General features: G+C 66.0%; 46 protein-coding genes and 1 pseudogene (2 of these 47 cut by a window edge). 27 read left to right on the top strand and 20 right to left on the bottom strand.

What is annotated here, in order from left to right; genetic code table 11:
* Positions 1–849 carry the 5' portion of a DMT family transporter gene (locus tag L0976_RS01320; protein WP_234185686.1) on the bottom strand. Its footprint begins 57 nt before the window's first position, so only the first 849 of its 906 coding nucleotides appear in the window; the start codon lies at positions 847–849; the stop codon falls past the left edge of the window.
* A gap of 376 nt (positions 850–1,225) precedes the next feature.
* On the opposite strand from L0976_RS01320, the gene L0976_RS01315 reads away from it, so the two are divergent.
* Positions 1,226–3,769 (top strand): methyl-accepting chemotaxis protein, encoded by a 2,544-nt coding sequence (locus L0976_RS01315; RefSeq protein WP_234185685.1) that lies wholly within the window; start codon positions 1,226–1,228, stop codon positions 3,767–3,769.
* Positions 3,770–3,828: 59 nt separating this feature from the next.
* On the opposite strand, the gene L0976_RS01310 is transcribed toward L0976_RS01315, so the two are convergent.
* Both L0976_RS01310 and moaA read right to left on the bottom strand, forming a co-directional pair.
* The gene (locus L0976_RS01310; RefSeq protein ID WP_234185684.1) at positions 3,829–4,467 is read right to left on the bottom strand and encodes a DUF1176 domain-containing protein; all 639 of its coding nucleotides are present in this window, start codon (positions 4,465–4,467) and stop codon (positions 3,829–3,831) included.
* A 19-nt stretch (positions 4,468–4,486) separates the two neighbouring features.
* Complete coding sequence (gene moaA, locus L0976_RS01305; RefSeq protein WP_234185683.1) at positions 4,487–5,473, bottom strand: GTP 3',8-cyclase MoaA; 987 nt, start codon at positions 5,471–5,473, stop codon at positions 4,487–4,489.
* 200 nt (positions 5,474–5,673) lie between these two features.
* Between moaA and L0976_RS01300 the strand changes: the two genes are divergently transcribed.
* A complete protein-coding gene (locus tag L0976_RS01300) occupies positions 5,674–6,048 on the top strand; it encodes a gamma-butyrobetaine hydroxylase-like domain-containing protein (RefSeq protein WP_234185682.1) in 375 nt (124 codons plus the stop codon).
* Positions 6,049–6,106: 58 nt separating this feature from the next.
* Entirely contained in the window at positions 6,107–7,939 is a 1,833-nt protein-coding gene (locus L0976_RS01295; protein WP_234185681.1) for a monovalent cation:proton antiporter-2 (CPA2) family protein, read from the top strand.
* Positions 7,940–7,963: 24 nt separating this feature from the next.
* Here the strand turns inward: L0976_RS01295 and L0976_RS01290 are convergent, their stop codons facing one another.
* On the bottom strand, positions 7,964–8,380 hold the full coding sequence (locus L0976_RS01290; RefSeq protein WP_234185680.1) for a DUF2267 domain-containing protein: 417 nt from the start codon (positions 8,378–8,380) through the stop codon (positions 7,964–7,966).
* Positions 8,381–8,484: 104 nt separating this feature from the next.
* Here L0976_RS01290 and L0976_RS01285 point away from each other — a divergent pair.
* A pseudogene (locus L0976_RS01285) lies at positions 8,485–9,242 on the top strand (IS5 family transposase).
* A 13-nt stretch (positions 9,243–9,255) separates the two neighbouring features.
* On the opposite strand, the gene L0976_RS01280 reads toward L0976_RS01285, so the two are convergent.
* Positions 9,256–9,735, bottom strand: a complete 480-nt coding sequence (locus L0976_RS01280; RefSeq protein ID WP_203319098.1) for a MarR family winged helix-turn-helix transcriptional regulator — start codon at positions 9,733–9,735, stop codon at positions 9,256–9,258.
* Positions 9,736–9,781: 46 nt separating this feature from the next.
* Here L0976_RS01280 and L0976_RS01275 point away from each other — a divergent pair, with 46 nt between their 5' ends.
* Positions 9,782–10,690: an alpha/beta hydrolase gene (locus L0976_RS01275; RefSeq protein WP_234185679.1), complete on the top strand. Its 909-nt coding sequence runs from the start codon at positions 9,782–9,784 to the stop codon at positions 10,688–10,690.
* A gap of 223 nt (positions 10,691–10,913) precedes the next feature.
* On the opposite strand, the gene L0976_RS01270 is transcribed toward L0976_RS01275, so the two are convergent.
* Both L0976_RS01270 and fumC read right to left on the bottom strand, forming a co-directional pair.
* A complete protein-coding gene (locus tag L0976_RS01270; RefSeq protein ID WP_203319096.1) occupies positions 10,914–11,984 on the bottom strand; it encodes a GGDEF domain-containing protein in 1,071 nt (356 codons plus the stop codon).
* A 167-nt stretch (positions 11,985–12,151) separates the two neighbouring features.
* Positions 12,152–13,567, bottom strand: coding sequence for a class II fumarate hydratase (fumC, locus tag L0976_RS01265; RefSeq protein ID WP_233290756.1), 1,416 nt, complete (start codon positions 13,565–13,567; stop codon positions 12,152–12,154).
* 511 nt (positions 13,568–14,078) lie between these two features.
* Between fumC and L0976_RS01260 the strand changes: the two genes are divergently transcribed.
* The gene (locus tag L0976_RS01260) at positions 14,079–15,959 is read left to right on the top strand and encodes a murein L,D-transpeptidase (protein ID WP_234185678.1); all 1,881 of its coding nucleotides are present in this window, start codon (positions 14,079–14,081) and stop codon (positions 15,957–15,959) included.
* Between the two features lie 4 nt (positions 15,960–15,963).
* On the opposite strand, the gene L0976_RS01255 is transcribed toward L0976_RS01260, so the two are convergent.
* Positions 15,964–16,767 carry an APH(3'') family aminoglycoside O-phosphotransferase gene (locus tag L0976_RS01255; protein ID WP_370643564.1) on the bottom strand — a complete coding sequence of 268 codons (804 nt, stop codon included), beginning with the start codon at positions 16,765–16,767 and terminating at the stop codon, positions 15,964–15,966.
* Between the two features lie 16 nt (positions 16,768–16,783).
* On the bottom strand, positions 16,784–17,458 hold the full coding sequence (locus L0976_RS01250) for an HAD family hydrolase (RefSeq protein WP_234185676.1): 675 nt from the start codon (positions 17,456–17,458) through the stop codon (positions 16,784–16,786).
* A 190-nt stretch (positions 17,459–17,648) separates the two neighbouring features.
* Here L0976_RS01250 and rpiA point away from each other — a divergent pair, with 190 nt between their 5' ends.
* The 3 genes from rpiA to L0976_RS01235 all read left to right on the top strand — a co-directional run bounded on the left by rpiA (position 17,649) and on the right by L0976_RS01235 (position 19,865).
* A complete protein-coding gene (gene rpiA, locus L0976_RS01245; RefSeq protein ID WP_234185675.1) occupies positions 17,649–18,347 on the top strand; it encodes a ribose-5-phosphate isomerase RpiA in 699 nt (232 codons plus the stop codon).
* Between the two features lie 18 nt (positions 18,348–18,365).
* Positions 18,366–18,905: a DUF2059 domain-containing protein gene (locus tag L0976_RS01240; protein WP_203319091.1), complete on the top strand. Its 540-nt coding sequence runs from the start codon at positions 18,366–18,368 to the stop codon at positions 18,903–18,905.
* A gap of 99 nt (positions 18,906–19,004) precedes the next feature.
* Positions 19,005–19,865 carry a hypothetical protein gene (locus L0976_RS01235; RefSeq protein ID WP_234185674.1) on the top strand — a complete coding sequence of 287 codons (861 nt, stop codon included), beginning with the start codon at positions 19,005–19,007 and terminating at the stop codon, positions 19,863–19,865.
* 36 nt (positions 19,866–19,901) lie between these two features.
* Here L0976_RS01235 and L0976_RS01230 read toward each other — a convergent pair whose 3' ends face one another.
* A complete protein-coding gene (locus L0976_RS01230) occupies positions 19,902–20,237 on the bottom strand; it encodes a hypothetical protein (protein ID WP_234185673.1) in 336 nt (111 codons plus the stop codon).
* Between the two features lie 253 nt (positions 20,238–20,490).
* On the opposite strand from L0976_RS01230, the gene gor reads away from it, so the two are divergent.
* The 3 genes from gor (at position 20,491) to L0976_RS01215 (ending at position 23,916) form a co-directional block, all read left to right on the top strand.
* On the top strand, positions 20,491–21,879 hold the full coding sequence (gene gor, locus L0976_RS01225) for a glutathione-disulfide reductase (protein ID WP_234185672.1): 1,389 nt from the start codon (positions 20,491–20,493) through the stop codon (positions 21,877–21,879).
* A gap of 144 nt (positions 21,880–22,023) precedes the next feature.
* Positions 22,024–23,397 carry a class II 3-deoxy-7-phosphoheptulonate synthase gene (locus tag L0976_RS01220; protein WP_203319088.1) on the top strand — a complete coding sequence of 458 codons (1,374 nt, stop codon included), beginning with the start codon at positions 22,024–22,026 and terminating at the stop codon, positions 23,395–23,397.
* A gap of 123 nt (positions 23,398–23,520) precedes the next feature.
* On the top strand, positions 23,521–23,916 hold the full coding sequence (locus L0976_RS01215; protein ID WP_234185671.1) for a GFA family protein: 396 nt from the start codon (positions 23,521–23,523) through the stop codon (positions 23,914–23,916).
* A 15-nt stretch (positions 23,917–23,931) separates the two neighbouring features.
* On the opposite strand, the gene L0976_RS01210 is transcribed toward L0976_RS01215, so the two are convergent.
* The 4 genes from L0976_RS01210 to L0976_RS01195 all read right to left on the bottom strand — a co-directional run bounded on the left by L0976_RS01210 (position 23,932) and on the right by L0976_RS01195 (position 28,724).
* Complete coding sequence (locus tag L0976_RS01210; RefSeq protein WP_234185670.1) at positions 23,932–25,641, bottom strand: pilus assembly protein TadG-related protein; 1,710 nt, start codon at positions 25,639–25,641, stop codon at positions 23,932–23,934.
* Between the two features lies 1 nt (position 25,642).
* Positions 25,643–26,065, bottom strand: a complete 423-nt coding sequence (locus L0976_RS01205; protein WP_234185669.1) for a TadE/TadG family type IV pilus assembly protein — start codon at positions 26,063–26,065, stop codon at positions 25,643–25,645.
* 143 nt (positions 26,066–26,208) lie between these two features.
* Complete coding sequence (locus tag L0976_RS01200; protein WP_203319084.1) at positions 26,209–26,739, bottom strand: DUF1003 domain-containing protein; 531 nt, start codon at positions 26,737–26,739, stop codon at positions 26,209–26,211.
* A gap of 56 nt (positions 26,740–26,795) precedes the next feature.
* The gene (locus tag L0976_RS01195; protein ID WP_370643544.1) at positions 26,796–28,724 is read right to left on the bottom strand and encodes an LTA synthase family protein; all 1,929 of its coding nucleotides are present in this window, start codon (positions 28,722–28,724) and stop codon (positions 26,796–26,798) included.
* 293 nt (positions 28,725–29,017) lie between these two features.
* Between L0976_RS01195 and L0976_RS01190 the strand changes: the two genes are divergently transcribed.
* Both L0976_RS01190 and L0976_RS01185 read left to right on the top strand, forming a co-directional pair.
* Positions 29,018–30,697: an NAD+ synthase gene (locus L0976_RS01190; protein WP_234185668.1), complete on the top strand. Its 1,680-nt coding sequence runs from the start codon at positions 29,018–29,020 to the stop codon at positions 30,695–30,697.
* Positions 30,698–30,786: 89 nt separating this feature from the next.
* Positions 30,787–31,557 (top strand): NYN domain-containing protein, encoded by a 771-nt coding sequence (locus L0976_RS01185; protein ID WP_234185667.1) that lies wholly within the window; start codon positions 30,787–30,789, stop codon positions 31,555–31,557.
* An 84-nt stretch (positions 31,558–31,641) separates the two neighbouring features.
* Here L0976_RS01185 and L0976_RS01180 read toward each other — a convergent pair whose 3' ends face one another.
* Positions 31,642–32,754 carry a DUF2865 domain-containing protein gene (locus L0976_RS01180; protein ID WP_234185666.1) on the bottom strand — a complete coding sequence of 371 codons (1,113 nt, stop codon included), beginning with the start codon at positions 32,752–32,754 and terminating at the stop codon, positions 31,642–31,644.
* Between the two features lie 239 nt (positions 32,755–32,993).
* Between L0976_RS01180 and L0976_RS01175 the strand changes: the two genes are divergently transcribed.
* The gene (locus L0976_RS01175) at positions 32,994–34,580 is read left to right on the top strand and encodes an ABC-F family ATP-binding cassette domain-containing protein (protein WP_234185665.1); all 1,587 of its coding nucleotides are present in this window, start codon (positions 32,994–32,996) and stop codon (positions 34,578–34,580) included.
* A 162-nt stretch (positions 34,581–34,742) separates the two neighbouring features.
* On the opposite strand, the gene L0976_RS01170 is transcribed toward L0976_RS01175, so the two are convergent.
* Positions 34,743–37,055 (bottom strand): NADP-dependent malic enzyme, encoded by a 2,313-nt coding sequence (locus L0976_RS01170; RefSeq protein WP_234185664.1) that lies wholly within the window; start codon positions 37,053–37,055, stop codon positions 34,743–34,745.
* Positions 37,056–37,289: 234 nt separating this feature from the next.
* On the opposite strand from L0976_RS01170, the gene L0976_RS01165 reads away from it, so the two are divergent.
* Positions 37,290–38,135 (top strand): UDP-2,3-diacylglucosamine diphosphatase, encoded by an 846-nt coding sequence (locus tag L0976_RS01165; RefSeq protein WP_203319078.1) that lies wholly within the window; start codon positions 37,290–37,292, stop codon positions 38,133–38,135.
* 303 nt (positions 38,136–38,438) lie between these two features.
* Positions 38,439–39,662 carry an MFS transporter gene (locus L0976_RS01160; protein WP_234185663.1) on the top strand — a complete coding sequence of 408 codons (1,224 nt, stop codon included), beginning with the start codon at positions 38,439–38,441 and terminating at the stop codon, positions 39,660–39,662.
* Here the strand turns inward: L0976_RS01160 and dgcA are convergent.
* Positions 39,632–40,615 carry an N-acetyl-D-Glu racemase DgcA gene (dgcA, locus tag L0976_RS01155; RefSeq protein ID WP_234185662.1) on the bottom strand — a complete coding sequence of 328 codons (984 nt, stop codon included), beginning with the start codon at positions 40,613–40,615 and terminating at the stop codon, positions 39,632–39,634. The two genes, L0976_RS01160 and dgcA, sit on opposite strands and share 31 nt — an antisense overlap.
* A gap of 129 nt (positions 40,616–40,744) precedes the next feature.
* On the opposite strand from dgcA, the gene L0976_RS01150 reads away from it, so the two are divergent.
* The 5 genes from L0976_RS01150 to L0976_RS01130 all read left to right on the top strand — a co-directional run bounded on the left by L0976_RS01150 (position 40,745) and on the right by L0976_RS01130 (position 46,263).
* Positions 40,745–41,899: an ABC transporter permease gene (locus L0976_RS01150; RefSeq protein WP_234185661.1), complete on the top strand. Its 1,155-nt coding sequence runs from the start codon at positions 40,745–40,747 to the stop codon at positions 41,897–41,899.
* A gap of 2 nt (positions 41,900–41,901) precedes the next feature.
* On the top strand, positions 41,902–42,687 hold the full coding sequence (locus tag L0976_RS01145) for an ABC transporter ATP-binding protein (protein ID WP_203319074.1): 786 nt from the start codon (positions 41,902–41,904) through the stop codon (positions 42,685–42,687).
* A gap of 58 nt (positions 42,688–42,745) precedes the next feature.
* On the top strand, positions 42,746–44,116 hold the full coding sequence (locus L0976_RS01140) for an MlaD family protein (protein WP_234185660.1): 1,371 nt from the start codon (positions 42,746–42,748) through the stop codon (positions 44,114–44,116).
* Between the two features lie 134 nt (positions 44,117–44,250).
* Entirely contained in the window at positions 44,251–44,868 is a 618-nt protein-coding gene (locus L0976_RS01135; RefSeq protein ID WP_370643543.1) for an ABC-type transport auxiliary lipoprotein family protein, read from the top strand.
* Between the two features lie 228 nt (positions 44,869–45,096).
* Positions 45,097–46,263 (top strand): transposase, encoded by a 1,167-nt coding sequence (locus L0976_RS01130; protein WP_234185659.1) that lies wholly within the window; start codon positions 45,097–45,099, stop codon positions 46,261–46,263.
* 181 nt (positions 46,264–46,444) lie between these two features.
* Here L0976_RS01130 and L0976_RS01125 read toward each other — a convergent pair whose 3' ends face one another.
* Both L0976_RS01125 and L0976_RS01120 read right to left on the bottom strand, forming a co-directional pair.
* Positions 46,445–47,410, bottom strand: coding sequence for a Tim44 domain-containing protein (locus L0976_RS01125; RefSeq protein WP_234186191.1), 966 nt, complete (start codon positions 47,408–47,410; stop codon positions 46,445–46,447).
* 161 nt (positions 47,411–47,571) lie between these two features.
* On the bottom strand, positions 47,572–53,307 hold the full coding sequence (locus L0976_RS01120) for a kinesin (RefSeq protein ID WP_234185658.1): 5,736 nt from the start codon (positions 53,305–53,307) through the stop codon (positions 47,572–47,574).
* Positions 53,308–53,832: 525 nt separating this feature from the next.
* Here L0976_RS01120 and L0976_RS01115 point away from each other — a divergent pair.
* Positions 53,833–54,201, top strand: coding sequence for an Hpt domain-containing protein (locus tag L0976_RS01115; RefSeq protein ID WP_203319071.1), 369 nt, complete (start codon positions 53,833–53,835; stop codon positions 54,199–54,201).
* A 188-nt stretch (positions 54,202–54,389) separates the two neighbouring features.
* Positions 54,390–54,710 carry a 2Fe-2S iron-sulfur cluster-binding protein gene (locus L0976_RS01110; protein WP_203319070.1) on the top strand — a complete coding sequence of 107 codons (321 nt, stop codon included), beginning with the start codon at positions 54,390–54,392 and terminating at the stop codon, positions 54,708–54,710.
* A 450-nt stretch (positions 54,711–55,160) separates the two neighbouring features.
* On the opposite strand, the gene L0976_RS01105 is transcribed toward L0976_RS01110, so the two are convergent.
* Entirely contained in the window at positions 55,161–55,778 is a 618-nt protein-coding gene (locus L0976_RS01105) for a DUF922 domain-containing Zn-dependent protease (protein WP_370577051.1), read from the bottom strand.
* A 141-nt stretch (positions 55,779–55,919) separates the two neighbouring features.
* Here L0976_RS01105 and folP point away from each other — a divergent pair, with 141 nt between their 5' ends.
* The 3 genes in view from folP to folK are tightly spaced (each overlapping or abutting the next) and all read left to right on the top strand, a layout consistent with a single transcriptional unit that may run on beyond the window.
* Positions 55,920–56,819 carry a dihydropteroate synthase gene (folP, locus tag L0976_RS01100; RefSeq protein ID WP_234185657.1) on the top strand — a complete coding sequence of 300 codons (900 nt, stop codon included), beginning with the start codon at positions 55,920–55,922 and terminating at the stop codon, positions 56,817–56,819.
* Positions 56,816–57,184 (top strand): dihydroneopterin aldolase, encoded by a 369-nt coding sequence (gene folB / locus L0976_RS01095; RefSeq protein WP_203319067.1) that lies wholly within the window; start codon positions 56,816–56,818, stop codon positions 57,182–57,184. The genes folP and folB overlap by 4 nt, the downstream gene beginning before the upstream one ends.
* Positions 57,174–57,372 carry the 5' end (the start) of a 2-amino-4-hydroxy-6-hydroxymethyldihydropteridine diphosphokinase gene (gene folK, locus L0976_RS01090; RefSeq protein WP_234185656.1) on the top strand. Its footprint extends 317 nt past the window's final position, so the window shows 199 of its 516 coding nt (coding positions 1–199); it begins with the start codon at positions 57,174–57,176; its stop codon lies off the right edge, out of view. The genes folB and folK overlap by 11 nt, the downstream gene beginning before the upstream one ends.

Genomic DNA, 57,372 nt, shown 5'->3' with positions numbered 1-57,372 from the left:
GCGGTAGAAGGTGTAGAGGCCCGACGCGACGATGATGACGATGCCGACCGTCATCCAGAAATCCGGGAGGTCGCCGAAGAACAGGAAGCCGATGGCGATGGCCCAGATGAGGCTCGTATAGCGGAACGGCGCGATGAAGGAGATTTCGCCGAAACGCATGGCGCCGACGATCGTCTGGTAGCCGACGAGCAGCAGCCCGCTTGCCGCCGCGAGCCGGGCGAGCACGTCGAGCGACATCGGCTTCCAGCCGCCCATCGGCACGACGAGCGCGGCGCCGGTGAGGGTGATAGCGATCGCGGTCACGGCGCTGATGAAGATGGAGGGCACGTCGCTCCTGATCCTGCGCGTGGAAAGGTCGCGGGCGGCGGCGCCGACGACGGAGGCGACGACATAGATCGCCGCCATGGAAAAGCCTTCCGGGCCCGGGCGGATGATGATGAGCACCCCGGCGAAGCCCGCGGCGATGGCGAGCCAGCGCCGCCAGCCGACCTCCTCGCCGAGGAACAGCGCCGCGCCCAGCGTGACGGCGAGCGGCAGCGACTGGAGGATCGCCGACGTGTTGGCGAGCGGCATGGCCCCGAGTGCCGAGACATAGGCGAGCGAGGCGACGATCTCGGCCGAAAGGCGCAGCGCCATGGCCGGCTGCAGCACGATCCGCCAGGAACCGAGCGCGCCCAGGCTGCGGGCGATCACGAGGACGAGCACGCTCGTCATCAGCCCGCGCACGAACAGGATCTGGCCGGTGTTCATGGCATGGGTGACGGATTTGACGAGGGCGTCGTTGCAGGTGAAGGCGGCCATGGCGATGACCATGTAGAGTGCGCCCCTGGCGTTTCCGGAAGAGTTCATGCAGGTGATTCCGAGCGTGTACCTTCCCGTCATAGGCGCAACGCCCCGCGAGATCGACCGAAACAAACGGCATCGATGGCGAAAGAGCGGGCAAATGGGCGAAAAACGGGCGAAAAAGCCTCGCCCCCGGTGGCGGCAGCTCGAATTGCTGCCGCCGTTACGAAGGATTTCATTAAGCTTCGCCACCTATCGTTGCCTCATCCCAACGAGCGGTCGCATGATGCGGCGGGTGAGGGCGCGCCGCCTGATGGAAGAGCGGCAGGCGCCCCGACAGCGAAACGCCGGCCGCGCTCGCATGGCGAGCCTGAGCGGCCGCTTCGGCTTTGACAAGCACCCTGGGAAATCTTGGCCGTCATAAGAAACGTCGGGGAACCCCATGTCATTCATCGACCGCCTGCTCCAGCAGCGCCGCATCGTCACGAAGGTGCTGCTCTTCGTCATTCCTCTGGTCGCCCTCATCGCGGGCATCGGCCTTGTCGGCTACTTCACCGCGAGCACGCTGAACGGCCACATGACGGTGACGCGCGAGACGATCAGCAGCCTGTCGCACTTCCAGAACCTGCGCACCGGGCTTCAGGACTTCGTCGACCGGCCGGGGGAGGAAACGCGGGACGCGCTCACCGCGCGGATCGACGAGCAGGAGGACGGTATCCGCGACCTCGACGCGCTGCTGCCGGATGCGACGGAGAAGGCGAAGATCGCCTCCGTCGTCGCGCTCGCCGCGACCATGCGCAACCAGACCGAAACGCTCTGGGCCATCGACCAGCAGCGCAACGCCGTGACCGCCGAGCTCGAGGGCGCGCTTGCCGCCATGGCCAGGGACGGCGCCTTCGCCGAAAAGCAGATCGGGGTCATCCGCGGCGAATCGGGTGAAAAGGAAGCTTTCGCCAAGGCGCTTCTCTTCGACGCCGCCGCCTACCAGGGCCTTTCCGAGCGCATCGGCAAGTTCCGCAAGCCCGTCGCCCTCGCGATGAAGGCGGAGGACAAGGTGAAGGCCGCGGAGAACTACCTGCCGCAGCTCCTCAAGCAGCTCGGCGAATCCAGGGCGATCGCCTCCGCGAAGGCGCTGGAGCAGATCACGCCGCTCGAGGCCGAGATTACCACCATCAAGGAGATCCTCGCCGGCAGCGACGATGCGGAGGCGAAGAAGGCGAAGTTCGTGCCGGTGCTGACCAGGCTCGCCAAGTTCGACGCCGACTTCCTGAAGGAGGCCGGCAAGAATTCCGACACGGCGGCCAAGCGCTTCGTCGGCATGGACGCGGAGATCGCCCTCCTCAAGACGCTGATCACGCTGATGGGCGATACCTTCAAGGGCATCGACGAAACGCGCCTGCATATCAGCGAGCTGCACCGCAAGCTCGACCAGGCGAGCCGGGATGCCGTTCTGGCGGACGTGAAGGCCGTTTCGGCCAGTGCCGGCGAGCTTGCCGGCCTCGGTGCGAAGAACGCGGCGTTGCGCGACCTCTCGGAAAAGCTCGCCCCCTCGCTCGCCAGGATCGAGCGGGGCACGCAGGACCTCATCTCCGTCGGCGAGAAGTGGCAGGCCGCGCGCATCGCCGCCTATGCCTCGGTCGCCGATGCCAGCCAGACGCTGGAGCAGTTCGTCTCCAGCGCGCAGGAAGCCGGCAAGAAGGACAGCCAGCGCTCGGCCAACGTCTCCATCATCGCGATGGTCGCCGGCACGCTGCTCGCCATCGTCGGCGGCCTGATGCTGGTGGAAACCCTGCGCGGACCGCTCAAGCGCGTCACCGAGGCCATGTCGCGGCTTGCCAGCGGCGACCTCGACATCAGCATCGACGGCCGCAACCGCGGCGACGAGATCGGCGACATGGTGCGCTCGGTCGCCGTCTTCCGCGATGCGGCGCTGGAGAACATCCGCCTGGAGCGGGAGGCGGAGGCCCAGCGCCAGCTCACCGCCGAGGAGCAGGCCCGCCGCGCCAGCGATCGCGCCCGCATCGAGGCGGAGCAGACGGAGGCGCTGACGGCGCTGTCCGACGTCCTCGGCCAGCTTGCCGCCGGCAATCTGGAGGAAAGCATGACGGAGGCGCTGGCCGCCGAATATGTCGCGATGGCCCGCACCTACAACAATGCGGTCGAGGCGCTGCGCGTCACTCTTTCGGACGTTCGCGCGACGACGATGGAGATCAACAGCGGCACCGGCAACCTTGCCGTCTCCGCCGACGATCTCGCCCGCCGCACCGAGCAGCAGGCGGCGGCGCTGGAGGAAAGCTCGCGGGCGCTCCGCCAGCTCACCGAGATCGTCCGCTCGACGGCCGAAAGCGCGCAGCAGACCGCCGTCTCCGTCAACGAGACGCACAGCTATGCCCTGCGCTCCGGCAATGTCGTGGCCAAGGCGGTCGACGCGATGGGCGAGATCAACCGCTCCTCGGAGAAGATCGGCACGATCATCGGCGTCATCGACGAGATCGCCTTCCAGACGAACCTCCTTGCTCTCAATGCCGGCGTCGAGGCGGCGCGGGCGGGCGAGGCGGGCCGGGGTTTCGCCGTCGTCGCGCAGGAAGTGCGCGAGCTGGCCCAACGCTGCGCGGGTGCCGCCCGCGAGATCAAGGGGCTCATCTCCGACAGTTCGGCGCAGGTCCGCAACGGGGTCGCCCTCGTCACCGAGACTGGCGAGGCGCTGACGGTGATCAACCGGCACATCTCCTCGATCCACACGCTCGTCGGCAAGATCGAGGCCGCCGCTGCCGCCCAATACGAGGGCATCAACGAGGTGAACCAGGCGGTGCACCAGGTCGAGCTCATCACGCAGCAGAATGCGGCGATGGTGGAGGAGAACACCGCCGAGATCCACGGCCTGCGCCGGCGCGTGCAGAACCTCAACGAGAAGATCGACCACTTCAAGACCCGGGACCTCGACCTGCGGCAGGACGACGGCTACGGCCGGCATCATGCGGCCTGAGGATCGGACATCGCGGTTGGAGCGGCCGGGCGAAAGCCCGGCCGTTTTCGTATCGGACCTTACCTGCCCGCCTCGTAGACGACATAGCTTTCCGGAACGTCCGGCAGGGGGTCGCCGTAGGTTGGGTCGAATTCGAAGCGGGTGAGCACGAAATCGCCGTTGCGGAACACCCATTCACCGCTGTCCCAGGCATCGCCGATGCCGCGCCATGCGGTGTGGCTGTTTATCGTCCGGCTCTTCTCGTCGAAACCGGCGTTCACCAGCAGGGGCGTTGCGCGGAAGCCGCGCACGCTCGGCTCGGCTTTCAGCCTGTCCTGATTGTCGTCCGCATAGCTGTAGTCGATCTCAGGCATGGCGAAGGCGATGAGCTTCGGCGTGTCGTCATCGCTCGTCTTCAGCACGACGGCATTGCGGATATTGTAGGCGCCGGAACCGCAGAAGAGCAGGTAGAGCTCTGCCTGAACCTCTTCGCCGTCGGGATTGTAGGTGGGCTTGTAGGAGAAGCGGTAGATGGAATGGGCGAGGCCTTCCGCCCCGGGCCCGGCGATCGGAACCTCCTCCATGCCGTTCATGTCGCAGTTCTCGCCGAGAGCCGCTTTGGCGATGGCCTCGGCGGCGGCGATGCCGGCCGGGCGGTCGGCCGCGAGGCCGGGCACGGCAAGGGCGATGCAGAGGAGGGCTGCAAGAAGACGGTTCACCTGGCCTCCGTTCCGGCGATCAGCCGCCGGTGACGCTCATATGGCGGGCGACGGCCGGGCGGTTGCGGCGGTCGATGATGAAATCGTGGCCCTTCGGCTTGCGGCCGATCGCCTCGTCGATCGCCTGAGAGAGGAGGGCGTCGTCCTCGGAGGCACGCAGCGGCAGGCGAAGGTCGGCCGCGTCGTTCTGGCCGAGGCACATGTAGAGCGTGCCGGTGCAGGTGAGGCGGACGCGGTTGCAGCTTTCGCAGAAATTGTGCGTCATCGGCGTGATGAAGCCGAGGCGCCCGCCGGTTTCCCCGACCGTGACGTAGCGCGCCGGGCCGCCGGTGCGGTAGGCGTTTTCGGTGAGGGTGAAGTCCTCGGCGAGCCGGGCGCGCATTTGCGAGAGCGGCAGGTAGCGGTCCGTGCGGTCCTCCTCGATTTCGCCCATCGGCATGGTCTCGATGAGGGTGAGGTCCATGCCGCGGCCGTGTGCCCAGCGCATCAGCTCGGGGATTTCGCGGTCGTTGAAGTCCTTCAGCGCCACGGCGTTGATCTTGATTTTGAGGCCTGCCGCCTGCGCCGCGTCGATGCCCTCCAGGACCTTGGAAAGCTCGCCCCAGCGGGTGATGGTCCTGAACTTTTCCGCATCGAGCGTGTCGAGCGAGACGTTGATGCGGCGCACGCCGCAGTCGACAAGCTCGGCCGCGTGTCTTGCAAGCTGGGAGCCGTTCGTCGTCAGCGTCAGCTCGTCGAGGCGGCCGGCATGGACATGGGCGCCGAGCGCGCGCACGAGATGCATGATGTTCTTGCGCACCAGCGGTTCGCCGCCCGTCAGGCGCAGCTTGCGCACGCCCTTGGCGATGAAGGCGGAACAGAGCCGGTTCAGTTCTTCCAGCGTGAGAAGATCCTTCTTCGGCAGGAAGGTCATGTTTTCCGCCATGCAGTAGGTGCAGCGGAAATCGCAGCGGTCGGTGACCGAGACGCGCAGGTAGGTGATCGCCCGTCCGAAGGGGTCGATCATCGGCGCTTCGGATCGCGCGAGCGCGTTCGCGCCATTCCAGGGTCCTGCATGCGAATTCAAACTACGTCTCCTTTATCGACATGTCGTGCGCGGGGCGCGCTCCGTCAAGCCGATGCGGCGATTATGACAGCATTTTCGGCCTTGCGCATCCCCGGCTTGCGGCATAGTCCTTCGCGAAATCGAATGGAAAGGGATCAGGCATGAGCGACCTCTGGCCGACCGAGCTGCGTGTGTCCAAGGACCGACAGCGCCTTCTCGTCACCTTCAACGACGGTGTGAGCTTCGATCTTTCCGCCGAACTGCTGCGCGTGCTTTCGCCATCCGCCGAAGTGCAGGGCCACGGGCCGGGGCAGAAGGTGACGGTGCCGGGCAAGCGCAACGTCGCCATCATCTCCATGATCCCGACCGGCAACTACGCCGTCCGCATCGGCTTCGACGACTTTCACGATACCGGCATCTATACGTGGTCCTATCTCAGGGAACTCGGGGAAAAGGGCGCGGACCTCTTTGCCGATTACGAGCGCGAGCTTGCGGAGAAGGGCATGAGCCGCGATATTTCCGAAAAGCCGCGATGATCCACCGGACTGCCTGCCCGAGGTAGCGTCCACCCCAAACACGAACGGGAGATGCCCTTTGGCAGCAGAAGCGAACGCAAACGATCTCACCCAGGTTGTCGTGCTGCTGGCGGCGGGCGTCGCCGCCGTGCCGGTCTTCAAGAAGATCGGCCTCGGCTCTGTGCTCGGCTACCTTGCTGCGGGCCTGGCGATCGGCCCGTTCGGCTTCGGCTTCTTCTCCGATCCCCAGGCGATCATCCATGTCGCCGAGCTCGGCGTCGTGATGTTCCTCTTCATCATCGGCCTTGAAATGCAGCCCTCCCGGCTCTGGGGCATGCGCAAGGACATCTTCGGGCTCGGGACGTTCCAGGTGCTCGGCGCCATGGCGGCGCTCACCGGGATCGGGCTTGCCTTCGGCTTCCCGCTCATTCCCTCCTTCGTCGCCGGCACCGGCTTCGTGCTGACCTCGACCGCCATCGTCATGCAGATGCTGCAGGAGAGGGGGACACTCTCCACGCTCAAGGGGCAGCGCATCATCGCGATCCTGCTCTTCGAGGATCTTGCCATCGTGCCGCTGCTCGCCATCGTCGCGCTGCTCGGTACCGGGGCGGTGGCGACGGATGCGTCCGACCGCTGGCTGTCGATCGCCATCGCCATCGGCGCCATCGCCGCGCTGGTGCTGGCCGGGCGGTACCTGCTGAACCCGCTCTTCCGGGTGCTGGCGGCATCCGGGGCGCGCGAGGTGATGACGGCGGCGGCGCTGCTCGTGGTGCTCGGCTCGGCGCTTGCCATGCAGCTCTCGGGCCTCTCCATGGCCATGGGGGCCTTCCTGGCCGGCGTGCTCCTGTCCGAATCGTCCTTCCGCCACCAGCTCGAAGCCGACATCGAGCCGTTCCGCGGCATCCTGCTCGGCCTGTTCTTCCTCGGCGTCGGCATGGCGATCGACCTCTCCGTCATCGCCGCCAACTGGCAGCTCGTGGTGGCGAGCGTCGTCGGCTACATGGTCGCCAAGACGCTGCTGATCTATGCCGTTGCGCGCCTTCTCGGCACCTGCCACAGCGAGAGCCTGGAGCGCGCCGTGCTGATGGCGCAGGGCGGCGAGTTCGCCTTCGTGCTCTATGCCGCCGCCGTTGCCGCCGGCATCCTCAATGGCGAGCAGAACGCCATCCTGACGGCGACCATCATCATCTCGATGGTGCTGACGCCGCTCTTCGTCATCCTGCACGACCGGCTTGTGCCCAAGAGCCAGCCCTCCACCGAGGGGCTGACGCTGCCGGAGAATGTCGAGGGCACGGTGCTGATGATCGGCTTCGGCCGCTTCGGGCAGATCGTCAGCCAGCCGCTGCTGGCCCGCGGCTACACGCTGTCGCTGATCGACAAGGACGCGGAGTTCGTGCGCGACGCCTCGGACTTCGGCTTCAAGGTCTATTACGGCGACGGTTCGCGCATCGACATCCTGCATGCCGCGGGCGCGGCGACGGCGAAAGCGATCCTCATCTGCGTCGACGACAAGGAAGCCGCGGTGAAGATCGCGGAGGTCGTGCACGAGGAATTCCCGCTCGTGCCGCTGCTTGCCCGTGCCTATGACCGCGGCCACGCCATCGACCTCGTCCATGCCGGCGTCGACTTCCAGATCCGCGAGACCTTCGAATCGGCCCTGCTCTTCAGCCGCGAGACGCTCAAGGCGCTCGGCGAGGACGACGACCTTGCCGCCGAGGTGGTGGAGGACTTCCGCGACGTCGACCGGGAGCGCCTGGCGCTCGAAACCGTCGGCGGCATCTATGCCGGCCGCCAGCTCATCCGCGGCAATGTCCAGCCGGCCGACATCGTCGCCGCACGCACCGCGCGCGAACGGGCGGCCGCGGAAGAGGGCCGCCAGCGCCACGCGCAGGAAGAAGAGGCAAGCGACTAGGGTCCGTGGACAATAAAATCTGTTCTAAAGCCAAAAAGCACGAGCATGAGGCGGCAGTTTTTTCAGACAACGTTCGAATGCGACTTCATCTACATACTTGCGCAGAACGCAGGCAACATCATTAATTGCAGTATCAGGGGAGAAGTTGTGATTCTTGCGAAGCTGCTTCACCTCGTCTGCCATCAAGTCCCGATCCCATGATTTTTCCTGCAGCTCATTGGTGTTCCAATCGCTAACGAATAAAGCTCGGAGCATTGCAGGCAAGACTTGCACAAATGAAATCGCATCATGAATACTCAGCCTGCGCCTGAAACAAAAAAACACTCCTTGCGTAGTTGTATATGCCTGGTGTCTGGAACCCAAATTCGTTTTCATAGCGACATCTGCCAGAAAATTATCGAATTCCTTGGCCGCAAGCCTGTATTCCATTGGTATAGGCATTGGAAATCCTTAACTTTTGCCAATCGACGGCGCTGGTGTCTGTCGACACTAATGGTTTACTCGCGATCTCGTTTCTGATTCAAGCTTCCCAACTGGAGATTTGAATGGACGAAACACGGTTTGTGGTATCGGATGCGGCGTGGTCCCGCATTGAGCCCTTGCTTGTCGGCAAGCAAGGAGATCGAGGAGTAACTGGCAAAGATAACCGCGTGTTTCTTGTAGCCGTTCTGTGGAGAGTGCGTACGGGATTGCCATGGCGTGATCTCCCAACGGCGTTCGGAAACTGGAACAGCGCGTTCCGGCGTTTTCGCCGTTGGGCCAAAGCCGGGGTGTTCGAGTGACTTTTCAAAGGTATCCGGGGCATCCCGGACTTCGAATACGCGCTCATGGACGGCACAGCAGTCCAGGCTCACCAGAAGGCCAGTGGCGCAAAAGGGGGACTCAACCTCAGGCCATCGGGCGTTCGCGCGGCGGATTGACCATCAAAATCGTCGCCCTGGTCGATGCGCTTGGAAACCTGTTCGATTTTCACCTGTTGCCCGGTCAAGCCCATGACATGAAAGGGGTTGCCCCGCTCATCGACAATGTGTCGTTCGGAGCGCTGCTCGCGGACAAGGCCTTCGATGCGGACTGGCTGCTTTCAGAACTCGATCAGCGTGGCACAGCGGCGGTCATTCCACCAAAAGCCAACAGAAAGACGCAGCGCGACTTTGATCGCCATGCATACAGGTGGCGACACCTGATCGAAAATTTCTTTGCGAAGATCAAGGAATTTCGAGCAATCGCAACGCGGTATGAGAAAACTGCATGTAGTTACGCTGCAAACTGGCACCTCGTCGCAACCATCATCGCGTTAAAGTAAATGTCCACGGACCCTAATCCTCGTCCGCGACCTCATCGCCTTCCATCGCCTGGAGGATGCGGATGATGTCCTCCATGGCTTCTGCGACCTGAAGGCAGCGGTCGGCGGGTGTCTGCGAGAGGATGCGCTCGATCATGCCGGTTTGGATGGCCATTGCCTGCCGGGTCAGGTCGCGGCCGGCCTCGGTCAAGGAAAGGCGCAGCACGCGCTTGTCCTTCGCGTCGGGCCTGCGAACGATCAGGCCGCGCCGTTCGAGCTGCGGCAGGAGCATGCTCATGTTCGAGCGGCCGACGAGCAGCTTGCGGGCCAGCTCCTGCTGGGAGATGCCGTCGAAGCGGTAGAGGTTGATCAGGATGTCGAGATGCGGCGTCTTGATGCCGAGATCGGCGATCGCCCGCGTCATCGCCTGCTGCATGAGCTGGCATGCGCGCGCCACGCCGATCCAGCTGCGAAAACGCGGATGATCCCAGGGGAAGGGTTGATTTTCGTTCATCGTTGTACTTTATTGTTCAGCATTGAACATTTTTGAGATTCCCACTATGGCATCCTTTGGCTTGAAGGTCATCCGGCGCGCGCTGTCCGGCATCGCCGCCGTTTCTCCCTATGCGGCCGGCCGCGTCGCCTTCCGCCTCTTCGCGACGACGCCCGCGCGCCGGCCGCGGACGGCGAAGGAGAAGGCGCTGTTCGCGCGCTCGCAGGGCTGGATGCGGCAGGCGCAGCGCGTCGAACTCTCCTTCGCCGGCGGGACGGCCGTTGCGCATCGCTTCGCCGCGCGCGACCACGCGGCGTCGGCCGGGCGCGTTCTCGTCGTGCATGGCTGGGGATCGCGGGCGGCCTATCTTGCCGCCCTGACGGAGCGGCTGGTCGCCGCCGGGCATGAGGTGGTGGCGCTCGACCTGCCGGGGCACGGCGCCTCGCGCGGGCGCACGCTGACGCTGCCGATGGCCGTGCGCGCCATCGATGCGGCCTGGCAACGCTTCGGCGGGTTCGATTATTTCTGCGGCCATTCCTTCGGCGGCGCCTCGCTCGCCTGCGCGGCGAGCGGCCTCGTGCCGTCGGTTCCCGCACACCGGCCGCGCCGGCTCGTCACCATCGGCTCGCCGAGCGAGATGAGCTGGCTGTTCAAGGACCTGGGACGCCTGCTGAGGCTTGGGCCGCCGGCGCAGGCAGCGCTGGAAGGGCATGTCGAGCATATCGCCGGCGCGCCGCTTTCGGCGTTCGATGCGGCGCGCGGGGCGGGGCGGCTCGATGCGCCGATCCTCGTCATCCATGCCGAGGACGACAAGGAGGTGCCGGCGTTGCATGCCCGGCGCTACGCCGCCTCAGGGGCGAACGTCACGCTCGAATGGGCGAACGGCCTCGGCCACCGCCGCATCGTCTCGGCCGAGCCCGTCATCGAGCGCATCGTCGATTTCCTGGCCGAGGACAGGCGGCGCATCGCCGCCTGACAGCATGGTCAGAAGGGCTGGATCCAGATGAGGCTGCTGACCATCAGGGCGGCGATCATCGTCATTTCGAGAAATCCGGTTTGCATGGCACGTACCTCCTTTTGCCGTGGAAACGCTCGGATGCCGCCACGGTTCCGCCGAATTCCGCGATGGGAGAAGTTTCGTTGCCAAAATGCAAAACGGCGCCGCAGGGGCGCCGTTTCGGGACAGGTTCGGGAAGGCCTTACTTGCGGTAGATGAGCCAGCTCTTGACGAAATCCTTCTTCATGCCGTCCTCGAAAGGCATCGTCCTGTTCCGGCCGCCGTTCTTGGCGCAATAAAGGGCGATGTCGGCCTTGGAATAGAGTTCGCCCGGGCCTTCCGCCCAGGAGGCCATGCACAGGCCGAGCGAGATGGTGATGGGGCCGTAGTTGACGCCGGTCTTGGAATTCTTGAAGGGCGTGTGCTCCAGCGCGATGCGGATGCGCTCGGCGATCGCCATCGCCTCTTCTTCTGTGTTGCCTTCCACGATCATGGCGAACTCCTCGCCGCCGGTGCGGGCGACGAGGATGTCCTTGCGCACATTGGCGCGGATCAGGCTGCCGACGGAGGCGAGGATCTTGTCGCCGACCGGGTGGCCGTAGGTGTCGTTGATCTTCTTGAAATGGTCGATGTCGGCGAGGATCAGCGCGGTGACGTTGCGCGACATCGAAGAATTGTAGATGGCCGAGAGCTTGTCGTCGAAGGCGCGGCGGTTGGAGAGCTGCGTCAGCGAATCGGTGTTGGCGATGCGCTTGTACTCGTCCAGCTCCTTGCGGACGTTCTCCATCTCGAGCGATTTCTGCGTGACATTCTCGACCATCTCCTTGCCCTGGGTGATGGTGTCGCCGGTGGCCTGCGTGAGGACGCCGATGACGCTCTTGATGATGTCGACGCTTGTGGCGTTCTTGCCGTTGATGCGCACGAAGGTCTCGTCGAGCAGCCTGTTATAGCTTTCGAGCGACGTCTGCTCCTGCCGCAGAAGGCGCAGCAGGCCCTCCAGTTCGCCGACGATCTTGGTGTGCACGCCGTCGATGGCGGTTGCGCCGTGGTGATGGCCGAAATATTGCGCGCCGATCTCGTCCAGTTCCTCCTGCGAGGCCTTGCTGCCAAGGGCAGCCAGTTCCCGCGTCAGCTTGGGATTGGAGCCGATATAGGCTTCGTAGAACAGCTCGTAATTCCGCGGGATGGGAGAAACGCCCATTATGCGCATGGCGTAAGTCACCTGTGCCGCGATGTCCGGCACCTGGACCTTCTGCGCAACTGCCGTGTTCATATCGGCTGCTCCTGATTCCGTTCGTTGACACCCATCCCGTAAAATACCGCGAAAATGCTTTGGGAAAGATTAACGGTTGTGTGTGCCGTAGCGGAAAGCCTTATGAAAAAAGGCCGCAAATCCAACGATCTGCGGCCTTCCGGTCGTTTATATTCAAGGAAACTTCTTCAACCCGGCATGATCATCTTTTCCGGGCGCACAACCTCGTCGAACTCCTCGTTCGTGACGTAGCCGCCGCCGACGGCCTCCTCGCGCAGCGTCGTGCCGTTCTTGTGCGCGGTCTTGGCGATCTTGGCGGCGTTGTCGTAGCCGATCTTCGGGGCGAGCGCGGTGACGAGCATCAGCGAGCGGTCGAGCGCGGCCTTGATGTTGTCCTCGCGCGCCTCGATGCCGGTCACGCAATTGTCGGTGAAGGAGATCGCGGCGTCCGACAGGAGCTGGACGGATTGCAGGAAGTTGTAGGCCATCAGCGGGTTGAAGACGTTGAGCTCGAAATGGCCCTGGCTGCCGGCGAAGGTGAGGGAGGCGTGGTTGCCGAAGACCTGGGCGCAGACCTGGGTGAGGGCCTCGCACTGGGTCGGGTTCACCTTGCCGGGCATGATGGACGAGCCGGGCTCGTTTTCCGGCAGGGCGAGCTCGCCGAGGCCGGAGCGCGGGCCGGAGCCGAGGAAGCGGATGTCGTTGGCGATCTTGAAGAGCGCAGCGGCGGCCGCGTTGATGGCGCCGTGCGAGAAGACCATCGAATCATGGGCGGCGAGCGCTTCGAACTTGTTCGGCGCGGTCTTGAAGGCGATGCCGGTGATCTTCGCGATGTGGTCGGCGACCTTTTCCGCAAAGCCGACCGGGGCGTTGAGGCCCGTGCCGACGGCGGTGCCGCCCTGGGCGAGCTCGCAAAGGCCCGGCAGCGTCAGCTCGATGCGCCTGATGGAGGAGGCGACCTGCGCGGCATAGCCGGAGAATTCCTGGCCGAGGGTCAGCGGGGTGGCGTCCTGCGTGTGCGTGCGGCCGATCTTGATGATGTGGTCGAAGGCCTTGACCTTGGCTTCGAGCGCGGCGTGCAGGTGCTTGAGCGCCGGCAGGAGGTCATGGACGATGCGTTCGGCGCAGGCGATGTGCATGGCCGTCGGATAGGTGTCGTTCGACGACTGGCTCATGTTGACGTGGTCGTTCGGGTGCACCGGCTTCTTGGAGCCCATGACGCCGCCGAGCATCTCGATCGCCCGGTTGGAGATCACCTCGTTGGCGTTCATGTTGGACTGGGTGCCCGAGCCTGTCTGCCAGACGACGAGCGGGAAATGATCGTTGAGCTTGCCGTCGATGACTTCCTGCGCGGCTTCCGTGATGGCCTTGCCGATGGCCGGGTCGAGGCGGCCGAGCTCCATGTTGGCGCGGGCGGCGGCCTGCTTGACGATGCCGAGGGCACGCACGACCGAAAGCGGCTGCTTTTCCCAGCCGATCTTGAAGTTGCCGAGCGAGCGCTGGGCCTGCGCGCCCCAATAGCGGCTGTTGTCCACTTCGATGGGGCCGAATGTATCCGTTTCCGTGCGCGTCGATGTCATTGTGCTTCCCGCTTTAAAGCCCATGCGCTCCGTCCTGCCGCCGGCGATGCCGCCGCATGGGACGCGGCAGGCCGGGCGAGCGCGGGCCGTTCGGGAAGGGCCGCGCCGGCGCGATAAAATCGCGCAAATCTCTGGCCCATCTCAGACCCGGTTGCAAGGGCGGAATGGCGGCGGAAGGCGAGACTTTCGGTTAAAATCGATTAGGCGCCGGATGCGCTCCGGCGAAGGTGCGGCGGGCCGATCCGCGGCTGTGCTTTTTCCATCACAACTGCGCGCACAAATTTTTTATGCTTTCCGATGGCCGTTCTTCCGAAACCGGCCATACGCAAGAAAATCCGCGTCAATTCAAATTTTTACGGGGAGCCGCGCGTCCTTTCCGCAAGGGTCCGGCATGACGGTTTCGTGAGGCGCGGAAGGGCCGGCGGGCCGGGGCGTTTCCTTTTCATTCACCATCCTTTCCTATAACTTACCGGCCTGCTGGTTCGGGCGCCACCAGAGGCCGCGACATGCGGTTTATTCGGGGAATGGAATATATATGAAGCTGACAAAGACTGCCGTGCTGGCCGCTGCGCTGGCTCTGTCCTGCGCCACCATCACGCTTAACGCCGCGCCCGCAAATGCCATTACGCTGATGGATATCCTTCGCGGCGGCAAGAAGAAGGAGCCGAAGCGCGAGGAACTTCCGGGCGTGCAAACCGGCGTGATGATGCCGAACGCCGAGGCGAGGCAGGCGGCAAAGCCGCTGCCGCGCGTGACCGGCCCGCAATACTATACCTACAAGGCCGACGCCCTGAAGCGCGTCGCCGTCGACAAGCTGGCCGACCCGGTCGTGACCAGCTCGATTTCCGCCGACGTCGTACCGGCCGGCGATTCCGGCGTTCGCGCCGCCTTCGCCACGGTCAACGTGCGCACCACGCCGGATGCCGCCAAGGCGGTCGAGGCGTTCTACGGCGATCACAAGAAACTCGTCTGGGTTGAAGGTGATGGTATCAACGAGAAGGCCAAGGCCGCCATCGCCGTGCTGGCCGATGCCGCTTCCGTCGGCCTCGACCCCTGGGATTATGCGGTGCAGATTCCGTCTGACGGCTTCGACCGCGCCGACATGAACAGGCGCTACAACGAGCTCGCCACCTTCGAGATCGCCCTGTCCTCGGCCGTCGCGACCTATGTGCAGGACGCCGCGCGCGGTCGCATCGATCCGAACCGTATTTCCGGCTATCACGATTTCAAGCGCAAGGACGTCAACCTCGTCGCGGCGCTGAAGAACGTGGCGCTGAGCGGCAACGTCAAGGCCTATCTGGAAAGCCGCTCGCCGGCCAGTGCCGAGTTCCAGGCGCTGAAGGCCGAGCTCGCGCGGCTGCGCGCCGAGACGGAAGGCGGCGACCGCGTGGTGATCGCCGAAAACACGCTTTTGAAGCCGGGCCAGAGCAATCCCGAGCTTGCCAATATCGTCAAGGGCATCGTCAAGCACGGTTCCGATGCGCTGAAGACCGACCATTCCGTGACGATTGCGAGCTATACGGGCACGCCGGACTATACGCCGGAGTTGGTTTCGCTCGTCGAGGCCTTCCAGAAGGAAAACGGGCTGAAGCCGGACGGCGTCGTCGGCAAGGCCTCGATCCGCAAGCTGACGGGCGGCGATTCGGTCACCGACAAGATCGCCAAGCTCGAAGTGGCGCTTGAGCAGGCGCGCTGGTTGCCGGTCGATCTCGGCCCGCGCCATGTCTTCATCAACCAGCCGGCCTTCATGGTCTATTACCATGAGGATGGTGCGGAAAAGTTCTCCATGCGCACGGTCGTCGGCTCGAAGTCGAACCAGACCTATTTCTTCGAGGACCGCATCCAGACCGTGGAGGTCAATCCGTACTGGGGCGTGCCGCAGTCGATCATCATCAACGAGATGCTGCCGAAGCTGCGCAACGACCCGTCCTATCTCGACCGGATGGGCTATGAGGTTGCCGTCGGAGGCCGCGCGGTGCCCTCGTCCTCGGTCAACTGGAACGGTTCGACGGCGGGCGTTTCCGTGCGCCAGCCGCCGAGCGGCGACAATGCGCTCGGCGAATTGAAGATCCTCTTCCCGAACAGCCACGCCATCTACATGCACGACACGCCGTCGAAGAGCTTCTTCAAGAAGGACATGCGGGCGCTCAGCCACGGCTGCGTGCGCCTTGCCGAGCCGCGCAAGATGGCGGCGGCCGTGCTCGGTGTCAGCGAGGCGGATGTCGGCAAGGAGATCGCGGCGGGCCGCAACAAGGCGCTGAGCGTGAAGGCGGACATTCCGATCTACATCGCCTATTTCACCGCCTGGCCGAACAAGGACGGCGCGGTCGAATATTTCGACGACGTCTACGGCCGGGATGACTACATGCGCAAGGCCTTCGCCGCCACGCGATCGGCACGGCAGGTCCAGGGCTGATTCGTCAGCCCCAGGTCAGCGGGTCCAGCCTGAGATAGAAATCGAGGCGCTCCCTGTCGGGCGCCTCGATCTGCATCGTGGCGAAGAGGATGTCGAAGGCGCTGCTGGCCTCGTCCTCCGTTCCCCAGGTCTCCCGCGCATTGGTAAGCATCAGCGTCAGGTCGGCATAGCGATCCGCCGTGCCGAGACGGCCGAGATCGATCAGGCCCGTGCAGCGGAGCGTCGCCGGGTCCACCATGAAATTCGGCATGCAGGGATCGCCGTGGCAGACGGCGCGCTCCTCCGCTTCCTGCGCCAGCCGCAGGGGCAGTTCGGCCTCGACACGCGCCAGCAGATCGCGTGCCGGCACGTCCCTGTCCTCCGCGGCCAGGAAATCCGGATTGACGGCGCCGCGCGCCACCACGTCGGCCGCTCGTGCGACCATGCCGGAAAGGTCTTTCGTGAAGGGGCACCCGGCAACGGGCAGGGCGTGAAAGGCGGCAAGGCTTTCGGCCATGGACGGCCAGGCTTTCAGGAGGTCCGGGCCGGACAGCGTTGCTGCCGGAACGCCCGGAAGCGCGCTCATTGTCAGGCAGGCGCCATCGTCGTTCGCGTGCCAGCCGAGGGGGGCGGGGCAGGCGATGCCCTTGCCGGCAAGCCATTGCAGCCGGTCCCGTTCGCCGGCAAGCTCGGCTGCGCGCGGGCCCTGCGCCAGCTTGGCGTAGCGCTGCCCATCGATGCTGCGAAAGACGCGATCGCCGGATTCGCCCTGATGTGCGGGTGTCCAGCCGGACCGGGTGTCGAGCAGGGTTTCGGTCCAGTCCAACAGGCACTCCCCGGCAAGGTCAGCGAGCGATGAGCCGCTCGACGAGATCGGGCGTCAGCTCGTCGAAATGGGCGATGACGTGGTTCGGTTCTAGCTCGGCGACCGGCACGTCGGAATAGCCGAAGGGCACGCCGATCGACGGGACGCCGGCATTGCGGGCGACGAGCATGTCGTTGAGGCTGTCGCCGATCATCACGGTTCGCATCGGATCGGCCTCGGCGCGGCTGATCGTGCCGAGCAGGTGCTCGGCATCCGGCTTGCGGACGGCGAAGGTATCGCCGCCGGTGATCGCCGAAAAGCGGGCGGTGAGGCCGAGGCCGTCGACGAGGCGGCGGGCAAGGCCCTCCATCTTGTTCGTGCAGACGGCAAGCCGGTAGCCCGACGCGGCGAGGCGGTCCATGGCATCGGTGAGCCCCGGATAGGGCACCGAGACGCCCGGCATGGCATCCGCATAGTGCTCGACGAAGACGGCGAGCATGCGCTGCAGCTCGGCATCGGTGATCTCGCGGCCGCGCAGCGCGAAGGCGCGCCTGATCATCACCTGGCCGCCATGGCCGACGAGATGGGTGAGGTCCCCATAGCCGACGGGCTCCAGCCCTTCGAGGCCGATCGTGTGATTGAGGCTCGCCACGAGGTCGTGCGCCGTATCGATGAGGGTGCCGTCGAGGTCGAAGACGACGAGAGGAGCGGACATGGCATACCTTGGGAATTGAAGGGACAGGCTTCTCGGTATGCGATGGCGGCGGCTTTTGCAATCGGCTTGTCGGCCGCAGCGCGGGCGGCGATTTTGGCTTTCGTTTGCCATTCAGGGCGTGTAAGTGTCTCACCGGAAATCCGGCCGCTTCGCGCGTGCCGGCGGGTACTCGTTGAGGGAGTTTTGGGGCATGGACGCCCGTGAAATGAAGATCAGGGCCGCCGAGGCCGCGCTCTCCTACGTGGAGGACGGCATGCGCCTCGGCATCGGCACCGGCTCGACCGCCGAGGAATTCGTGCGGCTTCTCGCCGAACAGGTGGCGGGCGGCCTTCGCGTCGAGGGTGTTCCCACCTCCGAGCGCACGGCGCGGCTCTGCGTCGAACTCGGCGTGCCGCTGAAGTCGCTGGACGAACTGCCCGAACTCGACCTCACCATCGACGGCGCGGACGAGGTGGACGGCAGGCTGCGCCTCATGAAGGGCGGCGGCGGCGCGCTGCTGCGCGAGAAGATCGTCGCCAGCGCCTCGCAGCGCATGATCGTCATTGCCGACGAAAGCAAGGTCGTCGAGACGCTCGGCGCCTTCAAGCTGCCCATCGAGGTCAATCCGTTCGGGCTTGCGGCGACCCGCATCGCCATTGAGAAGACGGCCGCGCGCCTCGGCCTTTCCGGCGCGATCACGCTGCGCGCCTCCGGCGACGGCACCTTCACGACGGACGGCGGACACTACATTCTCGACGCATCTTTTGGCCGCATTCCTGATGCAGATGCGCTCGCAAGCAACCTCAATGACATACCGGGCGTCGTCGAACACGGCCTCTTCATCAACATGGCGTCGCTGGCCATCATCGCGGGACCCGCTGGTGCGCGCACGCTGACGGCAAAAGAATAGACAGGAGCACAGACCGACATGATCAAATTTTCTGGTTTCGGCCGGACCCTCGCGGTGACCCTCATCGTTTCGGCAGGCCTTGCCGGCGCCGCCAAGGCGCAGGAGGTCACGGAAGAGCAGATCAAGACCGCGCGCGCCGCCATCGACGCCATCGGCGCGACGAGCCGCTTCGACGACATCCTTCCGGGCCTTGCCTCCCGCGTGAAGTCGACCTTCGTGCAGGCCTCGCCGAACCATGAGCAGGAAATCAATGCCGTGGTGGACGAGCAGGCTCTTGCGCTCGCTCCACGCCGCGCCGATCTGGAGAAGGAAGCCGCGACCATCTACGCCAAGACCTTCACACAGGAAGAGCTCAAGGCCATCGCCGACTTCTATGCCTCGGCGGCCGGCAAGAAGCTTCTGGCCGACGGCCCGATCGCCACGCGCGAAGTCATGAAGGCCGCCGAGATCTGGGCTGCCGGCGTCGACCGCGACCTGCGCACCGAAAGCGGCAACAAGCTCGACAAGATGCTCGGCGCCAAGCCCGCCGAGGGCGGCGACGCGCAGCCGCAGCAGTAATCGACAAGCTGAAAAGGCGGCCACCGGCCGCCTTTTTCATCCGCAGGCCGTTTTGGCCAATGATGCGATTTAATCCGTTGCGCCCGGTGTCTTTTCGCCATGATCTTGTCCTATGGGGCCGACCGTCTTCTTGCGGAAAGCCGGTTTCATGACTGCTTGGTCTTCGCCGCCGAGGAACTGCTCGCCACCCATCAGGAAATCCCGAAGGAGGTGCGCTATCTTTCGGACCTGCAGAAATGGCTGCTCAGCCAGGCGACTCTCGCGCTGCACTTCGAACACCGGCTCGATCCCGCGCGCCCGCCGATTTCACCGACGAACCTCCTGCGCTTCCTTGCCGGCACGCCGATTGCCAGCCGCAACACGGTTCTCGCCTTCCTGAACGAGATGCGTCATTACGGGCTTGTCGAGCAGATCGCCTGCGCGGACCGCCGGCAGCGGATGTTCCGCGCAAGGCCGTACACGGAGGACCTGATCCGCCGCTGGTACGGCACCCATCTCGAAGCGCTCGATCGCATCGACACGGCAGGACGTGCCGCGCGCCTGCGGGACGATCCGGACCTGATCGTCTATGCCCAGACGCGGATGGCGCGTCTCATGCTCTCGTCACGAGGCTGGTGCCATCCGCCAGCGTCCGTGGGGCTCTTCACGCGCGCCGAGTCGGGCAGCAACGTGCTGCACGAACTTGCCGCCCGGGCGCCATGGCATCTTCCGGCCGGGCGGGTGTGGATAGGACCGGTGTCGGCGAGCGGCGTCGCCGCCCGCTATCGCATCTCGCAGAGCCACACCGCGAGGATCCTGGCGGCGGCGCGCGGCGCCGGCCTGATCGGCTGGGAATTTCCGGGAAACAGGGGGAACTGCTGGGTCTCGTCGGACTTCGTGATCGATTACCGGTCCTGGCAGGCGTTGAAGTTCTCGGCGGTCTCCGAGGCGTTCTCGCAGGCTGTCGCGCGCGCCGGATAGGCCGGGCCGCCCTCGGTGAAGCCGGCCCGGTCCGTCTTATTCGTGGATCGTATAGGTGCCGAGTTCGCAGAGGTTCTGCGTGTCGGTGGTGGTGTCGAGATCGGACTCCTCGGAGAACTCGAAGCGCATGTCGTACTCACAGACGCTGCGGCCGTCTGCGATGGTGATCTCGATCGCTTCGCCCGGTTCGAGGACCTGGTTGCCGAAGACATCTTCTTCCCACTTTTCGACACCGACCGGGGACGTGTAGAAACGGGTGAGAACGGAGCCGGTGCCGTTCTTGAGATTGAAGACGAGGTCTTCCGCCGCGGCCGGGCCGGCAAGCATGGCGCATGCTGCGGAAAAGGCTACGAAATATGCTGATTTATTCATTTTTATCATCCACTTAGACCACGATTGGTCGGGAACTTTACTTAAATCCGGTTTGCGGCGGCGTAAATCGGATTCCGCACGGCCGGCCTACCCATTTTTGGCAAGATCGCGGGGAGCCCGCTGTGGCGGTGATCGCGGCATCGTTGCCTTTTCCTTTTGGATGCGCTGTTCCTATATGTGTCGGGCTGCGGCGGATTCGCTGCCGTTCCGCCCCAAGGCCATACGGCCAGGCTTGCCCGCAGGAGATCGCGACATGACGACATTCGACTACGACCTTTTCGTCATCGGTGGAGGCTCCGGCGGCGTGCGCAGCGCGCGCCTTGCCGCCGCCATGGGCAAGAAGGTGGCGATCGCCGAGGAGTTCCGCTTCGGCGGCACCTGCGTCATCCGCGGCTGCGTGCCGAAGAAGCTCTATGTCTATGCCTCGCAGTTCCACGAGCATTTCGAGGACGCGGCCGGCTTCGGCTGGCAGGTCGGCGAGACGAAGTTCGACTGGCAGGCGCTGGTCGCGGCCAAGGAGAAGGAGATCACGCGCCTCGAAGGCCTCTACCGCAAGGGGCTGGAGAATGCCGGGGCGGCCATCCTTGCAACGCGCGCCGTGCTCGTCGGACCGAACACGATCCGCCTGACCGCCACCGACGAGCTGGTGACGGCCGAGCGCATCCTGATCGCGGTCGGCGGCCATCCGACGCCGCATTTCGACTTGCCCGGCCACGACCTCTGCATCACCTCGAACGAGGCGTTCGACCTGCCGGAGCTGCCGAAGTCCATCCTGATCTCGGGCGGCGGCTATATCGCGGTCGAATTCGCCAACATCTTCCACGGGCTCGGCGTCGAGACGACGCTGATCTATCGCGGCAGGCAGATCCTCTCGCGCTTCGACCAGGACATGCGCCACGGCTTGCAGTCCGCCATGATAGCCAAGGGTATCCGCGTCATCTGCGAGGACATCATCACGCGCGTCGAAGAGGGCGAGGGCGGGCGCCGCATCGTGTCGACCAAGTCCGGCGAGACGCTGACCGTCGACCAGGTGATGCTGGCGCTCGGCCGCATGCCGAACACCGGCAGCCTCGGGCTGGAGACGGCGGGCGTCGCCATGAACGAGCGCGGCGCCATCATCGTCGACGCGCATTCGCGCACCAACGTGGCCGGCATCTTCGCCCTCGGCGACGTGACCGACCGCGTGCAGCTCACGCCCGTCGCGATCCATGAGGCCATGTGCTTCATCGAGACGGAATTCCGCGGCAATCCGGTCTCGCCCGACCACGACCTCATCGCCACCGCCGTCTTCTCGCAGCCCGAGATCGGCACCGTCGGCCTCAGCGAGGAGGAGGCGGCGAAGACGTTCGACGATCTTGAGATCTACCGCGCCGAGTTCCGCCCGATGAAGGCGACGCTGTCCGGCCGGCAGGAAAAGACCATCATGAAGCTCGTGGTCAATGCCGCCGACCGCAAGGTGGTGGGCGCGCATATCCTCGGCCACGAGGCCGGCGAGATGGCGCAGCTCCTCGGCAGCTCGCTGAAGGCGGGCGTGACGAAGGACGACTTCGACCGCACGATGGCGGTGCATCCGACGGCCTCCGAGGAGCTCGTGACGATGTACCAGCCGAGCTACCGCGTGCGGAACGGCCAGCGGGTCTGACGAGGTCCCGCGTGTCGCCGCTTTTGGGACAGCCGCCACTGGAACTGCGGCTATGCAAGAGCCATCTGACGGTTTATAAGCCCGCATCTTCAAAACGGAGGGGCGTTCGTCCGCTTCGCGAACGCTTCAGGACAGGTGAGTATCATGGCACAGAATTGGACGCCGAATAGCTGGCGGGACAAGCCCATCAGCCAAGTTCCGGATTATCCCGATCTCGCCGCATTGGCGGCGACCGAAGAGCGCCTCGCGAAGTTTCCGCCGCTCGTCTTCGCCGGTGAGGCACGCCGCCTCAAGACCGCGCTTGCGAACGTGGCCGAGGGCAAGGGCTTCCTGCTTCAGGGCGGCGATTGCGCCGAGAGCTTCGCCGAGCACGGCGCCGATACGATCCGCGACTTCTTCCGCGCCTTCCTGCAGATGGCCGTGGTGCTGACCTTCGGCGCCCAGCAGCCGGTCGTGAAGGTCGGCCGCATCGCCGGCCAGTTCGCCAAGCCGCGTTCCTCCGGCATCGAGAAGCAGGGCGACGTGTCGCTGCCGTCCTACCGCGGCGACATCATCAACGGCATCGAGTTCACCGAAGAGGCGCGCATTCCGAACCCGGAACGGCAGATCATGGCCTACCGCCAGTCCGCCGCGACGCTGAACCTCCTGCGCGCCTTCGCGATGGGCGGTTACGCCAATCTCGACAACGTGCACCAGTGGATGCTCGGCTTCGTCAAGGATTCGCCGCAGGCCGAGCGCTACCGCAAGCTCGCCGACCGGATCTCCGAAACCATGGACTTCATGAAGGCCGTCGGCATCACGCCGGAAAACCATGCGAGCCTGCGCGAGACGGATTTCTTCACCAGCCACGAGGCGCTGCTGCTCGGCTACGAGCAGGCGCTGACCCGCGTCGATTCGACCTCGGGCGACTGGTATGCGACCTCCGGCCACATGATCTGGATCGGCGACCGCACGCGCCAGCCCGACCATGCGCATATCGAATATTGCCGCGGCATCAAGAACCCGATCGGCCTCAAGTGCGGCCCGTCGCTGACCGGCGACGGCCTGCTGGAACTGATCGACCTCCTCAACCCGCAGAACGAGGCGGGCCGCCTGACGCTGATCTGCCGCTTCGGCCACGACAAGGTGGCGGAAAACCTGCCGCGCCTCATCCGCGCCGTCGAGCGGGAAGGCAAGAAGGTCGTCTGGTCCTGCGACCCGATGCACGGCAACACGATCACGCTCAACAACTACAAGACCCGCCCGTTCGAGCGGATCCTGTCGGAAGTCGAGAGCTTCTTCCAGATCCATCGCGCGGAAGGCACTCATCCGGGCGGCATCCATGTCGAGATGACCGGCAACGACGTGACGGAATGCACTGGCGGCGCGCGGGCGCTGTCGGGCGACGATCTCGCCGACCGCTACCACACGCATTGCGATCCGCGCCTCAACGCGGACCAGGCGCTGGAGCTCGCCTTCCTCCTTGCCGAGCGCATGAAGGGCGGCCGCGACGAGAAGCGCATGGTCGTGAACGGCTGATCGCCTTTCGTTCATGCTTCGGCTCCGTCGATGAACGGGGCTGATGCATGCATTCAGGAATGTGAAATTGACAGGACCGGGCCGGCTGGCAAAGCTGGCCCGGTTTTCTTTTGGGGGGAGCGCATGAGCGAGGAACATCATGGACATTGCCTTTGCGGCGCGGTGCGCCTGCGCACGGTCGGGCCGCTGCGCGAGGTGATTGCCTGCCATTGCAGCCAGTGCCGCCGACAGACCGGGCATTTCTACGCCGCGACCAATGTGCGTGACGACAGGCTGACGGTGGAGGGCGGCGACAACGTCACCTGGTACCGGGCGAGCGAAGGGGCGAGCCGCGGTTTCTGCCGCACCTGCGGCTCCACCCTGTTCTGGAAGGGCGACGGCTCGGACTATACCTCGATCCTGGCCGGCGCCTTGGAGCAGCCGACGGGGCTGCGGATCGGCATGCATATCTTCTGCGCCGACAAGGGCGACTACTACGAGATCGCCGACGGCGTGCCGCAATTCGCGCAGGGCAGGTGACGCCCGGCTATCGCCTCACTGGACGAGGGCGGGACGCTGGCAGCGCACGCCCGTCACGCGGATGTCTGCCTCGCCGACCTTCACGCCGACGGCCAGCAACAGGTTGTAGAGCAGTTCGTCGATCGCCGGCGTCACGGTCGTCAGCGTGGAGGCGAGCGCCTTGGTGACGAGCGAGGTATTGAGCGCGAGGTTGAGCAGCTTGATGTTGACCTCGACGTCCAGGTCTCCCAGCAACGATTTGATCGCGGAGGTGAGCGTGTCGCGCGTCGAGACGGATTTGGTCGCCTTGGCGGCGATTTCCGTCGGCGTATAGGTGAGGCGGGTCTTCGTGAGGTTCTTGACCTCGCCGTGCGCGAGCGCATCGATGCTGAGGAGCGCGGTATCGACGAGGCGGGCCTTGCGCACCCGCGGTTCGTCCGAGAAGTCCGACAGGACCGACGGATCGACCTTGCCGACGGCAAGTTCCGCGACGCCGGGCACGGCATCGACGAAAACGTTGGCATTCGTTGTCGCGCCGCCGAGGCAGCGAATATCGGCGAGCTTCGCCTCGGACGCCGCGACCTCGACATAGAGCGGCAGCTTGACCCGCAGGCCCGCCAGCGCGGCAAGGCCATCGATGCCGACCTCCACGGCAAGCCGTGTCTGGGCGCTGCGCACGGCGCTGCCGGGCGCGCCGAGGCGATGCGGCGGCGTCTCGACCGGCGGCTCGCCGATCGCCAGGCTGACGGTCACGCCGGCAAGGCCGGGAAGCGTGATGCCCGTGTCGAGGGCCACCTGGTTGCGGCCGTTGGCGAGGGCGGCCGCGGCGGTCACCATCTGCAGGGCATTGACCGACATTTCCCAGTCGCCGCCGGTCGTCACCGCGACGCCCTTCTTCGGATCGATGTTGAGGATGCGCGTGAGGGGGAGCTTGACCTTGCTGCCGGCGGCCGCCTTCTCGATTGCGTGCAGGGCCGAGCGGACGGGGCCGGAAAGCCCCTCGACGGCGCGCATCGAGGCTAGGAGCTGCGGCATGGTGATGCCGGCGTTCAGCACCTCCTCATAGGTGCCTGCCGTGAGGTTGAGCTGCGTCGCGACCGCCTTCAGGAAGGGCTGGACGGAAAGGTCCGCATCGACCAGCGCCCGGTAATCCATCACCTTGAGCGAGAGGCTGGTGCCGAGAAGCTGGCCCAGCAGGGCGTTGAGGATGCCCTCGTTGAGGCTGGCAAGGCGCGTTCCGATCGAAAAGGCGGCGATCTTGGTGCGCGATGCCGAGCCCGTCGCCGACAAGAGCGGCGATTGCGGCATGAAGACGCCGGCAACGAAGAGATCGGCGGGGCGCGAAAGGGTGACGCGCGCGGCATCGGCTTCCGCGCCCGCCGGCGTGAAGCGGTCTTCGGGCGCGATGTCGGGATCGGCGATGTAGCGGCCGCGCTCGACGCTTGCCCTGGCGGCAGAGGAAACGCCCGGCGGCGTCGAGGGGATCGTGACGCCGTTCCTGCCGGTGACGGTGACGGAAAGGCGGTTGAGGGCGAAATAGGTCGCGGCCGCCTTTTCCGCCTCCGTCACATTGGAGGCTGCGGCGATGGCGGCAAGGTCTGCCGAAGCCTGCAACTGGCGCTGTTGCACCGTGAGGTAGCCATAGTCGACGCCGAGGGCGAGGGAGAAGATCATCAGCGGCAGGCTGAGGGCGGCAAGCGTGCCGATATTGCCGGACCGGTCGGCGAGGAGGCGGGATGGTGTCATCTCACATTCCTCCCACACGCACCGTGGCGTAGCGCTGGATATTCTCATGCGGCAGGGCGAAGGTAAAAAGCTTCCAGATGGGCAGGTCGCTGGAATCGTAGGTGATCGTGACCGTGAACTGGTCCGGGTTGCCGGGATCGTCGGTGACGACTACCTGCATCTTCGCGCGGTTGATGAAGGAATAGTCGAGGCGCGAGGCATCCAGGTAGCGGTTGACGAGCGTGACGCGCTCGGCCGGGTTGAGGCCCGCGACCGCCGTGCGCGCCGCGTCCGCGGCGATCTGCTGCACGGAATGGGTGACGGAGAGATAGATGCCGTAGGCGATCAGTGTGAAGAGGGTGAGGAAGAAAAGAGGGGCGACGATCGCAAATTCCAGCGCCGAGGTTCCGGCGCGATCCTTCGACAGGCGGGTGAGGGCGTGCATTACATGTCCTCCTTGGGATTGTCGGATCGCAAGGCATCCCGCATTCGGAATGCCGATGCAGCTTTATCGTGCGCCCAGAGTCTTAATTTCTCCTATAGATTGATGTACGCCAATTTGGGGGTATCAAAGGCTGTGGCTGGTTGTCACTCCCTTTCGCGCAACACGTCTTGCAGGCGCAGAACTTCCAGCTTGAGGGCGGCGATCTCGCCGAGGAACTGCGTATCGACCTTGTGATGCAGCGCCATCAGCTCGATCTCCGCCTTCAGGTTCACCTCGTAGTCTTTGGAGGCCTCGAAGCGGTCGCGCGCCGCCTGCCGGTTCTGCGACATCATGATGATCGGCGCCTGGAGCGCCGCCAGCATGGAAAGCACGAGGTTGAGGAAGATGAAGGGGTAGGGGTCGAAGGCGTCGCGGGTCAGCACCAGCGTGTTGACGATCGTCCAGACGAGCAGGAAGCCGAGGAAGGCGATGATGAAGGCCCAGGAGCCGCCGACGCGGGCGATGGCATCGGCGATGCGCTCGCCGAGCGATTGCCTGGCCTCGTAGGCGACGTTCCTGTCCTGCGAGAGGATGCGGCCCTCGCGCGAATGAAGCAGGACCTCGCGCTCGGTTTCGTCGAGCTGGTCGGGGGACTTGCCGAACAGGATCTGGGCGGCGTCGTCGAAGGGTTTCATGGCAGGGCTCCGGAAAAGCGAATCGGAGCCAGAACCCAGCGTCGTTTCGGTGAAAATCAGTAGCCGGCCGACATCAATTCCGCGTGGGAATCGAAGAAACGTTCGAGGCCGTACTGCTTGCCGAACATGATGTCATGCTGGAGGAAGCGGAAGTCGCGCACCAGCGGGTCGACCGTCTTCCTGCGTGCCCAGTCGGCCGTCGCATTGCCCTTGGCGTCGATCAGCATGTAGCGGTCGATGACGCGCAGCTTGTCGTGCACCGCACCGAGGAAGCCGGTGTAGTAGGGGTGCTCGTAACCGGCCTCCTTGAGGATGTAATAGGACAGGAATGCCGGGCTGATCGTGCCGATCTCCTTTTCGACGCCGGTCTTGTTCGACCAGATGACGAGCGGGGTTTCGTGTTCCTTCTTCATCTGTTCCGCCGTGCCCTTGCGCGAGGCGGTGACGCCGGGCATGTAGCCGGAATTCTTGTAGACCGTGTTGAGCGGCGGCAGGTGGTCGCCGAAGACGACGATGATCGTCTCGCGGTCGCGCTGGCTCGCCCAGTCCATCAGCATCTTCAGGCTTTGGTCGGCTTCCTTCACGCCCTGCGCGTAGCTTGCGAGCATGCGGTTCTCGCGGGCGTCGAGCGTGCCGTCGATGGCGACGTCGGTCTTCTTGTAGCGGCCGTCGTCATAGGGGCCGTGGCCCTGCAGGGTGACGGCGAAGAAGAAGAACGGGTTTTCCTGCGCATCCGCCTGGCGGATGATTTCCTTCGTCAGCGCCTCGTCCGAGGTGAAGTTGCCGCGTTTTGCGAGCGGCGGCATCCTGTCGACGTCCTTGAAGGTCTCGAAGCCGAAGGCCTTGTAGACGCTCGTGCGGTTCCAGAACCAGCCGGAGAACGGATGGATGGCGCGCGCCGTATAGCCTTCCGCGCGGAAGAAGGTGGCAAGCGAGGGGATCGGCTTGCGCACATATTGCTGGTAGGGGATGCTGCCCGTCGGCAGGAAGGCATTGGAGAAGCCCGTCAGCGCCTCGAACTCGACATTGGCGGTGAGGCCGCCGAATTCCGGCGAGAAGACGTTGCCGCTCGAATTCTCGCGGATGACCGGCATCGGATCGGGCGACAGCTTCACGGTCCCAAGGCGCGTCGGATCCCACAGGGATTCGCTCATCACCACGATGACGTCGGGCTTGGAGCGGTGCGTCGTTCCGGCCGGCAGGGGCTTGGAGGGAATCTTGTCGATGGCGTCGATCATGTAGCCGGCCGGCGCCTTCACATTGGCCATCGGCAGGTTGATGGTGAAGGCCATGACGAAGCCGTTATGGCGATAGTTCTCGGCCTGGTCCCACATGATCGGGAAGACCTTCAGCCGGTCGCGCATCCAGGAGAACTCGTTGTAGTCCATGATGGAGACGAAGCCCGCGAGCAGCGGCAGCGCGATGGCAAGCCGCGTCAGGCGCTCCCTGCGCGTCAGCGGCCGGAAGCGGCGCCAGGCGAAGACCCAGAGGCCGACGAGGCCGACGAGGCCGGCGGCAACGGCAAGCGCAAGGGCGGCGGCGGTCCACGGGCGATCCTGCACCAGCACCGGCAGCAGTTCGAGGATCTGGCGGCCGAAGAGCAGGTCCGTCGGATAGAGCGGGTCGGTGAGGAAGACCTGCTTCTGCTGCGAGATGACGCCCATCAGCACGACGAGCGGCGAGACGAGGAGCACGGCCTTGTGCTGCCGGCCGATCAACGCGTCGATGGCAAGGTACAGCAGGAAGAAGATGCCCGTCGTGGTCCAGCCGGGCTGCTGGAGATTGGTCAGGTAGGCATAGGTCTGCTGGAGCGAGCCGCGGGTCACGAGCTCGATGACGGCGACGGTCGCAAGCGCGAGAAGGGCGGAGACGGCAAGCGAGCGCAGAACGGCGAGCGCCTTGGCATGGCGTGCGAGGAAGCCCGCTTCGGCGGCTAATCCTTCGGTGGCTTCGATCGCCACGGCTGCAGGCGTAAACAGGGCCAAGGCCTTCTCCAGATTTCATAAAACCTTCGTGTATCTGTCATACGGATGTCATCTTGAACAGAAGATGAATGCTTGCAGCAACGTTCCCCCACCGCTTTGGTTCCTCGTGTTGCATTGCGGCAATGGCCTCCGGAACCTTCTGAAAACCCGATCTTTTCGGCGAAATCGCGCGCAACCGGCACGCCGTTCATTCCCAAAACGCCTGCCATGCTCTAAAGAGCGTATCGACCGTCCGCAGTTTCCCCGCGGCATCGCGCGGGAAGGCGGACACGAGCAGAAACGGGTCCGCAGACATGACTTCCGAGACTGAAAAGACGACGCTGCGCATCGCCGTCGCGCAATTGAACCCGATTGTCGGCGATGTCGCCGGCAACCTCGCCAAGGCGCGCGCCGCCCGCGAGGATGCCGCCCGCCAGGGCGCCGACCTCCTGCTCCTGACGGAACTCTTCATCTCCGGCTATCCGCCGGAGGACCTGGTGCTGAAGCCGGCCTTCCTGAAGGCGTGCCGCCGGGCGATCGACGACCTTGCCGAAGACACGGCGAAGGGCGGCCCCGGCGTCGTCATCGGTTTTCCGCGGCAGAACGAGACCGGCCGCTACAACGCCGTCGCCGTGCTCGACGCCGGCAAGGTGATCGCCGTGCGCGACAAGGTGGACCTGCCGAACTACGGCGAGTTCGACGAAAAGCGCGTCTTCGACCAGGGCGCCATGCCCGGCCCGGTCAATTTCCGCGGCGTGCGGCTCGGCATCCCGATCTGCGAGGACATCTGGGGCGATCTCGGCGTCTGCGAGACGCTGGCCGAGAGCGGGGCGGAGATCCTGCTGTCGCCGAACGGCTCGCCCTACTATCGCGGCAAGGTGGACGTGCGCCATCAGGTCGTGCTGAAGCAGGTGATCGAGACCGGCCTGCCGCTCCTCTACGCCAACCAGCTCGGCGGCCAGGACGAACTCGTCTTCGACGGTGCCAGCTTTGCCTTCAACGCCGACAAGACGCTCGCCTTCCAGATGAGCCAGTTCGAGGAGGCGATCGCCCTCACCACCTGGAAGAAGCAGGCCGGCGGCTGGGTTTGCGACGGCGGCCCGACCTCGCGCATCCCGGAGAAGGAGGAGGCGGACTATCGTGCCTGCCTGCTCGGCTTCCGCGACTACGTCAACAAGAACGGCTTCAAGAACGTCGTCCTCGGCCTTTCCGGCGGCATCGATTCGGCGATCTGCGCGGCCATTGCCGTCGATGCGCTCGGCGAGGAGCGGGTGCGCTGCGTCATGCTGCCCTACCGCTACACATCCTCCGATTCGCTGAAGGACGCGGCCGACTGCGCCAGGGCGCTCGGCTGCCGCTACGACATCGTGCCCATCGAGGCGCCGGTGGCCGGCTTCCTCTCCTCGCTCTCCGAGCTGTTCGAGGGCACGGAGGAGGGGATCACGGAGGAGAACCTGCAGAGCCGCGCGCGCGGCACGATCCTCATGGCGATCTCCAACAAGTTCGGCTCGATGGTCGTGACGACCGGCAACAAGTCGGAAATGTCGGTCGGCTACGCCACGCTCTACGGCGACATGAACGGCGGCTTCAACCCGATCAAGGACCTCTACAAGATGCAGGTCTATGCCCTGTCGCGCTGGCGCAACGGGCATGTGCCGCCGGGCGCGCTCGGCCCGTCGGGCGAGGTCATCCCGCATAACATCATCGACAAGGCGCCGTCTGCCGAGCTGCGCCCCAACCAGACCGACCAGGATTCGCTGCCGCCCTATCCGGTGCTCGACGACATCCTCGAATGCCTCGTCGAGATGGAGATGAGCACCGAGGAGATCGTGGCGCGCGGGCACGATGCGGCGACCGTGCACCGGATCGAGCACCTGCTCTACATCGCCGAATACAAGCGCCGCCAGTCCGCGCCCGGCGTGAAGATCACCCGGAAGAATTTCGGCCGCGACCGCCGCTACCCGATCACCAACCGGTACCGTGACCGGGGGTAGCAACGCGTTAACCGCTGCAAGCAAAAGGTGACGCTGCCGATTGCGACCCTGCCGCCTTTTGCTATCGTTTCCCCGAACAGGTGGAGGCGATGGCCATGACAGCGCAGTATGTAGCGGTTTTCATCGATGCGGAGAATGTGTCCGTCTCGGCCGCGGCCGCCATCCTCGAAGAAGCCGCCCGGCACGGGACCGTGCGGGATCGCCGGCTTTACGGCGATTTCAACCGATGCCCGCAGCTTTCCACCTGGCTGGACATCGCGCCCCGGCACGCGCTGACGCCATGCCAGACGGCCGGCGGTGCGGTCGGGAAGAACGGTGCGGATATTGCGCTTGTCATCGATGCCGTCGCCATGCTCTGCCGCAACGAAGCGGACGTCTTCTGCATCGCGACAAGCGACGGGGATTTCACGCAACTGGCAATCCGCATCCGCCAGGAGGGAAAGACCGTCATCGGTCTCGGCCGTGAACGGGCCTCGCTCCGTTTCAGGGAGGCCTGCGACGCCTTCGTCGCGACCGAGGTCGCCAAGGCGCCACCACCGGCAGTGACCGCCGTGAAAAAGCCGTCCCCTGCCGCCAAGGCGCCGACGCCGCGCAAGCTGGAGGCGGATCTTCTGCACAGGGCCTTCGCGGCCGCGCCGCGGGTGGACGGAGAATGGGTGAGGCTGCAGGATATGCTGAATGCGTTGCAGGCATGCCGGCCGGGCTTTAAGGTCAAATCCTACGGGCATAGCCAGTTGTGCAAGCTTCTGGCCTTCTCCGAGGCCGAACTGGCCGACAAGAACCGGAAGGTGCGCATCCGCAAGCCTGCTCTCAAGGCCGTGGTGGACAACCGGCAGCCTTACATTGCTGCTGCGGGCTGATCTTCCGCCGATATCCGCTATCGGCAACCGCGTCGCCTGCGACGACTCTATCCGTTTCGAAGCGCGGCTCAGAACCGCCCTGCGTCAGTTCACACCGGCGTCGGCCGGGCGGCCGAGGTCGATGGCGGTGGAGTTTTCCGGCAGGAAGACGGGGCCGACCGTGCGGACCTTACTCGTCGCGGGGTCGTAGTCGCGTTCCTCGATGGCGACGGGCGGTTTAGCGGCGGCCTTCTCTTCCTTGTCCGGCAGGGTGCGGAAGGTGGTGACGGAGCCGTTTTCCTCGCTGTTGCGCTTTCCGGTGCTGGCGGTCTCGGTGTCGCCGCCCTGGCTCTCCTTCTCGCGCCTGATCATTTCCTGGTAATAGGCCGAGAGATTGCAGCCGCAGCCCCCCGGCTGGGATAGGTCGCGGGTGCGGTAGGCGAAGGCGTTCGCCAGTTCGTAATAGGGGCGCCCGGTGACCGTGGAGGTCATCTGCTCGGTCTCCTGGCCGCTGGACATCGACTGGTAGAAGAGCTCCGTTTCCGTCTGCGGGCACATCATCTCGCAGACCTTCTGGTCGCGGCGGAAATCGATGGGCGTCGCGCCCGAGGAGATCGGGAAGAAACCGCCGTCGCAGGTGCGCACGCAGACGGTGCGAAGGTTGCCGTGGCCGGCGCTGCCGCCGAGCGAGCGCAGTTCCAGCCGTCCGCTGCCCTCCGGTGCCGCGCCGAGCGGCAAGGTGCGCTTGTCGTCGAGGGTGCGCAGCGTTTCGGTCGCCGCGACAGGCACGACCGTCGCCTCGTCGTTGCAGCCATTCGCATTGAGCGCGGCAATGAGGCGGCCGCGCTTGCCCTGCGAGGAGGCACCGCCGGCCAGTTCCCGCCGCTTCCCGTCGAGGATCCTGAGGTTCTGCTCCATCCGGCCGATGACGGTGGATAGCGTGGCGCAGGCATCGGCATTCGCCCCGCCGATGACGATGATGCTGCCGCTGGAGCAGCCGAGGCGGCGCTGGTCGCTTTTCGCCTTGCGAAGCTGGATGTTCTGGCGGGCGATGGCGCCGGCATATTTTCGCGCGCCCGCCGTGTCGGCGACGACCTTCGGCAGGCTGGCAAGCTCCGCCCGGATGCCCTCGCAAACGCCCGCCGCCGCCGTGCCGGCCGAAAGGACGAGCGGCAGGCCGGCCAGAGCGGCGAAAAGAAGACGGGCGCGTGCCTTCACGTCGGTCGATTCCTGAATGCTTCAATTGCCCGGCCCCAAGGCCGTTTTCGAGGCTCCATCATAGGCCGCGCGGAGGGGAGCGCAACGTGCTCCCGCATTTGTGATTAACGGGCCTGCCTTGCAACCGCCACGGCCCGGGCCTACATTCCGGCCATCGTCAATGCCGACTGGATGGTGCGCCATGGAATTCAACCCGACCGCAAACCGACTTCGTTTTGTCCTCGGGGAATTCCGTATCGATGCCGCATTCCATCACGCTTTCGAAAATCACCTGGTCGACGCCTGACGGGCACACGCTTCTTTCCGGTCTCGACCTGACCTTCGGCACCGAGCGCGCCGGCCTCGTCGGCCGCAACGGCGTCGGCAAGACGACACTGCTGAGGCTCGTCACCGGCGATCTTTCGCCGCAATCCGGCTCCGTCGCGATCGACGGCACGCTCGGCCTCCTGCGCCAGAGCGTGCAGGTCGCGCCGGACGAGACGGTCGCCAGCCTCTTCGGCATTACGGAGGCCCTCGATCTTCTCGCACGCGCCGCGCGCGGCGAGGCGGGTGCCGGCGAGCTCGCCGAGGCCGACTGGACGCTGGAGGCCCGGCTTGCCGCCGCCCTTGCCCGTGTCGGGCTGGAGGGGGAGGCCGCAACGCCGCTGGCTTCGCTTTCCGGCGGGCAGCGGACGCGGGCGGCGCTTGCGGCGCTCATCTTCCGCGCGCCCGATTTCCTGCTTCTGGACGAGCCGACCAACAATCTCGACCGCGACGGGCGCCGCGCGGTCATCGACATGCTCGCCGGCTGGCGCGCCGGTGCCGTCGTCGTCAGCCACGACCGGGAGCTCCTCGATACCATGGATGCCATCGTCGAGCTGACGAGCCTCGGCGCGACGCGCTATGGCGGCAACTGGACCGCCTATCGCGCGCGAAAGGCGCTGGAGCTCGCCGCCGCGCATCGCGACCTTGTCGACGCGGAAAAGCACGCGGCCGACGTGGCGCGCACCATGCAGGCGGTCGCCGAGCGCAAGGCGCGCAAGGACAGCGCCGGGCGCCGGAAGAAGGCGCGGGGCGATATTCCGCGCATCGTGCTGGGCGCGATGAAGGAGCGTAGCGAGCTGACGAGCGGCGCGAATGCGCGGCTTGCCGAAAGCCGGCAGGCGCAGGCGGGCGAGGCGGTGACGACGGCGCGCGAGCGCATCGAAATCCTCCAGCCGCTCACCGTCTGCGTGCCGCCGACGCATCTTCCCGCAAGCCGGACGGTGCTGCGCATGGAGGGCGTGACGGCCGGCTACCTGCCGGACCGGCCGGTAATCCGCGACCTTTCCTTCGCGATGACCGGGCCGGAGCGGGTGGCGGTGACGGGACCGAACGGCTCCGGCAAGACGACGCTCCTCGCGCTCGTCACCGGCCAGCTTCAGCCTTGGGCGGGCAGCGTGCGGCTTTCCACCGATGCCGCCATGCTGGACCAGCGCGTCAGCCTGCTCGATCCGGCGCTGTCGATCCGCGACAACTTCCGGCGGATCAATCCCGAGGCGGACGAGAATGCCTGCCGGGCGGCGCTGGCGCGCTTCATGTTCCGGGCGGATGCGGCCTTGCAGGTTGTCGGCAGCCTCAGCGGGGGGCAGATGCTGCGCGCCGGCCTTGCCGCCGTACTGGGCGGGCGAACGCCGCCGGCGCTCCTCATCCTCGACGAGCCGACGAACCATCTGGACATCGCCTCCATCGAAGCGGTGGAGGCGGGCCTGCGGGCCTATGACGGCGCGCTCCTCGTCGTCAGCCACGACGAGCCGTTTCTGGAAGCGATCGGCATCACGCGCCGGCTTCAGCTTCCCTTGCGATGACGGCGGCTGCCGGCGATGTCCGAAGAAAGCACTTCTCGTTCGTCATGGTCGGCCCTGACCCGAGGATCCATACTCGCGTGCCGCGCCTGTGGATCCTCGGGTCAAGCCCGAGGATGACGGCGGTGGGTGGATCGGCGGTCGCCGTTTGGCGAGTGGCCCGGATCAGCTCGGGTTGGAGGCTTCCACCACGGCGAGCGCGGCCATGTTGACGACGCCGCGGGAGGTGACGGACGGCGACAGGATGTGAGCGGGCATCGCGGCGCCGAGCAGGATCGGGCCGACATGCAGGCTGTCCGTCATCGTCTTCACCACGCCGAGCGTGATGTTGGCGGCATCGAGGTTCGGGAAGACCAGAAGGTTGGCCTCGCCGGTAAGCGTCGAATCCGGCATGACGCGCTGGCGCAGCACTTCGGAGATCGCCGAATCGCCGTGCATCTCGCCGTCCGCCTCCAGCGTCGGGTCCATCTCGCGGACGATCTCCATCGCCTTGCGCATCTTGAAGCTGCTGTCCGAATCCCGCGAGCCGAAGTTGGAGTGCGAGACGAGGGCGGCGCGCGGCGTGATGCCGAAGCGGCGGATTTCCTTCGCCGCCATGATGGTCATCTGCGCGACTTCCTCGGCGGTCGGTTGCGTCGTCACGTAGGTATCGGTGAAGAAGGTGGCGCCGCGCTGCGAGATGAGCAGGCTGAGCGCGGAGAAGTCGAGCACGCCCTCCTTCTTGCCGATGATCTGGCTGACGTCGCGCAGGTGCTTGGCATAGCGGCCCTCGACGCCGCAGATCAGCGCATCGGCCTCGCCGCGCTTGACGGCGAGCGCGCCGATGACCGTCTGGTTCGTGCGCACGATGGTGCGCGCGGCCTCCGGGATCACGCCGCGGCGGCCGACGATGCGGAAGTAGTCGTCGACATAGTCGCGGTAGCGCGGATCGTCTTCCGGGTTCACCACCTCGAAATCGACATGCGGGCGCACGCGCAGGCCATAGCGCCTGAGGCGCGCCTCGATGATCTGCGGGCGGCCGATGAGGATGGGCCTGGCGGTCTCCTCCTCCAGCAGCACCTGGGCGGCGCGCAGCACGCGCTCGTCCTCGCCCTCGGCGAAGATGACGCGCTTCTTCTCGGCCTTCTTCGCGGCGGCGAAGATCGGCTTCATGATGAAGCCCGAGCGCCAGACGAAGCGGTTGAGCTGGTCGAGATAGGCGTCGAAATCGGTGATCGGCCGCGAGGCGACGCCGGTTTCGGCGGCGGCGCGCGCGACGGCCGGCGCGATTCGCAGGATGAGCCGCTGGTCGAAGGGCGAGGGGATCAGGTAGTTCGGCCCGAAGCTCGGCGTATCGCCGGAATAGGCGCGGGCGGCGACATCGGACACTTCCTCGCGGGCGAGCGCGGCGATGGCCCGCACCGCCGCCATCTTCATCTCCTCGTTGATCGTGCGCGCGCCGCAATCGAGCGCGCCGCGGAAGATGTAGGGGAAGCAGAGGACGTTGTTGACCTGGTTGGGGAAGTCGGAGCGGCCGGTGCAGATCATGGCGTCGGGACGGGCGGCGCGCGCTTCTTCCGGCATGATCTCCGGCTTCGGGTTGGCGAGCGCCATGATCAGCGGCTTTTCCGCCATGCGCACGAGGAGCTCCGGCTTCAGCACGCCGGCGGCCGAAAGGCCGAGGAAGACGTCGGCGCCGTCGATGGTCTCGGAAAGTTGGCGCTTGTCCGTCTCCTGCGCGTAGACGGCCTTCCACTGGTCCATCAATTCCTCGCGGCCCTTGTAGACGACGCCCTCGATGTCGTGGACCCAGATGTTCTCGACCTTCGCGCCGAGGACGACGAGCTGGTTGAGGCAGGCGAGCGCGGCCGCGCCCGCGCCCGAGGCGACGATCTTGGCGTCGGGCAGCGACTTGCCGGCAAGCTCCAGGCCGTTGAGGACGGCGGCCGCGACGATGATCGCCGTGCCGTGCTGGTCGTCGTGGAAGACGGGGATGTCCATCTTCTCGCGGAGCTGGCGCTCCACCTCGAAGCATTCCGGCGCCTTGATGTCTTCGAGGTTGATGCCGCCGAAGGTCGGCTCCAGTGCCGAGACGACATTGACCATCTCGCTGACGGTCGGCGCGTCGATCTCGATGTCGAAGACGTCGATGCCGGCGAATTTCTTGAAGAGGACGGCCTTGCCCTCCATGACGGGCTTGGAGGCGAGCGGACCGATATTGCCGAGGCCGAGGACGGCCGTGCCGTTCGAGACGACGGCGACGAGGTTGGAGCGCGCGGTGTAATAGGCGGCGGTGCCCGGGTCGTCGCGGATGGCAAGACAGGGCGCGGCGACGCCCGGCGAGTAGGCGAGCGCCAGGTCGCGCTGGTTGCCGAGCGGCTTGGTCGGGTTGATCTCGAGCTTGCCGGGGCGGGGGTGGCGGTGGAAGAAGAGGGCCTGCTGGTCGATGTCGCCGCTTGCGGGGCCGTCCTGCGTCCGCGATTTGTCACCCGTGCTCATGATCCATCCTGCCATATGCTGTTTTCATTGCGGCTCTTCGTGGCACGAAACCGCCGCGACGTGAAGTTTCCGAAGCTCCCATAAAGCCGCAATCGCCGGCCTGCGCAATGCCTATTTGCTGTCGGGAAATGCATAGGTGTGTCATCAATTTGAAACAGGACTCTGGTTTTCAACGGGAAGAAAGCCGTCCGTCATGAAGATGATCGCGGCGGCCGGCCACCCGGAGACAAACGCATGACCGCGACCCCCGCCGACCCCGATATCCGCCACTTCCGCACGCTGTTCATCTCGGACGTGCATCTGGGATCGAAGGCGGCCAAGGCGGATTTCCTGCTCGACTTCCTGCGGCATCACGAGGCGGAGACCATCGTGCTGGTCGGCGACATCGTCGACGGCTGGCGGCTGAAGCGCAACTGGCACTGGCCGCAGGCCTTCAACGACGTGACGCAGAAGCTCCTGCGCAAGGCCCGCAAGGGCACGCGCATCGTCTACATCCCCGGCAACCACGACGAATTCCTGCGCGACTTTCCCGGCACGCATTTCGGCGGCGTCGAGGTTGCCGAGCGCATCATCCACGAGGCGGCCGACGGCCGGCGCTACCTGGTGCTGCATGGCGACGAGTTCGACGTTGTGGTGCGCCATGCGCGCGTCGTCGCCTATCTCGGCGACTGGGCCTATGACGCGGCCATCGCGATCAACGTCGTCTTCGCGGCCATCCGCCGCCGGCTGGGGCTGCCGTACTGGTCGTTTTCCTCCTGGGCCAAGCAGCAGGTGAAGACGGCCGTGAACTTCATCGGCGAGTTCCAGAAGGTCGTGGTCGAGGAGGCGCGTCGCCACGATGCCGACGGCGTGATCTGCGGCCACATCCACCATGCCGTGATCACCGAGATCGACGGCATCCGCTACATCAACAGCGGCGACTGGGTGGAAAGCTGCACCGCCATCGCCGAGCATCACGACGGCGAGATGGAGCTGATCACCTGGCAGCGGATGGCTGCCGCCCCCGTCGAGCTTCTGCCGGTCTCGCGGCAGATGCCCGTCATCGAGGTGCGAGAGCCGGCCGGCGTGGAGGCTGCGTAGGGGGATTTTCGTTAGGGCAGTTCGTTGGCTTGCCCCTCACCCTAGCTCCTTTCCCGCAAGCGGGGAGAGGGGACGTGCCCGACGCGATGTTGGGGAAACCGGTGCGTCATATGCCTTCGCCCCGCCCCGCGGGGAGGAGGTGGCCGGCAGGCCGGAAGAGGGGCGCGGCATCCACCAGCGAACGCCGCCCTTGCGGGGAGGGGCGCTCGCAGAATTATCCGTCGCCACCCGCAGAAATAGCGGATTGGCGTACGTACATCGGCGTGATAGAGCGGAGGGCGTTCCAACGCAGGTTCCCCGCCAATGACCGCCCCTTCCGGGTTTACCGTGACCGCCGGCGCGCCGCCGTATTTCGCCGCGCGCATCGCCCTCGTCTTCTGCGCGCCGATGATGGTCAACGGCATCGCGCTGCCGTTCTTTCCGGTCTGGCTGGAAACGCTCTCGATGAACGACTTCCAGATCGGCATCGTGCTGGCCGTGCCGATGTTCGTGCGCGTCTTCACGGCGCCAGCGGCGGGCATCGTCGCGGACCGGATCGGCGAGCGTTCCGTCGTGCTCATGTGGTCCGGCGTGCTGTCGCTCCTGACCGCGCTTTTCTTCTTCGGCGTGCACGGCTTCTGGCCAGTGCTCCTGCTCTACACGCTGCAATGCGCCGTCTATTCGCCCTATGTGCCTATCACCGACGCCATCGCGCTTTCGGGCGTGCGCCGCTGGAAGTTCGATTACAGCCGGATGCGGCTCTGGGGTTCGCTCGCCTTCATCGTGGCGACGATGATCGGCGGCTGGCTCGCCGGGCTCTACGGCGGGGCGATGGTGCTGCCGGCGATGGCGGCGGCCTTCGCGCTGACCGTTGCGGGGGCCGTGATCGTGCCGAAGATCGGCCGGCCGCGCCGTCCGTCGCCCATCGCGGCGATTGCCACGATGCCGGCGGCCAGCACGCTCAGGCAGCGCGACGTGCAGTTCATGCTGATCGGCGTCTCGCTGGTCAATGCCAGCCACGCCATGCTCTACGCCTTCTCGGTGATCTACTGGCGCAAGCTGGATTTCAGCGGCACTGAGATCGGCGTGCTCTGGAGCGCCGGCGTGCTTGCCGAGGTGATTCTCTTCGCCTTCGCGCTCCGGATCCGGCGGCGCTTCAATCTCTGGTCCATGATGACGCTCGGCGCGGCGGTGGCCGTGGGGCGCTGGCTGGTCTTCCCCCTCGAAACGTCCTTCGCAGGCTATTTCGCGTCGCAGTGCCTGCACGCCTTCACCTTCGCGCTGCTCCATGTCAGCGTGCAGAGCCGTCTGGTGGAGCGGGTCGCGGAGGAACAGGAAGCCTCGGCGCAGGGGCTCTATTTCTTCTATACCGGCATCTTCATGGCCATCGCGACCTTCGTCTCCGGCTATGCGTATAACTGGTATGGCGTCGAGGGCTTCTATCTGATGTCGGTCATCGCCGCCGCGGGCCTTGCCTGCATCGTCGCCGGCCGGCTGGTCGCATCGCGCGCGGGCGTTCAGCCCCAGAGCGTCGCTTCCGGCGGGTAGACGTCCGAGCCTTCGTAGTGGAGGCCGGGTTCCCGGTCGCGGGCAAGCAGCAGCGGGCCGTCGAGGTCGACGAAATCGGCGCCCTGCGCCAGAAGCACGGCCGGGGCCATGCCCAGCGACGTGCCGACCATGCAGCCCACCATGATCTTGAGACCGTGGGCCCGCGCCGCCTCGCGCAGCGCCAGCGCCTCCGTCAGCCCGCCGGCCTTGTCGAGCTTGATGTTGATCGCGTCGTAGCGGTCGGCGAGCTTCGCCACGTCCTGCGTCCGGTGCACGCTCTCGTCGGCGCAGACGGGGACGGGGCGTGCGTGGCCGCGCAGCGCCGCATCGCCCCCGGCCGGAAGCGGCTGCTCGACGAGGGCGATGCGCGCCTCGGCGCAGAGCGCGAAATGACGGGCGAGGTTTTCCGGCGTCCAGCCCTCGTTGGCATCGAGGATGATCGTGCTTTCCGGCGCGCCGGCCCGCACGGCGCGGATGCGCGCGGCATCGTCGGGCGTGCCGACCTTGACCTTCAGCAGCGGCCGCCAGGCATGTTCGGCCGCCTGGCGCTGCATCGCCTCCGGCTCGCCGAGCGAGAGCGTATAGGCGGTGACGAGCTTGTGCGGGGCGGCGGTGTTGATGACCTGCCAGGTCGGCACGCCGGAAAGCTTGGCTTCCAGGTCCCAGAGCGCGCAGTCGATGGCGTTGCGGGCCGCGCCGGCGGGCATGGCGCGGGCAAGGTCCTCCCGGCCCATGCCGTCCTCGACCGCGCCGCGCATATCCTCGATGGCGGCAAGGACGCCGGCAACCGATTCGCCGTAGCGGGCATAGGGCACGCATTCGCCGCGCCCGGAAAGGCCGGAGGCGCCGATCGCGCAGGTCACCACCTCGGCCGTCGTCTTGACGCCGCGCGAAATGGTGAAGGCCCCGGCAATCGGGAAGCTTTCGGTCAGGGCGTGGAGCGTGCGGCGCATGGGATCGATCCTGAAGGCTTGAAAATTTCGATGTGGATTGAGGCTTTCGGCCGTTCGTTCGGTGACAGATGGCCGGCGAGCCGGTAAGACAGGCGCATGTTGTCGCAAGCACGGGAAGATGCAAGAGACTTGACAGCCGCCGCCACCCCCACTGCCGAAATCGCGACCGAACGCCCGGAGGGCGGGAACGGGGAGATCTGGCGTCTCTCCGGCCCCTGGGTGAACACGACCGCCGTGGGGGCGAGCAAGCAGCTTGCCGGCGTTGCCGCCGGGCAGGGCGGCGCGCTCGAGATCGACCTCAGCGCGGTGGAGGAGATGGACACGGCGGGCGCCTGGCTGCTGCGCCGGGCGATCACCGAGCGGCAGGCCGCGGGCGCCGAAGTGAGCGTGACCGACCGCAAGGGCACGCGCTACGCCGACCTCATCGCCGCGCTGCCGGAAAAGCTCGCCGCGCCGCGCGAGGAGAAACCCGCCCCCGCTTCGCGCTTCGAGCGCATCTTCGCCCCGGTCGGCCGCGTCATGGTCGACGTCTGGAACGACGCGGTGGCGGCCATGTTCATCCTCGGCTCGGCCGTGCGCGGGGCGCAATTGAAGCTCGGGCGCAAGAGCGGCGTGTCGCCGGCCGCCATCGTGCACCAGATCGACCATATGGGCGTGCGTGCCGTTCCCATCATCCTCCTGATGTCCTTCCTCATCGGCGCGATCATCGCCCAGCAGGGCGCCTTCCAGCTTCGCTATTTCGGCGCCGAGGTCTTCGTCGTCGATCTCGTCGGCATCCTGCAGCTCCGCGAGATCGGCGTGCTGCTGACGGCGATCATGATCGCCGGCCGCTCCGGCAGCGCGATCACTGCCGAGATCGGCTCGATGAAGATGCGCGAGGAAATCGACGCGCTGAAGGTCATGGGCCTCAGCCCGATCGGCGTGCTCGTCTTCCCGCGGCTCGTCGCGCTGACGGTCGCGCTGCCGCTCCTGACGATCATCGCCAATTTCGCGGCGCTTGCGGGGGCTGCCTTCGTCGCCTGGGCCTATTCCGGCATCACCTTCGAGACGTTCCAGTCGCGCCTGCGCGAGGCGATCGACCTTTCCACCATCGTCTCGGGCATGATCAAGGCGCCGTTCATGGCGCTCATCATCGGCATCGTCGCCTCGGTGGAGGGCCTGAAGGTCGGCGGCAGCGCCGAATCGCTCGGCCGGCACGTCACCGCCTCGGTCGTGAAGGCGATCTTCGTCGTCATTCTCGTCGACGGCCTCTTTGCCATGTTCTACGCCGCAATCGACTTCTAGGGATGCCCATGGATCCGGAAAAACAGGACGACGTGGTGCTCTCGGTCAAGGACCTGACCGTCGGCTTCGGCAGCAACATCGTCCTCGACAGGCTCAATCTCGACATACACCGCGGCGAGATCCTCGGCTTCGTCGGTGCTTCCGGCACCGGCAAATCGGTGCTGATGCGCACGGTGCTGCGCCTCCTGCCGCGCCGCTCCGGCAATATCGGCATCTTCGGCGTGGATTTCGACAAGGCCTCGGACGCCGAGCGGCTGGCGCTCGACATGAAGCTCGGCGTGCTCTTCCAGCATGGCGCACTGTTCTCCTCGCTGACGGTCAAGGAGAACATCCAGGTGCCGATGCGCGAATATCTCGACCTGCCGCAGGCGATGATGGACGAACTGGCGCGGCTCAAGGTCGAGCTGGTCGGCCTTGCGCCAGAGGCGGCGGACAAGTTCCCCTCCGAGCTTTCGGGCGGCATGATCAAGCGCGCGGCGCTGGCGCGCGCGCTCGCGCTCGATCCGGCCCTGGTCTTCCTCGACGAGCCCACATCCGGCCTCGACCCGATCGGCGCGGCGGAATTCGACGAGCTGATCGCCAAACTGCGCGACACCCTGGGCCTCACCGTGTATATGGTGACTCACGATCTCGACAGCCTGTTTTCGGTATGCGACCGCATCGCCGTCCTCGGGCAGAAGAAGGTTCTGGTCGAAGGCACGATCGAGGACATGCTGGCCTTTGACGATCCGTGGGTGCAGTCCTATTTCCAGGGCAAGCGCGCGCGGTCGATCGTGCCGAAGACGTAACGATTAGCGGGGCCTGGCGGTCCCGGCGGATGGAACTGCGAGCAGGATAGCCCGGAGCATGGAAACGAAAGCCAACTACGCCCTCGTCGGTTTCTTCACCGTACTGGTCATGGCCGCCGCCTTCGTCTTCGTCTACTGGATGTCGCAGTACGGCCGCGGCGGCGACATGGCGCAACTGGCGATCCGCATCCCGGGCTCGGCGAACGGCCTTTCCGTCGGCTCGCCGGTGCGCTTCAACGGCATTCCGGTCGGCTCCGTGCGCAACCTCGCCATCGATGCGGAGGACCCGCGCTTTTCCGTCGCCATGACGGAGGTCTCGACCAGCGCGCCGGTCAAGAAGTCCACCACCGCCGTGCTGGAAGTGCAGGGCCTGACGGGGGCCGCCTATATCGAGCTTGGCGGCGGCAATGCCGGCGATCCGAACATCCTGCGCGAGGCCTTTGACAACGAGACGACCGCCGTGCTCCAGGCCGAGCAGTCGAGCGTGACGAACATCCTTTCGACCGCCGACAAGATCCTCAAGCGCGCCGACACGGCCGTCTCCGATATCCAGGGCTTCGTCGCCGATGCGCGCGGCCCGCTCACCAACACGATCCGCAATGCCGAGCAGTTCTCCGATTCACTCGCCAAGAACGGCGAGAATATCGATGCGTTCCTGCAAAGCGTCGGCGGCCTTTCCGATACGTTCAAGAACCTTTCGGGACGGCTGGATTCCACGCTCGCCTCCATCGATTCGCTGATCAAGGCGGTCGATCCGAAGAAGGTCGAGGACTTCGTCGGTAATGTCGACAAGATCAGCAGGGACATCGCGGACGCCTCGGGCGATGTGAAGGCGACCGTGGAGGGCTTCCGCAAGACCGCCGAGACCTTCGACGCCTTCGGCAAGCGCGCCGGCGAGACGCTCGACAAGGTCGATACGCTGATGGCCGCGGTCGACACGCAGAAGGTCAGCGGCGCCATCGACAATATCTCGGTCGCGACCGACGATGCCCGCAAGGCGATCGCCTCCGTGACGGGCGTCGCCAACCGCATCGGCGAGCGCAAGGAAGACATCGACCAGATCATCACCGACGTCCAGCAGATGTCGAACAAGCTGAACGCGGCCTCCTCGCGCGTCGACGGCGTGCTCGCCAAGCTCGACGGTTTCCTGGGCGAGGGCGATTCCGAATCGCTCTTCGCCGAGGCCAAGGCGACGCTGCAGTCGATCAAGCAGGCCGCCGATACGCTGAACGGCCGCATCGGCCCCATCGCCGACGGGTTGCAGCGCTTCTCGGGCTCGGGCCTGCGCGACGTCGAGGCGCTGGTGCTCGACACGCGCCGCACGATCCAGAACCTCGACAGCGCCATTTCCGGCTTCGAGCGCAATCCGCAGCGCCTGCTCTTCGGCGGCGACACCGTCAAGCAGTACGACGGGCGCACCCGGCGGTGATGCCGGGCGCAAAGTGTGGCCCTATCCCCACAACGGCGGGCCGGCAGCCATCGGACGCGAATTTGTCCGCCCCCGCAACCGTGACAGCGTGCCGTGCCGCTGCTACACATTGATTCCCAGGGTTTGAGGATGAAATGACGGTATCGGGTATGGAGTTGTTGCGGAACGGGACCGCGGCGCGGGCCGCCCTCATCGCCGTTCTGGCAGCAACGCTCGCTGCCTGCGGCAGCGCTCCCGCGAAGAACGACACGTTCAGCCTCTCGGCCACGGCGTCCGCGGAAGGGCCTTCCGCGAGGAACCGCCAGATCCTCGTCCCGCAGCCCTCCGCCCTCAAGGCGCTCGACAGCGAACAGATCGTCATCCGCCCGTCGCCTTCGGAAATCCAGTATCTCGCCAAGTCGCAGTGGAGCGACAGCCTGAGCAAGATGGTCCAGGCCAAGCTGGTGCAGGCCTTCGAGAATACCGGCCGCGTCGGCGGCGTCGGCATGCCGGGGCAGGGCCTTGCGATCGACTACCAGGTCGTCACCGACATCCGCACCTTCGAGGTGCAGACGTCAGGGGCGGACACGGCCGTCGTGGAGATTTCCGCCAAGCTGCTCAACGACCGCAACGGCACGGTACGCGCGCAGAGGCTGTTCCGCGCGACCGCGCCGGTCAGGGGGGCGGACAGCACCGCCTTCGTGAAGGGGCTGGATGCGGCCTTCGCCACGGTCACGGCCGATATCGTCGGCTGGACGTTGAAGTCGATCTGATCGAAAAACGCCTCATCCGGCCTCACGGTCGCCTTTGCCCGCAAGCGGACGAAGGGAAGGATGCTTGTTTTTCCTTAATCGTCCCGTTTGCTGGCAAGGAAAACCCTGTCATCCGTTCCTTCGCCCGCTTGCGGGGCGAAGGTCGCGGTGGCGGGACGAGGGGCAGGCGCCCATAGGCGCTAACTTAAGGGATAGACACAGGGAATCGTGATGTGATTTCTCGGGCAGATGCGAACGATTGATTCCATCGAGCCCGATTGGCAAAACCTGATCTCGAAGCTTTCGAGGATCATTGATCTCGACACGACAGCGCGGGATAGCGGGGCGCTTTTGCGCCGCCGTATCGTGCAGGATGGCGCGACCTTGTTGCGCCTGGCGCTCGCTTACGGTCCTGGCGGCATGAGCCTGCGCTCGGCGGCGGCGTGGGCAGGTTTGAATGATGTTGCCAACCTTTCCGATGTCGCCTTGCTGAAGCGCTTGCGCGGCTCGGCAGACTGGCTTGGCGACATCGCGGGAGCGCTTCTGATCAATGCTTCGAAGGCAGTGCCCTCTACCGGCAGTCGGCGTCTTCGCATCGCGGATGGTAGCTCGATTTCCCAGCCAGGCAGCGCCGGCACGGATTTTCGGTTGCATGCGACATATGAGCCGGCGCTTTCGCGCTTCACCCATCTGGAGATCACCGACGCCCATGGCGGGGAAGCATTTGCCCGGGTGCTTCTACAGGCAGGCGATATCGTTGTCGGCGACCGGGCGTATGCGCGTGCGCCGTCGTTGGAAAAGGTGGTTGCTGCCGGTGCGGATTTCATCGTCCGCTCAGGTTGGCGCACAATACGCATTGTCATGGCGGATGGCAGGCCGATCGACTGGAATGCTGTTTTTGGTCCCATGCAGGTCGGCGAGGTTTGCGAGATCGATGTCTTCATCGAACACTCTGGCCACAAGCAAAAGGGACGCGGCAAACCGCTGTTTCAGGCAAGGCTGATCATCAAACGGAAAGATGCCGAGGCGGCGGCACGCTCCCTGAAGTCGGCAATAAGCGGACATCAGCGCCGCCGCCCCAGTCAGGCCATGCTGCCGACGACCGTCACGGCGGCGGGGTTCGTCATGGTGCTGACGTCGATCCCGGCGACAGACATGTCGGCTGAAGCCGTTCTGGGCGTCTATCGGCTGCGCTGGCAGATCGAACTCGCCTTCAAACGTCTCAAGAGCGGTCTCGGCATCCACAAGCTTCCGGCAAAGGATCCACGATTGGCCAGAACCTGGCTGATGGCGCATCTCATTCTAGCTCTGATGATCGACGAGGCCGTGAACGACGTCCTCGACTCTCCCCCCCTGTGGCGAGGACAAACCGTAATGCCATCGCGATTTCTATGTGGAGGTTGTATGACCTGTTGAAACGTGCATTCCTGACCGCAATTTTGAAAGTGCTTTCGCCGAAGAAAAAAGTGAGAAAATCCCTCACGAAAATCATGCGACTTCTTTGCGACCCGCCCAGACAGCGGAAAAGCCAGGGAAATGCGGCGAGAGCACTCCAAATGCCCTTAAGTTAGCGCCTATGGGGCAGGCGCCCCTGTCTTCAGGCGGCTTCGACGCCCTGGATCGCCGAGACTTTCCACTCGCCGCCGTTCCGGCGCACGAAGGTCCATATTTCGACCGCTTCCGTGAGGTTGTCCGGATCGCCGGAGACGACGCGTCCGGTCGAGCGGTCGCGCATGACGTCGATGCTCTCGTAGCGCATGGCGACGGTGGCGTAGTCGTCCGTGCCCTCGCGCCAGGCTTCCGCGACATCGCCCTGCACGAGATGGATGTCGCGCACCTCGTTCCTGAGGCCCTGCGTGGCATTGTCGCCGATCTCCTCGGCAAGGTAGGACATGGCCTCCGGCGTGGTGATCTGCCGGAGCGTGCGGAAGTCCTCCGCCGCATAGGCGGCCTGCAGTTCCTTCAGCATGGTCTCGAACCGGTCGAGGTCTGCCTGCCCGATGCCGATCTCGTCGCCGGGCTTGGCCTGCGGGGCGGCCTGCCGGCCGCCGCCGATGCGCGGAATCTCGAAATCCGAGCCGCCGTCGCGATACTGGCTGCGTGCGTCGGCGCCGCCGGCATAGGCGGGCGCGCCGCGCTGCGCGAACATACGGCGCAGGAACAGGAAGACGCCGGCGATCAGCAGCACCTGCAGGATGAGGCCGAGGAAGCCGATGCCCCCGCCAAGGCCGTGGCCGAGCAGCATGCCGACGAGGCCACCGAGCATGAGGCCGCCGAGAAGCGAGCCGCCGAGACCGCCGAAAAGGCCGGGGCGCGGGTTGGTCGCGGTTGCGTTGCGGCCGGCGGAGGGCTGGGCCGGCTGCTGGCGCGTCATGGTGCGATCGATCGGCTGGGCGCCGGTCGGTGCGGTGCGCGTCGTCGATGGCGTCGAGAAGGTGCGCGTGCCACGGCTGCCGAAGCCGCCGCCGGCCCGACGGGCCTCGGCCACGTCCACCACCGTCATCATCACCACCAGCGCCATTGCCAGCATCGCCAGTCCACGGCCAAATCCTTGTATCAGCATCATATTCGCGTCTCTTCCCCTGCGTTCGGTCCTGCGTTGCAACGCATATAGAGGGTAGGGACGCGCATTTTAAGACTTGGGACAAGAAAAGGCGGGAAAATGACCGCCGACGCAAAACGGCCGCCCGGGGGCGGCCGCTTCGAAGTCCGGTCCCGGTCCGCTCAGTTGAAGCGGCCGGCGGCGTGGGCCAGCATGGTATAGACCTTGCCGGTGTCCGAGGTGAGATAGGTCTGAGTCATGACCTTGTCGCGGTCGTTGCGGGCGACGTCGGCGAGCAGCTTTTCGAAATCCGAGATGTAGCGGTCGACCGCGGTGCGGAATTCCGGCTCGCGCTCGTATTTGCGCTTGATCTCGTCGAAGGTCTGCTGGCCCTTCAGCGTGTAGAGGCGACGGGTGAAGACGTCGCGCTCGCCGCGCTGGTAGCGCCGCCACAGATCGACCGAGGCGTCGTGGTCTATGGCGCGGGCGATGTCGACCGAGAGCGAGTTCAGAGATTCGACGACATGGCGCGGGTTGCGGGCGTCCGCCGGGCGGGCGGCCTGGCCTTCGCCGCGCGGCTGGCTGAACTGGGCTTCCTCGCGCGAGACGGCGCCGCGCAGGAGATCGCGCATCCAGCCGCCTTCGCCGCCTGCCGCCTTGGCGTCGGCTTCGGCGGGCACGGGCTGCGCGCGCTGCTGCGGCACGGCAACCGTTGCCGCCCGCTCGATGCCGAGGCTGCCGCGCAGTTGCGCCGGCTCCTCGCGGCGGGGCTCCACGCGGGCCGGCTGCACCGGCTGTGCGACGGGCGCCTGCACGGCGGGGCGGGAGACTTCCAGCGCGGAGGAGGACTTGCCGATGATGTCGGACAAATCCTGCAGCGCCTTGATCTGCTCGCTGACGGCGCGGCGCATCTGGGCGGCGTTTTCCTTGGCCTCTTCCGGCAGGTCGAAGGCGCCGCGCTTCAGTTCGCCGCGCGTCTGGTCGAGCTCCTTGCGGATGTCGGCGGCGGCGCGGCGGATCTCCTCGGTGGCGCCGGAGAACTTGCCGACGGCTTCCTCGACGGCCTGGCGCAGCGTGTCGCGCATGACGGTCGTTGCGGCTTCCGACTTCTGGCCGGATTCGGCGAGCATGCGGTCGACGTCGGTAAGCGAGGCGCCGACGCTGCCGCGCAGGCGTGCCGCCACTTCCTTCGTGCGTTCCTCGGCGCGGGTGAAGGCGCCCTCGACGGACTGACCGGCTTCCTCGCCGGCCTTGACCAGCGATTCCCGCAGCGTGTTGGCGGCTGCCTCGGCGCGCTTCTCGGTCTCGCCGAGAATGCGGCCGACCTCGTTGAAGGAGGACTGGATGCCGCCGCGCAGGTTGCCGGCGATCAGGCTCGAACGCTCCTCGGCACGGCTGAAGGCGCCTTCCACCATGCCCTCGAGCGACTGCATGGTCTTCTCGATCTCTTCCGAGCGCTGGACGAGGCCGATGGAGAGCGAGCGCAGCGCGTCCTGCCGCTCCTCCAGCGTCGTCACGAGGTTCGACTGGGCGGCGGCGAGAAGGTCGGAGGCCTGCGACAGGATCTTCGAATGGTCCTCGAAGCGGCCGACGATGCCGCCGATCTGCGAGAGCGTGCCGGCGGAGATGTCGGCCAGGCGGTCGACCTTGCCTTCGAGCAGCCGCGAGGTGGTGGCGACCATGTCGGAGGCCCGCTCGGCGGAGGCGTTGAAGCGATCGGCCGTCGAGGCCAGGCGACCGTCGACGGCGCCCAGCGTCTGGCTTGCCGCGTCGACCAGGTCGGCGATGGCGCCGTTGCTTTCCGAAAGGCGGGCGACGAGGCTCTCGACATTCGCCTGCAGGCTGTTCTCGATGGCGCGCATCGTGCCGGCCGCTTCCTCGGTGCGGGCGGAGATGGCGGCCAGCGTGTCGGCGGTGCGGGCGGAGATCGCGTCGATGAGCGCTGTGTTCTCGTTGCGCAGGCGTTCGGCGCTTTCGCGGGAGACGCCGGTGATGCGCTCGGCGGCTTCGCGGCCGACGGCGGAGAAGTCGTCGATGACCGGGCGGGCCTCTTCGCTGATGAGGCGCGACAGTTCCTCCGTGCGGCTTGCCAGCATGGAGTTGAGTTCCCGGGTGCGCTCGTCGAGCGTCGAGCGGATGGAGGCGCCGCGCGCTTCCAGGGCCTTTTCGACGTCGCTCAGGCCGCTGCGCAGCGCCTGGGCCTGGCTTGCGAAGCGATCTTCCGTCTCGGCGAAGCGGGCGACGGCGGACGTGGTGGTTTCCTCGACGGCGCGGGTGAAGGCGTCGTTGCGGGCCGACAGGTTTTCCGCGAATTCCTCGCCGGTCTTGGCGATGTTCTGCGCGGCGCGCTGGGCTTCCACGCCCATTTCCTGCGCCGCGCGGGAGACCGCACCGCGCAGCGAGCTGCTGAGATGGGCGAATTCCTCGCCCGTCTTGGCCAGGGACTGGGCCGAGCGGATGGCCTCGGCGTCCATGTCCTGGGCGGCCTGGGAAACGGCCTCGCGCAGCGTCTGGGCAAGCCCGGCGGCCTTGCCGTCGATGGTGCGGTTGACGCTGTCGAGGCCGATGGTGAGGGCCCGGTCCATGGTGCCGAGGCGCTCCTCGATGCGGCCGGTCTTCTCGTCGATGGTCGTGGCGATGCGGTCCGCCGCCTCGCCGGAAATGCGCTCGATCTGGTGGGCGCGCTCGGTGAGCGTGCCGTCGATCCGCTGGGTGGCCTCGCCGGTGACGCGCTCGATGTCGCTGAGGCGGCCCGAAAGCACGCCCTCGATGCGGTCCGCGGCGTCGATGCTGACGCGCTCGATGTCGCCGACGCGGCCGGCGAGCGCGGCGGCGATGCGGGCCGTGGTCTCGTCGCCGATGCGGTCGACTTCCGCCACCGGGCGGGAGAGGGCGTCGGAGACGCGCAGCGACACGTCGGTGCCGACGCGGTCGAGGTCGGCGAGACGCTCGGACAACGTGTCCGAAATGCGCGCGGCGGCCGTGTCGACGATGCCGGAGACGTTCTCGACGCTGTTCTCGATGCGGGCTTCGAGCCTGCCGAGGTTCTCTTCCAGCCGGCTGCCGGTCGTGTCGAAGCGGCTCGCGACGCTGTCGACCGTCTGCTCCATGCGCCCTCCGAAGGTATGGGCGGCGTCGGCGATCCTCATGGAGGTCTCGTCGAGGCGTTCGGCGACGGCGCCGGCGCTTTCGCGGACGCGCTGGTCGAGCAGGGCGGCGCTGCCGTCGATGGTGCGGCGCAGCGCTTCCTCATGCTGTTCCAGCGACATTTCCAGCATGCCGGCGCTGGTGGCGATGGTGGTGCCGATGGAGGTCGCCTGGTCGTTCAGCGTCTCGGTGAGCTGGTTGCGGCCGTCCTTGATGGCCTCGTTGATCGCATTGATGCGGTCGTCGAGGGTCGCGCGGATCTGTTCGTGGGTGGAGACGAGCGAGCCGGCAAGCTCGGAGGCCCTGCCCGACAGGGCTTCCGCGATCTCCGCGGCGCGGCCGGAGAAGGCGTCGGCGAACTCGGCGGCCTGGCCGTGCAGGACGCCGCCGAGCTGCTGGCTGCCCTCGGTGAGGACGCCTTCCACGCGGCTCGCGGCGGCATCGATGGCCGATTGCATGGCGCCGGCGCTGTTGGAAAGCACCGAGGCGAGGTTGGCCGTGCGGCCGGTGATGACGTCGTCGATCTGCCGGGCGGCGCCCGTCAAAGCCGTCTCGACGCGGTTGGCGGCGGAGCCGACCGATTCCTCGAGCTGGCTGCCGGTCTCGTTCAGCATGGCGGAGAGGGCGGCCGTGCGCTCGGTCAGCGCGCTGTCGAGGCGGTTGTGGCTTGCGGCGATGGTGGAGGTGATCTCGTCGGCGCGGGCGCCGAGCGCTTCCTCCATGCGCGCCTGGGCGGCCTCGATGCCGCCGGCAATGGTGGCGCCGCGGGTGTCGAGGGCGTCCGTCAGGCGGCGCTCGCTGCCCGAGATGCTTTCGACCAGCGCCGTCGCGCGGGCGCTGAGCGCGTCTTCCATGCGGGCCTGGGCGGCGTGGATGTCGCTGGCGATGGTCGTGCCGCGCGAATCGAGGGCATCCGTCAGGCGACGCTCGCTGCCGGTAATGCTCTCCACCAATGCGTCCGCCCGCGCACCGAAGCCGCTCTCGATGCGGTTCTGCACGTCGGCGAGGCCCCCGAGCAGGATCGCCGACTTCTCGGTAAGGATGGCGCTCATCTGCTCATGCGCGCCGCCGACCGCGTTGCCGATCGCCTCCGCATGGCCGGAAACGGCGTTCTCCAGCACTTCCTGGCTGGTGGCGAGGGTCGTCGCCAGCGCGAAGGACTGGTCCGTGAGCGTGTTGCCCAGGCGATCGATGCTGGAGGTGAGGATGTCGTCGATCGACTCGTGGCCGCTGGCGACCGTCTCGTTGATGCGGGCGAGGCTTTCCATCAGCTTGGAATCGAGCGAACCGGCGCGCTGGTCGAAGGCCTGCGCGAATTCCTCCACGCGCTGGTCGAAGGCGCTGGCGATCTGGCCGACGGTCGCCTGCATGCGCTCGTCGAAGAAGCCGGAGCGCAGGTCGAGGTCCATCACCGTGTCGTCGGCGGCGTTCTTGAGGCTCTGGCGGAACTGCGCGCCCTTTTCGTCGAGCGCGGCGTTCATCGAGCGGAGCACCTCCTCGAGGCCGCCGTTCACGGCCTGCTGGCCGATGGACAGGCTCTCGCTGATTTCGCGGGTGCGGGCGATCAGCGTCTCGTTGAGCTGCCTTGCGCGCTCGTTGAGCGCGGCGTTCAGCTTTTCCGTGTTGATGTCGAGCGAGGATGCGCGGGTCTCGAACTGCTGCAGCAGGTCGCGGCCGCGCGAATCGAGGCTCTGCGTGAGATGGTCGAGGCGGCTGTCGAACTCGTTGGCGAGCGCAACGCCGGAGGAACTGAGCGTCGACAGCAGGCTGTCGGTGCGGGCCGAGAGCATGGCGCCAATCGTCTGCGTCGCGCTGTCGGACTTTTCCATCAGCATGGCGGCGCGGGTGTCGAGCATGGAGGCGAAGGCTTCGCCCGAGGTCGCGATGCGCGCGGTGATGCTTTCGCCGGCACTCGCCAGTTCGTCCTTGAGCTGCTCGTGCGCGCCGGAGATCGAGGAGCGGATGCGCTCGGCGTGGCTGACGATCGCCTCGCGCTCGGAACCGAGTTCCTGCACGAGCGTGCGCACGCGCATCTCGTTGTCGGAATAGCTGCGCTCGAGCGCGTTGACTTCGGAATGCACGAGGGTTTCGAGCTCGGTCGCGCGGGCGATGGTGCGCTCGATGCCTTCGTTCATCGCCGAGACCTCGCGGCGGACGGCCTGGCCGACGGACATGATGCGGTCGGCGGCGACGGTTTCCGGCTCGGAAAGGCGCAGGGCGACCTCGGCCATGGAGCGGGCGGCGCTGCGCAGTTCGTGGGCGCGCGCGATCATGATGGCGAAGGCGAAGAACAGCATGATCGGCATGATGATGGCGACGACCATGCCGATGGCGCCGGGCAGGGCGACCAGGTCCGCGACGGAGCGGATCTGCCAGATCTGCGGCGCATAGAGGAGATTGGCGACGCCGAGGCCGCCGATGACCCAGAGGACCGAGGCGAGGATCGCCATGCGGATCGGCCCGCGCGACGAGCGCATGTCCAGCGATTTCAGGATGGCGGCCGGCGTCCTGCGCGAGCCGTCGTTGGCCGGCGTGAAGACGGGCGCCTTCGGCGCGGGTTCCGGGTTCAGGCTGCGCGGGGCCTCGCCGGCGGCCGGCTGCCCCCCTGTCTTGTTCGCACCGCGGCTTGCTGGTTCAGACGCACGGGCCTCCGAAGCGTCCTTCCTGGAGGGCGTCTCGGGCGCCAGATCGTCGAAGTCGATCTTCAATGCCTCTTCGAGGGCCTGGAAGGCCTTGTCGTCGATCGACTCGGTGGACTTGTTCGTCGCCATGCGGATACGCCTCGTTACCATGTCCGGATCGGGCTTCATACGCACTGCCGCTGCTCAGGCGCATTCGAACCGTCCGGTTGGTGGCCGGTCTTGCTGCAAACCCTCATGGCTAGCAGCGTCCGGACCGCCGTTCATTCCAAATTCGCTCGATAAACCGAAACGGCGGTGCGGTGTATCTCCGCGCACGGTTTATCCACCGGGACTACCGGCCGTATCGTAGTGACACATTAGCCTGTATCACACAATTGATTGCCATCCCCCTTCGCCCGAAGCTTAACAGGAAGTTAAAATCCGGCAAATCCGTATCGCAATGGAAAGGCTCGGAAAATGGCGATTTTTCAGCCGTTAACCATAGTTTGCGATTCATGCCCATTTTGCGCCGTCTTTTAATCGGATAGCCGCCCCGGCCGCGCAGGATGAGGGGGCCATGCGGCGGCGTGAAGCCGCCACGGCGCCCGCGTCGCACCGGCATCTGCGTGCATCACAACGAAACAGCGTTCGTAGCGTATATAAGGATATTGGCAAATGGCAGCGCTCAACATCGCATTCGAGGCGCCCGACAATGCAGGCGGCATGTCTTCCTCCAACGGACGGCCGATCGACCTGGTGCACCTTTCCCGCCAGACCATGGGCGACAAGGCGCTCGAACTGGAAGTGCTGCAGATGTTCGCGCGGCAGGCCCGCGAAAGCATGAAGGAACTGGCCGGCACGGACGGCGCCGCGCGCGCCGCGGTCGCCCATCGCCTCAAGGGCTCGGCCCAGTCGGTCGGCGCCGTCGCCGTCGGCAAGGCGGCCGCCGCGCTGGAGGAAGAGCCGGGAAATGCCATCGCCCTTGCCGGCGTTGCCGCCGCGGTGGTCGAGGCGGAAAACTTCATCCTCAAGCTCTGCCGCTGATCGCCGCGTCCTTCGCCGCAGGGTGAAACGCCGATGGCGCGCCCCGACCTGCCAGGGCGCGTGCGGGGCGCGATGTTGACTGGTGAGGGGTTTTGTTGGAAACAACCGCGGGAAAACCGGCGGCCCGCACGACCAGCCGCCGGCCAGTCATTCGCCCCTCGGGCAGCCCACAGGATCCGGAAATCATCATGAGCAAACTCACCATCGTCGCCTTCGACGGCACGCGCCACGAACTGGATGTCGCCAACGGTTCCACGGTCATGGAGAATGCCGTGCGCAATTCCGTGCCCGGCATCGAAGCCGAGTGCGGCGGCGCCTGTGCCTGTGCGACCTGTCACGTCTATGTCGACGATGCCTGGAGCACCGCCGTCGGCCCGCCGGAAGCGATGGAGGAGGACATGCTGGACTTCGCCTACGACGTCCGGCCGACCTCGCGGCTTTCCTGTCAGATCAAGATGTCGGACGCGCTCGACGGGCTCGTGGTGCACGTCCCGGAACGCCAGGCCTGACATCAGGCACATCCGTCCCTTTTGCGGCGGCCGGCATCGCAGGATGCCCGGCCGTTTTGCATGAGTGCCTGCAAGGCAATCTCTTCTTCTCGCAGCAAGAAGAGAATCCGCGGTCTTTTGCATTGCGAAGAATAGATGGACAAAAAAAGCCTCGCCGGTCGGTCAGGACGAGCGAGGCCAGGAGGGCGCATCGCAGGCAGGAGAGGGAGGAGACACCTGCTGCTTCGATGGGGATGCGCCAGGAGAACCTGTTGCAACCGCTTCATGCGGCTAAAGGAAGGAAAAAGCTTCTTCCCGTTGACTGTCGAGATGAAAATACGGTGATTTGCGGAATTGCGCTATCGCTAGAATTCACCAGTCATTTTACGTATGCGCCATCGCTCACGGCTTGCACCGATCCGGATTCATTGACGGGTTTTAAGGAAATACACGCGGCCGGCCGGCCTTTACTCATTTGCCGTTCTTCAGCCGGTGCGCCAGCAGCCGCATCATCCGATCGTTGAAGTTCCTGGATTCGATCCTGTCGAAGCGCGCCTGGTCGGCGTCGTGCTTTGCGACGGCGTCGGCGGTCACCCGGTCGACGCGCGCCTGCATGCGCTCGCAGTCGGCTTCCGCCGGCAGGCGGTTGAGGGTACGCTCCAGGGTGCGGGCGTGGGTGCGGGCGATCTCGGCGTGGCGTTCCTCATGGCGGCGGATGTCGCTGGAGAGCGTGTCCCAGATGAGGGCGAGCGACGGGGTGGCGCGCTTGCGGTTCTTCCAGCGCGGCAGGATGATCTGGGTGGAGAGCGTCACCTTGGCCTCGCCGACAGCACAACGGTTGGCGCGGCGCACATAGGTGACCGACCCGCCCCATTTGATCCGCGTGGCGCCGGGATGGCGCATGCCGTTGTGCTTCATGACGGGGCCGCGCTTCGACAGTTCCTCGTCGAGCTCGGCGGCGGTGCGGCCGCCCACGGAGAAATAGGCGAAGGATTTCGAGGTGATGGTCTCGGCGCGGGCAGGCTGGAGGGCGAGGCAGGCGAGGGCGGCAAGGGCCATCAGGCGAGCGATGGTCTTCATTCGGTTCAGCATTCCTTTCGCCACCGGATCTGCCCGATGGTGTGCCGGCTTGATATGCGGAGCCGGTTGAACTTCGCTTAAGCTTGGGGCATAGGCTCGGCGAGCGCAACACCCTTTCGGGGCACTGGTTAATCGCGGGAGGAAACCGCCATGTTCTCGCCGTTCGATCCTTTCCGCTGGGCGCTTGCGCACGGCAGGCACCTTCAACTCGGCCCGCGCGGCATTCTGATGGCGATCGTCAACGTCACGCCGGACTCCTTCTCCGACGGCGGCCTGTTCGACAGCGCCGATGCCGCGGTGGCGCAGGCGATCCTCTGTCTCGAAGAGGGGGCCGCCATCATCGACATCGGCGGCGAATCGACCCGGCCGGGCGCTGCGCCCGTGAGCGCGGCGGAGGAGCAGGAGCGCATCCTGCCCGTCATCGAGGCGCTCGCCGGCACGACGGACGCCATCATCTCCGTCGATACCTACCGGGCCGAGACGGCGCGGCTCGCCGTTGCCGCCGGCGCGCATATCGTCAACGACGTGCATGGCCTGCAACGCGAGCCCGACATCGCCCGCGTGGCCGCCGAGACGGGGGCCGGGCTCTGCATCATGCATACCGGGCGCGACCGCCGGAAGCTGCCCGACGTGGTGGAGGACCAGTATCTCTTCCTTGGCCGGTCGCTGGAAATCGCCCGCGAGGCCGGGGTGGCCCGTGAGGCGATGGTGCTCGATCCCGGCTTCGGCTTTGCCAAGGACACGGAGGAAAACCTCGAACTCATGGCGCGTTTCGGCGAGCTTTTCGGCTTCGAACTGCCCATTCTCGGCGGTACGTCGCGAAAGCGCTTCGTCGGCGCCGTCACCGGCCGCGAGGCGGCCGGGCGGGATGCGGGCACGGCGGCGACGACGGCGCTGCTGCGTGTCGCCGGCGCGGCGGTGTTCAGGGTGCACGATGTCGCAATCAACAGGGATGCGCTTGCCATGGCGGATGCTATGCTCGACGCAGGGCGCAGGGTGAAGGCACGCGAGGCGCGCGCCGGAGAGCCGGCCGGACAGGATAGATCATGACCACCACCTACACGATCACGCTCAAGAACTGCGCCTTCTTCGCGCGCCACGGGCTGCACGACGCCGAGGAGTTCCTGGGCCAGCGCTTCTTCGTGGACGCGGAGCTGGAGGTGCGGCCGCTGCAGCCGCTCTCGGACGATGCCATCGAATCGACCGTCGACTACGGCGTCGCCTTCCAGGAGATCGAGAAGATCGTCACCGGCCAGCGGCGCTACCTCATCGAGGCGCTGGCGCAGGAGATCGCCACCGTGCTCTCAGCGCGCTTCCCGCAGATTTCCCGTGCGCGCATCACCGTGCGTAAGCCGAACGCGCCGGTGCCCGGCGTGCTCGACTATGTCCAGGTGACGATCGACCATGCCGTCTGACACGCTCCGCCAGGCCACGCTCGGCCTCGGCGGCAATATCGGCGATCCGGCTCGATCGATGGCGGAGGCGCTGCGCATGCTGGATGCCCGGCCGGACTGCCGGGTCGTCGCGGTTTCGCGGCTCTACCGCACGCCGCCATGGGGCAAGACGGACCAGGACTGGTTCTTCAACGCCTGCGCGCTGGTGG

Source organism: Shinella sp. NM-101, assembly GCF_021401195.1.
Taxonomy (GTDB): Bacteria; Pseudomonadota; Alphaproteobacteria; order Rhizobiales; family Rhizobiaceae; genus Shinella.
This window is presented reverse-complemented; position numbering and strand designations above follow the sequence as displayed.

What these genes read in the sequence shown, in the direction of transcription:
- fumC (WP_233290756.1), bottom strand. Translation starts at nt 13,567, where the DNA reads ATGGGCTTTAAAGCGGGAAGCACAATGACATCGACGCGCACGGAAACG.
- folB (WP_203319067.1), top strand. Translation starts at nt 56,816, where the DNA reads ATGACCACCACCTACACGATCACGCTCAAGAACTGCGCCTTCTTCGCG.
- L0976_RS01125 (WP_234186191.1), bottom strand. Translation starts at nt 47,410, where the DNA reads ATGCTGATACAAGGATTTGGCCGTGGACTGGCGATGCTGGCAATGGCG.
- L0976_RS01210 (WP_234185670.1), bottom strand. Translation starts at nt 25,641, where the DNA reads ATGACACCATCCCGCCTCCTCGCCGACCGGTCCGGCAATATCGGCACG.
- L0976_RS01130 (WP_234185659.1), top strand. Translation starts at nt 45,097, where the DNA reads ATGCGAACGATTGATTCCATCGAGCCCGATTGGCAAAACCTGATCTCG.
- L0976_RS01260 (WP_234185678.1), top strand. Translation starts at nt 14,079, where the DNA reads ATGAAGCTGACAAAGACTGCCGTGCTGGCCGCTGCGCTGGCTCTGTCC.
- L0976_RS01120 (WP_234185658.1), bottom strand. Translation starts at nt 53,307, where the DNA reads ATGGCGACGAACAAGTCCACCGAGTCGATCGACGACAAGGCCTTCCAG.
- moaA (WP_234185683.1), bottom strand. Translation starts at nt 5,473, where the DNA reads ATGATCGACCCCTTCGGACGGGCGATCACCTACCTGCGCGTCTCGGTC.
- L0976_RS01205 (WP_234185669.1), bottom strand. Translation starts at nt 26,065, where the DNA reads ATGCACGCCCTCACCCGCCTGTCGAAGGATCGCGCCGGAACCTCGGCG.
- gor (WP_234185672.1), top strand. Translation starts at nt 20,491, where the DNA reads ATGACGACATTCGACTACGACCTTTTCGTCATCGGTGGAGGCTCCGGC.
- L0976_RS01145 (WP_203319074.1), top strand. Translation starts at nt 41,902, where the DNA reads ATGCCCATGGATCCGGAAAAACAGGACGACGTGGTGCTCTCGGTCAAG.
- rpiA (WP_234185675.1), top strand. Translation starts at nt 17,649, where the DNA reads ATGGACGCCCGTGAAATGAAGATCAGGGCCGCCGAGGCCGCGCTCTCC.
- folP (WP_234185657.1), top strand. Translation starts at nt 55,920, where the DNA reads ATGTTCTCGCCGTTCGATCCTTTCCGCTGGGCGCTTGCGCACGGCAGG.
- L0976_RS01300 (WP_234185682.1), top strand. Translation starts at nt 5,674, where the DNA reads ATGAGCGACCTCTGGCCGACCGAGCTGCGTGTGTCCAAGGACCGACAG.
- L0976_RS01110 (WP_203319070.1), top strand. Translation starts at nt 54,390, where the DNA reads ATGAGCAAACTCACCATCGTCGCCTTCGACGGCACGCGCCACGAACTG.
- L0976_RS01230 (WP_234185673.1), bottom strand. Translation starts at nt 20,237, where the DNA reads ATGAATAAATCAGCATATTTCGTAGCCTTTTCCGCAGCATGCGCCATG.
- L0976_RS01185 (WP_234185667.1), top strand. Translation starts at nt 30,787, where the DNA reads ATGGCCATGACAGCGCAGTATGTAGCGGTTTTCATCGATGCGGAGAAT.
- L0976_RS01280 (WP_203319098.1), bottom strand. Translation starts at nt 9,735, where the DNA reads ATGAACGAAAATCAACCCTTCCCCTGGGATCATCCGCGTTTTCGCAGC.
- L0976_RS01170 (WP_234185664.1), bottom strand. Translation starts at nt 37,055, where the DNA reads ATGAGCACGGGTGACAAATCGCGGACGCAGGACGGCCCCGCAAGCGGC.
- L0976_RS01140 (WP_234185660.1), top strand. Translation starts at nt 42,746, where the DNA reads ATGGAAACGAAAGCCAACTACGCCCTCGTCGGTTTCTTCACCGTACTG.
- L0976_RS01220 (WP_203319088.1), top strand. Translation starts at nt 22,024, where the DNA reads ATGGCACAGAATTGGACGCCGAATAGCTGGCGGGACAAGCCCATCAGC.
- L0976_RS01190 (WP_234185668.1), top strand. Translation starts at nt 29,018, where the DNA reads ATGACTTCCGAGACTGAAAAGACGACGCTGCGCATCGCCGTCGCGCAA.
- L0976_RS01235 (WP_234185674.1), top strand. Translation starts at nt 19,005, where the DNA reads ATGATCTTGTCCTATGGGGCCGACCGTCTTCTTGCGGAAAGCCGGTTT.
- L0976_RS01270 (WP_203319096.1), bottom strand. Translation starts at nt 11,984, where the DNA reads ATGAACACGGCAGTTGCGCAGAAGGTCCAGGTGCCGGACATCGCGGCA.
- L0976_RS01115 (WP_203319071.1), top strand. Translation starts at nt 53,833, where the DNA reads ATGGCAGCGCTCAACATCGCATTCGAGGCGCCCGACAATGCAGGCGGC.
- L0976_RS01240 (WP_203319091.1), top strand. Translation starts at nt 18,366, where the DNA reads ATGATCAAATTTTCTGGTTTCGGCCGGACCCTCGCGGTGACCCTCATC.
- L0976_RS01275 (WP_234185679.1), top strand. Translation starts at nt 9,782, where the DNA reads ATGGCATCCTTTGGCTTGAAGGTCATCCGGCGCGCGCTGTCCGGCATC.
- L0976_RS01165 (WP_203319078.1), top strand. Translation starts at nt 37,290, where the DNA reads ATGACCGCGACCCCCGCCGACCCCGATATCCGCCACTTCCGCACGCTG.
- L0976_RS01290 (WP_234185680.1), bottom strand. Translation starts at nt 8,380, where the DNA reads ATGCCTATACCAATGGAATACAGGCTTGCGGCCAAGGAATTCGATAAT.
- L0976_RS01135 (WP_370643543.1), top strand. Translation starts at nt 44,251, where the DNA reads ATGACGGTATCGGGTATGGAGTTGTTGCGGAACGGGACCGCGGCGCGG.
- L0976_RS01160 (WP_234185663.1), top strand. Translation starts at nt 38,439, where the DNA reads ATGACCGCCCCTTCCGGGTTTACCGTGACCGCCGGCGCGCCGCCGTAT.
- L0976_RS01315 (WP_234185685.1), top strand. Translation starts at nt 1,226, where the DNA reads ATGTCATTCATCGACCGCCTGCTCCAGCAGCGCCGCATCGTCACGAAG.
- L0976_RS01175 (WP_234185665.1), top strand. Translation starts at nt 32,994, where the DNA reads ATGCCGCATTCCATCACGCTTTCGAAAATCACCTGGTCGACGCCTGAC.
- L0976_RS01200 (WP_203319084.1), bottom strand. Translation starts at nt 26,739, where the DNA reads ATGAAACCCTTCGACGACGCCGCCCAGATCCTGTTCGGCAAGTCCCCC.
- L0976_RS01250 (WP_234185676.1), bottom strand. Translation starts at nt 17,458, where the DNA reads ATGTCCGCTCCTCTCGTCGTCTTCGACCTCGACGGCACCCTCATCGAT.
- dgcA (WP_234185662.1), bottom strand. Translation starts at nt 40,615, where the DNA reads ATGCGCCGCACGCTCCACGCCCTGACCGAAAGCTTCCCGATTGCCGGG.
- L0976_RS01215 (WP_234185671.1), top strand. Translation starts at nt 23,521, where the DNA reads ATGAGCGAGGAACATCATGGACATTGCCTTTGCGGCGCGGTGCGCCTG.